General features: G+C 60.3%; 46 protein-coding genes (1 of these 46 only partly in view). 20 read left to right on the forward strand and 26 right to left on the reverse strand.

The window, feature by feature from the left end:
• Positions 1 to 84: 84 nt before the first annotated feature.
• Positions 85 to 1,011 (reverse strand): ArsR/SmtB family transcription factor, encoded by a 927-nt coding sequence (locus NKH21_RS15490; RefSeq protein WP_352661965.1) that lies wholly within the window; start codon positions 1,009 to 1,011, stop codon positions 85 to 87.
• A 250-nt stretch (positions 1,012 to 1,261) separates the two neighbouring features.
• Here NKH21_RS15490 and NKH21_RS15495 point away from each other — a divergent pair, with 250 nt between their 5' ends.
• The 4 genes from NKH21_RS15495 to NKH21_RS15510 are packed head-to-tail and all read left to right on the forward strand — an operon-like array spanning position 1,262 to position 5,294.
• Positions 1,262 to 2,140, forward strand: a complete 879-nt coding sequence (locus tag NKH21_RS15495) for an ABC transporter permease (RefSeq protein WP_352661967.1) — start codon at positions 1,262 to 1,264, stop codon at positions 2,138 to 2,140.
• Entirely contained in the window at positions 2,137 to 2,958 is an 822-nt protein-coding gene (locus NKH21_RS15500) for an ABC transporter permease (protein WP_352661970.1), read from the forward strand. Before NKH21_RS15495 ends, NKH21_RS15500 begins: the two co-directional genes overlap by 4 nt.
• A 22-nt stretch (positions 2,959 to 2,980) precedes the next feature.
• Complete coding sequence (locus NKH21_RS15505; protein ID WP_352661973.1) at positions 2,981 to 4,123, forward strand: extracellular solute-binding protein; 1,143 nt, start codon at positions 2,981 to 2,983, stop codon at positions 4,121 to 4,123.
• On the forward strand, positions 4,116 to 5,294 hold the full coding sequence (locus NKH21_RS15510) for an ABC transporter ATP-binding protein (protein WP_352865967.1): 1,179 nt from the start codon (positions 4,116 to 4,118) through the stop codon (positions 5,292 to 5,294). Before NKH21_RS15505 ends, NKH21_RS15510 begins: the two co-directional genes overlap by 8 nt.
• 19 nt (positions 5,295 to 5,313) lie before the next feature.
• Here the strand turns inward: NKH21_RS15510 and NKH21_RS15515 are convergent, their stop codons facing one another.
• From NKH21_RS15515 to NKH21_RS15560, 10 genes are all read right to left on the reverse strand, one after another.
• A complete protein-coding gene (locus tag NKH21_RS15515; RefSeq protein WP_352661978.1) occupies positions 5,314 to 6,291 on the reverse strand; it encodes a branched-chain amino acid ABC transporter permease in 978 nt (325 codons plus the stop codon).
• Between the two features lies 1 nt (position 6,292).
• Positions 6,293 to 7,180 carry a branched-chain amino acid ABC transporter permease gene (locus NKH21_RS15520; protein ID WP_352661981.1) on the reverse strand — a complete coding sequence of 296 codons (888 nt, stop codon included), beginning with the start codon at positions 7,178 to 7,180 and terminating at the stop codon, positions 6,293 to 6,295.
• Positions 7,181 to 7,187: 7 nt separating this feature from the next.
• Positions 7,188 to 7,898 carry an ABC transporter ATP-binding protein gene (locus NKH21_RS15525; protein WP_352661984.1) on the reverse strand — a complete coding sequence of 237 codons (711 nt, stop codon included), beginning with the start codon at positions 7,896 to 7,898 and terminating at the stop codon, positions 7,188 to 7,190.
• On the reverse strand, positions 7,891 to 8,664 hold the full coding sequence (locus NKH21_RS15530) for an ABC transporter ATP-binding protein (RefSeq protein WP_352661987.1): 774 nt from the start codon (positions 8,662 to 8,664) through the stop codon (positions 7,891 to 7,893). Before NKH21_RS15530 ends, NKH21_RS15525 begins: the two co-directional genes overlap by 8 nt.
• An 11-nt stretch (positions 8,665 to 8,675) precedes the next feature.
• Positions 8,676 to 9,884 (reverse strand): ABC transporter substrate-binding protein, encoded by a 1,209-nt coding sequence (locus NKH21_RS15535; protein WP_352661990.1) that lies wholly within the window; start codon positions 9,882 to 9,884, stop codon positions 8,676 to 8,678.
• Between the two features lie 325 nt (positions 9,885 to 10,209).
• Positions 10,210 to 11,202, reverse strand: a complete 993-nt coding sequence (locus NKH21_RS15540; protein WP_352661993.1) for an ABC transporter ATP-binding protein — start codon at positions 11,200 to 11,202, stop codon at positions 10,210 to 10,212.
• Entirely contained in the window at positions 11,199 to 12,224 is a 1,026-nt protein-coding gene (locus NKH21_RS15545) for an ABC transporter ATP-binding protein (protein WP_352661996.1), read from the reverse strand. Before NKH21_RS15545 ends, NKH21_RS15540 begins: the two co-directional genes overlap by 4 nt.
• Positions 12,214 to 13,188, reverse strand: a complete 975-nt coding sequence (locus tag NKH21_RS15550; protein WP_352661999.1) for an ABC transporter permease — start codon at positions 13,186 to 13,188, stop codon at positions 12,214 to 12,216. Before NKH21_RS15550 ends, NKH21_RS15545 begins: the two co-directional genes overlap by 11 nt.
• Positions 13,188 to 14,216 (reverse strand): ABC transporter permease, encoded by a 1,029-nt coding sequence (locus tag NKH21_RS15555; protein ID WP_352662002.1) that lies wholly within the window; start codon positions 14,214 to 14,216, stop codon positions 13,188 to 13,190. The genes NKH21_RS15550 and NKH21_RS15555 overlap by 1 nt, the downstream gene beginning before the upstream one ends.
• A 107-nt stretch (positions 14,217 to 14,323) precedes the next feature.
• On the reverse strand, positions 14,324 to 15,997 hold the full coding sequence (locus NKH21_RS15560) for an ABC transporter substrate-binding protein (protein WP_352865974.1): 1,674 nt from the start codon (positions 15,995 to 15,997) through the stop codon (positions 14,324 to 14,326).
• A gap of 300 nt (positions 15,998 to 16,297) precedes the next feature.
• Here NKH21_RS15560 and NKH21_RS15565 point away from each other — a divergent pair, with 300 nt between their 5' ends.
• From NKH21_RS15565 to NKH21_RS15600, 8 genes are all read left to right on the forward strand, one after another.
• Positions 16,298 to 17,023: a LuxR family transcriptional regulator gene (locus tag NKH21_RS15565; protein ID WP_352865977.1), complete on the forward strand. Its 726-nt coding sequence runs from the start codon at positions 16,298 to 16,300 to the stop codon at positions 17,021 to 17,023.
• Between the two features lie 173 nt (positions 17,024 to 17,196).
• On the forward strand, positions 17,197 to 18,096 hold the full coding sequence (locus NKH21_RS15570; protein WP_352662011.1) for a proline iminopeptidase-family hydrolase: 900 nt from the start codon (positions 17,197 to 17,199) through the stop codon (positions 18,094 to 18,096).
• A 374-nt stretch (positions 18,097 to 18,470) separates the two neighbouring features.
• Entirely contained in the window at positions 18,471 to 18,719 is a 249-nt protein-coding gene (locus tag NKH21_RS15575) for a hypothetical protein (protein WP_352662013.1), read from the forward strand.
• A 222-nt stretch (positions 18,720 to 18,941) separates the two neighbouring features.
• Positions 18,942 to 21,680, forward strand: a complete 2,739-nt coding sequence (locus NKH21_RS15580) for an AMP-binding protein (RefSeq protein WP_352662016.1) — start codon at positions 18,942 to 18,944, stop codon at positions 21,678 to 21,680.
• On the forward strand, positions 21,677 to 22,660 hold the full coding sequence (gene nadE / locus NKH21_RS15585; RefSeq protein WP_352662392.1) for an NAD(+) synthase: 984 nt from the start codon (positions 21,677 to 21,679) through the stop codon (positions 22,658 to 22,660). The genes NKH21_RS15580 and nadE overlap by 4 nt, the downstream gene beginning before the upstream one ends.
• 3 nt (positions 22,661 to 22,663) lie before the next feature.
• Positions 22,664 to 24,679, forward strand: coding sequence for an asparagine synthase (glutamine-hydrolyzing) (gene asnB, locus NKH21_RS15590; protein WP_352865981.1), 2,016 nt, complete (start codon positions 22,664 to 22,666; stop codon positions 24,677 to 24,679).
• Entirely contained in the window at positions 24,676 to 26,232 is a 1,557-nt protein-coding gene (locus tag NKH21_RS15595; RefSeq protein WP_352662022.1) for a class I adenylate-forming enzyme family protein, read from the forward strand. Before asnB (NKH21_RS15590) ends, NKH21_RS15595 begins: the two co-directional genes overlap by 4 nt.
• A 56-nt stretch (positions 26,233 to 26,288) precedes the next feature.
• Entirely contained in the window at positions 26,289 to 26,555 is a 267-nt protein-coding gene (locus NKH21_RS15600) for an acyl carrier protein (protein WP_023675628.1), read from the forward strand.
• Between the two features lie 101 nt (positions 26,556 to 26,656).
• On the opposite strand, the gene NKH21_RS15605 is transcribed toward NKH21_RS15600, so the two are convergent.
• Positions 26,657 to 27,349: a N5-glutamine methyltransferase family protein gene (locus NKH21_RS15605; protein WP_352662025.1), complete on the reverse strand. Its 693-nt coding sequence runs from the start codon at positions 27,347 to 27,349 to the stop codon at positions 26,657 to 26,659.
• A gap of 404 nt (positions 27,350 to 27,753) precedes the next feature.
• Between NKH21_RS15605 and NKH21_RS15610 the strand changes: the two genes are divergently transcribed.
• On the forward strand, positions 27,754 to 29,505 hold the full coding sequence (locus tag NKH21_RS15610; RefSeq protein ID WP_352662027.1) for a type I secretion system permease/ATPase: 1,752 nt from the start codon (positions 27,754 to 27,756) through the stop codon (positions 29,503 to 29,505).
• Positions 29,498 to 31,036, forward strand: a complete 1,539-nt coding sequence (locus tag NKH21_RS15615; protein WP_352662030.1) for an HlyD family type I secretion periplasmic adaptor subunit — start codon at positions 29,498 to 29,500, stop codon at positions 31,034 to 31,036. Before NKH21_RS15610 ends, NKH21_RS15615 begins: the two co-directional genes overlap by 8 nt.
• Before the next feature lie 24 nt (positions 31,037 to 31,060).
• Here the strand turns inward: NKH21_RS15615 and NKH21_RS15620 are convergent, their stop codons facing one another.
• The 5 genes from NKH21_RS15620 to NKH21_RS15640 all read right to left on the reverse strand — a co-directional run bounded on the left by NKH21_RS15620 (position 31,061) and on the right by NKH21_RS15640 (position 36,067).
• Complete coding sequence (locus NKH21_RS15620) at positions 31,061 to 32,323, reverse strand: polysaccharide biosynthesis/export family protein (protein WP_352662033.1); 1,263 nt, start codon at positions 32,321 to 32,323, stop codon at positions 31,061 to 31,063.
• Between the two features lie 81 nt (positions 32,324 to 32,404).
• Positions 32,405 to 33,409: an SDR family NAD(P)-dependent oxidoreductase gene (locus NKH21_RS15625; protein ID WP_352662035.1), complete on the reverse strand. Its 1,005-nt coding sequence runs from the start codon at positions 33,407 to 33,409 to the stop codon at positions 32,405 to 32,407.
• 74 nt (positions 33,410 to 33,483) lie between these two features.
• A complete protein-coding gene (locus tag NKH21_RS15630) occupies positions 33,484 to 34,158 on the reverse strand; it encodes a sugar transferase (RefSeq protein WP_352489804.1) in 675 nt (224 codons plus the stop codon).
• On the reverse strand, positions 34,155 to 35,291 hold the full coding sequence (locus tag NKH21_RS15635; protein WP_352490098.1) for a DegT/DnrJ/EryC1/StrS family aminotransferase: 1,137 nt from the start codon (positions 35,289 to 35,291) through the stop codon (positions 34,155 to 34,157). Before NKH21_RS15635 ends, NKH21_RS15630 begins: the two co-directional genes overlap by 4 nt.
• A gap of 53 nt (positions 35,292 to 35,344) precedes the next feature.
• Positions 35,345 to 36,067, reverse strand: a complete 723-nt coding sequence (locus tag NKH21_RS15640; protein ID WP_023675619.1) for a nucleotidyltransferase family protein — start codon at positions 36,065 to 36,067, stop codon at positions 35,345 to 35,347.
• A gap of 509 nt (positions 36,068 to 36,576) precedes the next feature.
• Between NKH21_RS15640 and NKH21_RS15645 the strand changes: the two genes are divergently transcribed.
• On the forward strand, positions 36,577 to 37,254 hold the full coding sequence (locus NKH21_RS15645) for a LuxR C-terminal-related transcriptional regulator (RefSeq protein ID WP_023675618.1): 678 nt from the start codon (positions 36,577 to 36,579) through the stop codon (positions 37,252 to 37,254).
• Positions 37,255 to 37,439: 185 nt separating this feature from the next.
• Here the strand turns inward: NKH21_RS15645 and NKH21_RS15650 are convergent, their stop codons facing one another.
• The gene (locus NKH21_RS15650) at positions 37,440 to 39,179 is read right to left on the reverse strand and encodes a sensor histidine kinase (protein ID WP_352662040.1); all 1,740 of its coding nucleotides are present in this window, start codon (positions 39,177 to 39,179) and stop codon (positions 37,440 to 37,442) included.
• A gap of 286 nt (positions 39,180 to 39,465) precedes the next feature.
• On the opposite strand from NKH21_RS15650, the gene NKH21_RS15655 reads away from it, so the two are divergent.
• Both NKH21_RS15655 and NKH21_RS15660 read left to right on the forward strand, forming a co-directional pair.
• Positions 39,466 to 40,179, forward strand: a complete 714-nt coding sequence (locus NKH21_RS15655; RefSeq protein WP_352489803.1) for a helix-turn-helix transcriptional regulator — start codon at positions 39,466 to 39,468, stop codon at positions 40,177 to 40,179.
• Between the two features lie 245 nt (positions 40,180 to 40,424).
• A complete protein-coding gene (locus tag NKH21_RS15660; protein ID WP_352865988.1) occupies positions 40,425 to 41,540 on the forward strand; it encodes an NAD-dependent epimerase in 1,116 nt (371 codons plus the stop codon).
• A gap of 147 nt (positions 41,541 to 41,687) precedes the next feature.
• Here NKH21_RS15660 and NKH21_RS15665 read toward each other — a convergent pair whose 3' ends face one another.
• The 8 genes from NKH21_RS15665 to NKH21_RS15700 all read right to left on the reverse strand — a co-directional run bounded on the left by NKH21_RS15665 (position 41,688) and on the right by NKH21_RS15700 (position 52,901).
• Positions 41,688 to 43,139 (reverse strand): lipopolysaccharide biosynthesis protein, encoded by a 1,452-nt coding sequence (locus tag NKH21_RS15665; protein WP_352865990.1) that lies wholly within the window; start codon positions 43,137 to 43,139, stop codon positions 41,688 to 41,690.
• A 122-nt stretch (positions 43,140 to 43,261) separates the two neighbouring features.
• A complete protein-coding gene (locus NKH21_RS15670) occupies positions 43,262 to 45,478 on the reverse strand; it encodes a GumC family protein (RefSeq protein WP_352865992.1) in 2,217 nt (738 codons plus the stop codon).
• A 1-nt stretch (position 45,479) separates the two neighbouring features.
• Positions 45,480 to 47,477, reverse strand: a complete 1,998-nt coding sequence (gene asnB, locus NKH21_RS15675) for an asparagine synthase (glutamine-hydrolyzing) (protein WP_352865994.1) — start codon at positions 47,475 to 47,477, stop codon at positions 45,480 to 45,482.
• A 4-nt stretch (positions 47,478 to 47,481) separates the two neighbouring features.
• A complete protein-coding gene (locus NKH21_RS15680; protein WP_352865997.1) occupies positions 47,482 to 48,738 on the reverse strand; it encodes an O-antigen ligase family protein in 1,257 nt (418 codons plus the stop codon).
• Positions 48,735 to 49,958, reverse strand: a complete 1,224-nt coding sequence (locus tag NKH21_RS15685) for a glycosyltransferase family 4 protein (protein WP_352865999.1) — start codon at positions 49,956 to 49,958, stop codon at positions 48,735 to 48,737. The genes NKH21_RS15680 and NKH21_RS15685 overlap by 4 nt, the downstream gene beginning before the upstream one ends.
• A gap of 339 nt (positions 49,959 to 50,297) precedes the next feature.
• Entirely contained in the window at positions 50,298 to 50,531 is a 234-nt protein-coding gene (locus NKH21_RS15690) for a Trm112 family protein (RefSeq protein ID WP_023675609.1), read from the reverse strand.
• A 287-nt stretch (positions 50,532 to 50,818) separates the two neighbouring features.
• Positions 50,819 to 52,102 (reverse strand): hypothetical protein, encoded by a 1,284-nt coding sequence (locus NKH21_RS15695; RefSeq protein WP_352866001.1) that lies wholly within the window; start codon positions 52,100 to 52,102, stop codon positions 50,819 to 50,821.
• Between the two features lie 88 nt (positions 52,103 to 52,190).
• Positions 52,191 to 52,901 carry an AAA family ATPase gene (locus NKH21_RS15700; RefSeq protein ID WP_352866004.1) on the reverse strand — a complete coding sequence of 237 codons (711 nt, stop codon included), beginning with the start codon at positions 52,899 to 52,901 and terminating at the stop codon, positions 52,191 to 52,193.
• A 410-nt stretch (positions 52,902 to 53,311) separates the two neighbouring features.
• Here NKH21_RS15700 and NKH21_RS15705 point away from each other — a divergent pair, with 410 nt between their 5' ends.
• From NKH21_RS15705 to NKH21_RS15715, 3 genes are all read left to right on the forward strand, one after another.
• Positions 53,312 to 54,133 (forward strand): class I SAM-dependent methyltransferase, encoded by an 822-nt coding sequence (locus NKH21_RS15705; protein WP_352866006.1) that lies wholly within the window; start codon positions 53,312 to 53,314, stop codon positions 54,131 to 54,133.
• Positions 54,134 to 54,227: 94 nt separating this feature from the next.
• Positions 54,228 to 55,334, forward strand: coding sequence for an acyltransferase family protein (locus NKH21_RS15710; protein WP_352866009.1), 1,107 nt, complete (start codon positions 54,228 to 54,230; stop codon positions 55,332 to 55,334).
• A 409-nt stretch (positions 55,335 to 55,743) separates the two neighbouring features.
• A protein-coding gene (locus NKH21_RS15715) for a calcium-binding protein (protein WP_352866011.1) crosses the window boundary here: on the forward strand, positions 55,744 to 57,671 show its 5' portion. The gene runs 244 nt beyond the window's last position; the window shows 1,928 of its 2,172 coding nt (coding positions 1-1,928); it begins with the start codon at positions 55,744 to 55,746; its stop codon lies beyond the right edge, outside the window.

The raw sequence follows: 57,671 nt of genomic DNA on the forward strand, positions 1-57,671 counted from the left end.
GGACAATTAGACGAACGCTTTGGCACGGCAGAAAGCCAGCTAGTTGAAATTGCTGCGTTATCTTCAGAACCCGGTTTCATGATATCAACCAGTTTTGATCCTGAGCAGGATGTCCTGATCGTAATTTCCAAAGCCCTTGCCGAAAATGTTGATCCCGCCGGGGCGCTTGGCGTCGTCCTTGACGCCGATACGGACGCGGATTGAATGATGGCTCTTCAGATCGAGTGCGGCGAGGCCGGTTTCTGAAATCCTGAGGCCGTCGACATAGGTGCCGTCATTGGCAATTCGCCAGTTCTTCAGCTTGCCGTATTGCGAGCCCTTGAGCTTCCACCAGGAGGGCGTGAAGACGCCGCGCTTGTCGCCGAAATCCCCTGGCGACGTCCAGGTGCCGACATCGACGCCATTGATCGTCAGCGTGATGTCCGAGGGCCAATCGGCGCTGGTGCCCGGCACTTCCGAGGACAGCTCTATCGCCACTTCGAGTCCGGTGATCTCGGCATTGGCGAGCTTGGCATTGTTGGGGAACTGGTATTCGACAAAACCGCGCGTGAACCATAGCAGACCGGCTTTCATGCGGTCCGGATCGAGGAAAGTGTTGGGAACATCTAGCAGGCCGATGATGCCGTCCGGCGAGCAAAGGCCGCAGGGTGCGGTAACCTCGAAGCTGGTGTAAAGCCCGATCGGCATCGACACTTCGATCGCGTCGTTCTTGACCGCACGATATTCGCTCTTGAACACGACGAGCACTTCTTCGGCCGTCGGATAACAGATTTTCTGACTGCCCTTCTTCGCTTTCAGGTTCTCGGTGCGGATCAGCCCCGCATCCTCCAGCACCTGGATGTTGGTTGAGACGGTCGACTGCGGCAGCGACAGCACGGCGGCGATTTCGTTGACATTCATCGGCCCCTTCTCATGCAGCAGTTTCAGCATCGAGATCCGCGCCGAGGAGGCAAGCCCCTTGAGCACCGCAATGCCTTCCTCAGGTTCTATCACCAGAAAATTGCGACTCATGAAATTGCCCGACCTATGCAAAATCTATATCCGAAATTATCCTGTATATCGGGATATCTGATTTAATCAATGCGCAGGCAGGACGCCGAGCAATTTGTTGAATCCAGCAAGGCCGGTGGTCGTACGGTGGCCCTGCACAGAATTTGTGCAGGAGCCATATGCAGAGTGGACACCTGAACGCCTATCGCCCAATCTAGTCCGGAGCCGAGCCCGGTGATGGCGGCTTGCACTTTAACCGGTTGGACGGATCGTGACCAAAGGGTGGAAATTATACGATCAGCGACTGGCCTGGGTCCTCGTCGCGCCTGCGCTTTTGCTGCTCACCCTGCTTCTGCTGCTGCCAATCGCGATGATGACGGTCTACACATTTTTCACCTTCGTCACCGCGGGGGTGGAGTCGGCGGTGCTGACCTTCGACAACTGGAAGGAATTCCTCACCGATAGTTACTATCACGGCTTTCTTTGGAAGACCGTTCGCGTCGGCGCCATCACCGCTGTGATCTGCGCGATCCTTGGTTATTTCCCCGCCTATTTCATCTGGGCCACGACCTTCAGGCACAAATGGCTGCTGTTGCTGCTGCTCATCGTGCCGTTCTGGATCAGCTTCACTATCCGGACGTTCTCGTGGATCCATATTCTCGGCGAACAGGGGCTGATCAACGTCGCGCTCATCAGGCTGGGGGTCATCAACGAGCCGTTGCCGATGCTCTACACCGAGGGCGCCGTCATCATGGGGCTGCTGCATTTTCTGCTGCCCTATATGATCCTGAACATCTATGTCAGCCTGGAAAGTATCGACCGCACGCTGATCGCCGCCGCCCGCTCGATGGGCTGTACCAGCGCGCAGGCGTTCCGCGAAGTGACCCTGCCGCTATCGATGCCGGGGCTGGGCGCCGGGCTGCTGCTCTGCTTCGTGCTGGCGGCCGGCTCCTACGTGACGCCGCAGCTGCTCGGCGGCAGCCGCGATGCGCTGTTCGGCAACCTGATCTACGATACCATCATGGGGCAGCTCAATTGGCCGATGGGCGCCACGCTTTCCATCGTCCTGTTCGTCCTGCTCGGCGCGGCCGCGGCCGCCTACAGCCGCTATATGGGCCTATCGCAGATCATGAAGGGCCTCAGTGCATGAGAGCGGATCATCCCGATCGCGAAGGCAGATGGGCGTGGCGGCTGACCGGCGCGATCACGGTATGCGTCTACGTCTTTATGTTTGCGCCGATCCTCGCCACGATCGTGCTTTCCTTCAACGCCTCGATGTTCGGCGGCTTTCCCCTTACCGGCTTCAGCCTGCGATGGTATGAGAAGCTGCTCACCAACGAGCCGGTTCTCGACGCCTTCAGGACATCGATGTGGATTGCCCTGGTGACGGCAACGGTGACGACGCTGCTCGGCATCATGGCGGCATTGGCGCTGGTGCGCTTCGAGTTCCGTGGCAAGCAGGCGATCAACACGCTTGTCATTCTTCCCGCGCTGGTCCCCGAAACGATACTCGGCGTCGGCCTGCTGGTCATGATCAAAGCCGTCGACCAGCCGCGCAGCATGACGCTGCTGGTGCTCGGCCACATTCTGCTCACGCTCCCCTACGTGGTGCTGATCGTCCAGGCGCGTATGGTCGGCATAAAACGTTCCTATGAGGAGGCGGCGCTTTCGCTCGGGGCGCCGCGTGTGTCGACATTCCGCGAGATCACGCTGCCGCTGCTCATTCCCGCAGTGCTTGCCAGTGTTCTGCTCGCTTTCACCATTTCGTTCGACAACACCTCGGCCAGCCTGTTCTGGCGGCCGGCGGGCGTCGAGACCATGCCGACGCAAATCCTTTCGATGCTGAAGATCTCGATCAGCCCCGAGGTGAACGCGCTCGGGACCGTCATGATCCTTTTGACGGTCGGCATTCCCTTGGCTGGCGGGCTCATCCTGCAAAGCCTCACCTGGTTCAAGGCAGGCAAGTGAAAATGAAAATGGGAGAATGGAAATGAAACTGACAACCACCAAACGACTGGAACGGCTCAACGAACGCTATGCCAATGGCGACATCAGCCGGCGATCATTCCTGACCCTGACGGCCGCCGCTGCCGCCGCCACCGGGCTTTCCATGCCCTGGACGGGTCGGGCGCTGGCCGCGGTTTCGGAAGTGCGCTTCGACGGATGGGGCGGCGTGGTGCAGGAGGCGATCGATAAGTACGCGTTCCAGCCTTACACCGCCAAGTCCAAGGTCAAGGTCGTCCAGGGCACCTTTGGCGACGAGAACGAGATCATCACCAAGATCAAGACGTCGAAGCCGGGCGACTTCCAGATCGTCCATTCTTCCGGCGTGAACTACTACATCAAATACGTCAATGGCGGTTTCAATTCGGAGATAAACGAGGCGAACATTCCGAACATGGCGAATGTGCTGACCGCCATGATCGAGCCATTCCGCAAGATCACGCCGAAGCTGTCGGCAGTGCCATATGATTACGGCACCACCGGCATCGCCTACAACAACAAGGTCATCTCGCCGGAGGAAGCCAAGGAAAAGGGCGCCAACCTGCTTACCGACACGAAATATGCTGGCAAGATCGGCGGCTACGCCGATATGACGACGCGCGTCTGGTATGCGGCGCTGCAGACGAAACAAGACCCCAACAACATCCAGGACATGGATGCGGTCTGGGCCAAAGTTCGCGAGACCCGCGACCTGGCCAAGAAGTTCTGGAGTTCCGGCGCGGAACTCATGGACCTCCTGTCGCGCAACGAGATCGTCGTCACCGACGCCTGGTCAGGACGTGTCGCCGCCCTGCAGCAGCAGGGCCAGCCGATCGGCTATCTCGACCCTGCCGGCTCATACGCATGGATGGAGGACATGCTGGTGCTCAAGGGTTCGCCCATGGCCGAATGCGAGGAGCTGATCAACTTCATGCTGGATCCGGCCACGTCGATCGCCGTCGCCGAGGGCCAGAACTATCCGCCATCGCTTGACCCGACCAAGGTGAAGCTGACCGACAAGATCGCGGCACTTCCGGCCTTCGACCCGACCGGATCGATGAAGTCGCTGACCTTCGCCGATCCGCTCTACTGGGCGAAGAACGAAGACGCCTGGACCAAGCAATGGGACAGGGTGTCGAAAGGTGCATGACGACAACAGCCACGACCATCAGCCCCGGCCGGCTTCGGCCGGGGCTGATGGCGACCCGCTCGCCCAGAGCGAGAGGCAGCAGCCTATAGAAAAGCCTGCGGTCGAGTTTCGCGACATCGATATTTTCTACGGCAAGTTCGCCGCTGTGCGCGATTTTTCACTGGCGATCCGCAAGGGTAGTTTCGTCACCTTGCTGGGGCCGTCCGGGTGCGGCAAGACGACGATCCTGCGATCGATCGCGGGCCTGGTCGACATCTCCGGTGGCCAGATCTCGATCGGCGGAAAGCGGGTCGACGACATCCCGATCTACAAGCGCAACATTGGTCTGGTGTTCCAGAACTACGCGCTCTTTCCGCACAAGAACGTCTTCGACAACGTCGCATTCGGCCTGAAATACCGGAACGTGCCGAAACCGGAAATCGTGCGCCGGGTCAAGAAGGCGCTGGATATGGTGCGGCTGCCCGGCAGTGAGACAAAGCTGCCGTCACAGCTTTCGGGCGGCCAGCAGCAACGCATCGCACTGGCCCGCGCCATCGTCTTCGAGCCGGAAGTGCTGCTGCTGGACGAGCCCTTGTCGGCGCTCGATGCCAATATGCGCGAGGACATGCGCGTCGAGATCAAGAAAATCCAGAGGGAGACGGGCATCACCGCTATCTTCGTGACGCACGACCAGGAAGAAGCCTTGTCGATGTCCGACCATATCGTTGTAATGAACGCCGGCCTGATCGAGCAGATCGGCTCCCCCGCGCAGGTCTATGACCAGCCGGCCACCGCATTCGTGGCCAATTTCCTTGGCAAGGCCAACATGCTGCCCGGCAGCGTGACAGTGATAGACGGCAAGATGGCAACGATCGCGCTGGCCAGCGGCCATGTGGTAAAAGCAGCCGCGCCGAAGGCGCTCGCGATTGGCAGCGCGGTCACCGTCGTCGTTCGCCCGCAGAAGCTCACCGTCGGTACATCAGGTGCTGCCAACAGGCTGGCGGGACGGATCGTCTCGACCTCCTATCTCGGCGGCAATGCGGTCTACGAGATCGACATCGGCGCCGGCACGCTGGTGCGCGCCAACACGCTGATCGATGGCCAGCCGCTGCGTGAAGGCGAAACGGTCGATGTCTGCTTCGATCCGCTGGGCTGCGTGCTTCTCGACGCGCAAGGTTTACGCATCGCATAGCGAGGCGGAACCGAGCCGTTCAGTCTTTCGCGTCACCCTTTGGTCCGAGAAACCGCGCATAGAACTCACCGACAATACCGCGCCGGAAAACCAGCACGCAGACCATGAAGGTCAGGCCGGTGGCGATGGTCACCGGAAAATTGGAGGTGGCGAGCGTGTTTTCCAGGCCGACGACCAGACTGGCGCCGATGATCGGCCCGACCATGGTGCCGATGCCGCCGAGGAGCGTCATCAGGATCACCTCGCCCGACATCTGCCAGGTGACGTCGGTGAGTGTGGCAAACTGAAAAACGATCGCCTTGAGCGCACCGGCCAGCCCGGCCAATGTTGCCGACATGACGAAAGCCGCCAGCTTGTAGTTGGCGACGGAATACCCCAGCGAAATGGCCCGGCTCTCGTTTTCCCGGATGGAACGCAGGATCATGCCGAAAGGCGAGTTGATGATGCGCCAGATGGCGAACACGCCGATCAGGAAGACCACCAGCACGAAATAATAGATGTTGATCGAGACGTTCAGGTCGAGCATTCCAAGTAGCCTGCCGCGCGGCACGCCCTGGATGCCGTCCTCACCTCCGGTGAGCGGCGCCTGCACGCAGAAGAAGAAAAACATCTGCGACAGCGCCAGCGTGATCATGGCGAAATAGATGCCTTGCCGGCGGATGGCAAAGAAGCCCATCACAAGGCCGAGCAGCGCGGCTCCCAGGACACCGAGCAGGATGCCCGCTTCCGGCGGCCAGCCCCAGACCTTGACCGCGTATGCGGTAAAATAGGCCGCCCCGCCGAAGAATGTCGCGTGGCCGAAGGACAACAGCCCGGTGTAGCCGAGCAGAAGGTTGAACGCGCAGGCAAACAGCGCAAAGCACAGCATCTTCATCAGGAAGATCGGATAGACGAAGAAAGGCGCCACCAGCAGCGCCAGGATGCCGAGCCCCACCAGCGTCCATTCAAGCCATACCGAACTTTTGCCGCGCGTCTCGCGAAGTGAGAGTTCGGCCATCTCAGGCATCCCTTCCGAACAGGCCGGCTGGCCGGACCAGAAGCACGATCGCCATGATGACGAAGACCACCAGATTGGAGGCTTCGGGATAGAAAACCTTGGTCAGGCCTTCGGCGAGGCCAAGCATGTAACCGGTGACGATCGCCCCGAGGATCGATCCCATGCCGCCGACCACGACGACGGCGAAGACGACGATGATGAGGTCAGATCCCATCAGCGGGCTCACCTGATAGATCGGCGCGGCGAGAACCCCTGCAAGCCCGGCAAGAGCGGCGCCGAGGCCGTAGGTGAGGGTCAGCAGCAACGGCACGTTGACGCCGAAAGCCTGCACCAGGCCGGGGTTCTCCGTTGCCGCGCGCAGATAGGAGCCCAGCCTGGTCTTCTCGATCAGCGCCCAGGTGCCGAAACAGACGATCATCGAGGCGACCACCACCCAGCCGCGGTAATTAGGCAGGAACATGAAGCCGAGATTGGTTCCCCCGGAGAGCAGCGGCGGCACGGAATAAGGGCTTCCCGATACGCCATAGTAGTAACGGAACACTCCTTCGAGCACGAGCGCGAGGCCAAAGGTGAAAAGCAACCCGTAGAGCGGGTCGATGTCGTAAAGCCTCGACAGCGCCAGGCGCTCGACCACGACGCCGAAGCCGCCGACGATCAGCGGCGACAGGATCAGAGCCGGCCAGTAGCCGATGCCGAACCGGGTGAGAAGCAGGTAGCCGATGAAGGCGCCGAGCATATAGAGCGCGCCGTGGGCAAAATTGATGACGCGCAACAGGCCGAATATGACAGCCAGGCCCAGGCTCAACATTGCGTAAAACGAGCCGTTGATGAGGCCGACCAGCAATTGGCCGAGGAATGCCTGAACGGGTATTCCGAAGATCATCATCATGGCGCCATCATACACCCAGCACTTCATGCAGCAGCGTCATGCGATCCGGCAGTTCGCCGACCGGAAAGCCCGCCACGACCTTGCCGTGCTCCATCAGGTAGAAACGGTCGGTGACGCGGCTGGCAAAGCGGAAATTCTGCTCGACCAGCAGGATCGTCATGCCGCGTTTTTTCATCGTTGCCAGCAGATCGCCGATGCGCTGCACGATGACCGGAGCCAGGCCCTCGGTCGGCTCATCGAGAAGCAGCATTTTCACGCCGGTTCTGAGCATGCGCGCGATCGCCAGCATCTGCTGTTCGCCGCCCGACAGCCTGGTGCCGGGGCTGTTGCGGCGCTCCTTCAGATTGGGGAAGAGATCGAATATTTCCTCCACGCTCATGCCACCCTCGGCGACGATCGGCGGCAAGACCAAATTCTCGTCCACGGTCAATGTTGCGAAGATGCCGCGTTCCTCCGGCACCAGGCCAATGCCTTGATGCGCGGTCCGGTGCAACGGCAGGCGCATCAAATCCTTGCCGTCGAAAAAAATCTGCCCGGTCCGCTGGCGAATCAGCCCGATAATGGCGCGCAATGTCGTGGTCTTGCCGACGCCGTTGCGGCCCAGCAACGTCACCGTTTCACCTGGAAAGACCTCTAGATCGACGCCATGCAACGCATGGCTCTCGCCATACCAGGCGTTGAGGCCGCGGACTGCGAGCAGCGGCGCGGCATCACTCATCGGCGGTGCCCATGTAGGCGATCCTCACCCGCTCGTCGCGGCTGACCGTGGCGTAGTCGCCGGCGGCAAGGATTTCGCCGCGCTGCATGACGGTTATCCAGTCGCAAAGATCGGCTACAACAGTCAGATTGTGCTCGACCATCAGCACCGCGCGCTCCTTGGCGACCGAGCGGATGATGTCGGAAACTGTGCGCACATCCTCATGCCCCATGCCGGCCATCGGCTCGTCGAGCAGCAGCACTTTCGGGTCGAGCGCCAGCGTCGTGGCGATCTCGAGCACGCGTTTCCTGCCATAGGAGAGATCGGCGGCGGGCCTGTTCTTGGCATCGTCGAGGCCGACCGACCGCAAAAGCTCCTCGGCGCGCGGCGTCAACCGGTCGAGGGCCGCCAGCGAGCGCCAGAACTGAACGCTGAGCCCGCCCGGCCGCTGCAGCGCAACGCGCACATTATCGAGCACGCTGAGATGCGGAAACACCGCCGATATCTGGAACGAGCGCACCAGGCCCATCCGCGCGACCTTGGCCGGCGAGGTGCGGGTGATGTCGTGGCCGAGCAGTTCGATCCTGCCGCTGGTCGGCGGCAGGAACTTGGTGAGCAGGTTGAAGACGGTGGTCTTGCCGGCACCGTTAGGTCCGATCAGTGCGTGGATATTGCCGTGGTAGAGGTCGAGATCGACATTCCTGACCGCAACAAAGCCGGCGAAGTCGCGCCGCAAACCGCGGGCGGAAAGCACTACCCGCGGCTCATTCGGTTCAGGCGGCGGCATCGGTCCGCCAATCACTCGCCGGCCGTGGGACAGCCGCTCTCCTTGGCGCTCAGGAACGCCTCGTTACCGGGGATCGTGGCGAGCGGTTTGTAATAGTCCCACTCCTTGGTGCTCTCGCTCGGCGACTTGACCTGATAAAGATACATGTCGTGAACCATGTTGCCGTCGGCCTGCACTTTGCCGTTTGCCGTAAAGACGTCGTTCACCGGCATCGCATGCAATTCCTTGGCGACCGCCTCGGTTCCATCGGTGCCGGCTTTGTCGATCGCCTTCAAATACTGGGTCACCGCTGAATAGGTGGCGGCCTGGATCATGTTCGGCATGCGGTTGGTGCGCTTGAAGAACCGCTGGGCGAAATCGCGGCTCTTGTCATCGCGATCCCAGTAGAAACCTTCGGTCAGCACCACGCCTTGCGCTGCCTCGAGGCCGAGCCCATGCACCTCGGCCAGCGTGAACAGAAGGGCTGCAAGACGTTGGCCGCCCTGCACGATACCGAATTCGGCCGCTTGCTTGATCGAGTTGGAGGTGTCGAGGCCGGCATTCGCCAGGCCGATGACCTTGGCGCCCGACGATTGCGCCTGCAGCAGGAAGGATGAATAGTCGGTCGAGCCGAGCGGGTAACGCACCTCGCCAACCACCTTGCCGCCATGGCTCTCGACGAACTTTGCGGTCTGCTCCTTGAGCGAATATCCGAATGCATAATCGACTGTGACGAAGAACCAGCTGTCGCCGCCTTGCTGGACGAGAGCGCCACCGGTCCCCACTGCCTGCGAATGCGTGTCGTAGGCCCAGTGGAAGCCATAGGGCGAGCACTGTTTGCCGGTTAGCTCGGTGGTCGCCGCGCCGGTGACGATGTCGATTTTCTTCTTTTCCTTAGAAATCCCTTGAACGGCGAGCGCCACCGAGGAGGTGGTCAGTTCCATGATGGAATCGACCTGTTCGGTGTCATACCACTGCCGCGCAATGTTGGAGGCGATGTCCGGCTTGTTCTGGTGGTCGGCGCTGACGATCTCGACCGGCGCACCTTGCACCTTGCCACCGAAATCCTCGACCGCCATCTTGGCGGCCTCGACCGACCACTTGCCGCCGAAATCGGCATAGACGCCCGACTGGTCGTTGAGAATGCCGATCTTGACCTTGCCGTCGGAAATCTCGGCGGCTGCGGCAGGCATCGCAGTCGCTGCAAGAAGCGCGGCCGAGACCAGGTACGATATCTTCATTGGTGACTTCCTCCCTTATGGTCGACAACCAGGAATCATGTCGGCGGCTGCCTGCTGCGGCACGAAGAGTGGCCTCCCACATTCCGTCCTCTCCGGCGCCAGATCGCGCAGCGCTATACGGCCGCCTATGCCCGTCCTTCAAATCGTAGCATCGCTCGGCAACGCGAGAACAGTTACTTTAGTATTAGGCATTCGCGATGCCCGGCCGCCGAAGCGCAAGATAGCGCCGGATCGTGCGGCGTCCAGATCGGCCTCTATCCTCGCCGAAAGGGCGATTACGGCTGAACGGTCCTGATCCGATATCGCTGAACGAGAATTCCCATCGTCAACCGTCGGCTGGATGATGGCAAGCAACCAGGCGGCCCTCGCCAATGCTTTGGAGAAGCGGACGCTCGCTGCGGCAGATCGGGGTGGCAGCCGGGCAACGGGTGTGGAACCGGCACCCCGAGGGTGGGCTCATCGGACTGGGCAGGTCACCCTTGAGCACCAGCCGGCCGCGCCGCGCCCGGTCGATGCTAGGTATCGGCACGGCGGAACGCAGCGCCGCGGTGTAGTGGTGTCTGGGCGCCGCAAAGACCTCGTCGGTCGGCCCGCTCTCCACGATCGATCCCAGATACATCACCGCCACACGGCTCGAGATCTGACGCACCACGGAAAGGTCGTGAGCGATGAAGACATAAGTCAGGTTGAACTCCTCGCGCAGGTCGGCGAGCAGATTGACGATCTGCGCCTGGATCGACACGTCGAGCGCCGAGACCGGCTCGTCGGCCACGATCAGTCGTGGCCGCAGCGCCAGCGCGCGGGCGATGCCGATACGCTGGCGCTGGCCGCCGGAGAATTCGTGCGGATAGCGCGATGCGTGCTGGGGCGACAAGTCGACCCGGCGCAGGAGCTCGGCCACGCGGTCCGCCATTTCCGATGCCGAGAGGCGTTCATGGATGCGGAACGGATCGGCCAGAAGATCGCCGACCCGCCGGCGCGGATTGAGCGAAGCGCTGGGATCCTGGAAGACCATCTGCATCTGCCGCCGCAGCGGACGGAGCTGACGCTGGGAAGCGTCGCTGATGTCGCGGCCCTCGAATTCCAGCGACCCCGAGCTGATTTCGGTCAGACGCACCAGACACCGGCCAAGCGTGGATTTGCCGCAACCGGACTCGCCGACGATGCCGAGGGTCTCCCCGGGCCAGATGTCGAGCGACACCGTATCGACCGCATGCACGGTCCGGCGCCGCGCCGGGAAGATCGAGCGGCCGACGCTATAGCGCTTCGACAGGTCGCCGGCACGAAGCAGCGGACGTTCGCGTGGCATGGCATTCATCGTTGCATCTCCACCACGCCGCCAGGCCTCTGGGCAGCGAATTGCCTGCGCGTAGGCTCCGGCAACCGGCAGGCGGCGCGATGGCTCTCGCCTTGCATGATCGGCAGCTCAGCCAGGCAGGCGTCGTGGCGAAAGGCGCAGCGGGGGCCGAAGGCGCAGCCTTTCGGCAGGTTGGAGAGCGAGGGCGGAATTCCCGGAATGGCAGCAAGCCGGGCTGGACGTGGTCCCTCCATCGGCGGGATCGAGCCGAACAAGCCCCATGTGTAGGGATGCAGCGGCGCCCGGAACACGCTGCTCTTGCCGCCCTCCTCGACAAAGCGTCCGCCATACATCACCAGTACCCGGTCCGCGACTTCGGCGACGACGCCAAGATCGTGCGTGACCAGGATCACCGCGGAACCGAACTGGTCGCGCAATCGTCCGATCAGTTCGAGGATCTGCGCCTGCACCGTAACATCGAGGGCTGTAGTCGGTTCATCCGCGACGAGCAGCACCGGGTTGCAGGAGAGCGCCATGGCAATCACCGCACGCTGGCGCATGCCGCCGGAAAGCTGGTGCGGGTAGCTGTCGACGACCCGATCCGGATTTGCGATGCCGACCGCGTCCAGCAATTGCACGGCCCTCGCCCGTGCCGCTTTCGCCGACACTTTTTCATGCGCGCGCACCTGCTCGCTGATCTGATTGCCGATGGTATGCACCGGGGTGAGCGCCGACATCGGATCCTGGAAGATCATCGCGATCTGGCGGCCGCGAATGGCATCGAGCGCACGTCGCTTGAGCCCGATCAGCTCCTGTCCCATGAAACGGATGGAACCGGAGACTATAGCGTTGGGGCTGTCGATCAGCCCCATGATGGCGAGCAAGGTCTGGCTTTTGCCCGAACCGGATTCGCCAACCACACCGACGATCTCGCGCTGCTCGACGGAGAACGAAACACCTCCCACCGCGCGCACCAGGCCCTCGTCGCTGCGGAAGGAGACGGTGAGGTCCTTGACCACCAGAAGAGGAGCATCAGCCGACATCGCGAGCCCTCGGGTCGATGATGACGAAGACCACGTCGACGACGAAGTTAGCCATCACCACGAAGAAGGCGGCGTAGATCACCGTGGCCAGGATCATCGGCAGATCGAGCGTCTGCAGTGCCTCATAGGTGAGTTTTCCGACGCCCTGCAGTCCGAAGACCACTTCGGTCAGCAGCGCGCCGCCGCCGACCAGGGCACCGAAATCGAGGCCGAACATGGTGACGAATGCGACCAGCGAGGTCCTGAGGCCATGATGTAGCAGCACCCGCCGCTCGCCGATCCCCTTGGCCCGGGCGGTGCGGATGAAATCCTCCTGCATCATCTCGATCAGGCTTGCCCGCAGCACCCGGCCGTAGAGGCCGACATAAAGGGTTGCCAGCGTGAACCACGGGATGACGAGCGCCTTGAACCAGCCCCAGGGATTCTCGGTCAGGGGGATGTAGCCGAGCGGAGGAACCCAGGAAAACAGCCAACTGTCGTGCCAGCGGCTTTGCGTCAGCAGGTTGGCGACCTCGCCCAGCCAGAAGACCGGAATCGACACGCCTACCAAGCTCAGGATCATCAGCGCGCGATCGATGAATGTCCCGCGCGTTGCGCCTGCGATCACCCCGACAATCAGTCCACCCAGCACCCACAGCACTGCCGCGCCGCCGACCAGCGACAGCGTCACGGGAATGGCGCTTATCACGGTCGGAATGACGCGCTGCCCGCGATTGACGAAGGAGGTGAGATCGCGGCTGACGAAAAGCCGGTTCATCATCAGCCCATATTGTACCGGCAATGGCCGGTCGAGACCGAAATCGTGGCGCACCTGGATCAACGTCTCTTGCGAAGCATTGCGGCCGGCAATACGCGCCGATGGATCAGCGCCGGGCGTCGCAAAAAAGATCAGGAAAGCGACGACACTGATGCCGAACATGACCAGCACCATCTGACCAAGCCGGAAGCCGAGCGCGGCAACCACTAGACGCCCCTCGGCGAGGATTTCGGATCGAGCGCGTCGCGCACGCCGTCGCCCAGAATGTTGAGGGCCAGGACCGTGATGACAATGGCTAGCCCCGGCGCCAGTGCCACGACCGGCCGCGAATAGAGCAGGCCCTGGCCGTCCTGGATGATCGTGCCCCAGCTGGCATCCGGCGGCTGCACGCCGATCGACAGGAACGACAGCGAGGATTCCGTCATCATGTTGAGCGCCAGGATCAACGGCACGAAAACGATGATGCGGGTCACCACATTGGGCATGATGTCGCGCAAAAGGATGCGCCAGGGCGACGCGCCTAGGCCGATCGCAGCGGTGACGAATTCGGCATGCATCAAGGTCAGGACATGGCCGCGGATCGGCCGCGCCACATAGGGCACATAGACGATGCCGATGATGAAGACCGGTAGCCACAGGCTGCCGGAGCGGATTTCGAATGGACCGATCTGGATGCTCTGCGCAATCAGCACGATCGACAACGAAATCGCCAACAGGAAAATCGGAAAGGCCCAGAGCACGTCGAGAATGCGCGACAGGCCGATGTCGACGATGCCGCCGAAGAAGCCGGAAACGACCCCCAGGAATGTCGCGAACACGAGGCACAGCACCGCTGCAGCACCCGAGATCAACAGCGAATCCCGTCCGCCGTAAAGCAGCCGCGCCACCACGTCACGGCCCTGGTTGTCGGCACCGAGCATATAGGGGCCGATGCGCCAGGTCGGCCCGATCGGCGTCATGCCGAGGCCAAGGCCTTCCGTGGAGGGCTGCAGCACCGGCTGGGTCACCCCATCGACGACGATCTCGCCATTGAGATTGGTCACAAATGGATCGGTGGCGGAGACGTATCGCGCATAAAGCGGCGCCGCGAGCGAGGCGATCACGATGACGACGAGCACGGCGAAGGCCGATATTGCCGAACGATCGCCTTTCAGCTTGCGCCACGCGGTTCGCCACGGGCCATCGGTGGCCCTGCGAACCGGGATGGCGGGCGGGTCCGCAATGACATTGACCATGAACAGGATTGCCTGGGAAAAATCTCGGCCTGGAAGATGCGCTGATCCGCCGGAAAAGGAAATGCGACGGAGAGCCAGCGGCACTCCGTCGCATTGGCTCCGGTTGGCTATTCCACCCAGGACTGGCTGACGATCCAGTAGAATTGCGGGCTGAAGGTGAAGTTCTTCAGTCTGGAAGAGATCACATCGACGCGCTTTGGCGTGAACAGGACAGCGACCGGAGCCTTGTCCGTCACGGCCTTGTCGATGGCGGTCCAGAGTGTCGCGCCCTTGGCCGGATCGGCGATGGTGGCTGCCTCTGCCTCGTCCATCGATGCGTCGATCGACTTGTCGCAGAATCCCGAAATATTGACCGAGGCGTCGGAGCCCGGCGTAAACGAGGCACAGCTGAACAAGACCTGCAGGAAATTCGATGGCGCCGGGTAATCCTGGAACCATTGCGAGATCGAAATCTGCACCTTGTTGTTGGTGTTCTGGATGTAGGTGAACTGTATGTTCTGCGAGATCGGCTTGACCGACGTCTTGTAGCCAAGCTGGTTGAGCACATCCTGCAGGTAGACGCCGATCGCCTTCGCGACCGTGGTGTCCTCGGTGATGATCGTCACCTCCTGACCTGCGGTTCCCGATTCAGCGACCAATTGCTTGGCCTTGTCCATATCCGGCGCGGACCACTTCTCACCTGGATTGGTGGTGAACGGGCAATAGGCTGCGAATGACGGGAAGCCCGGCGGCAGGATCTGACAGGCCGGCTGCGCCAGATTGCTGCCGCCGAACAGCTTGACGATCGCGGCGCGGTCGATCGCGAAGTTCACCGCCTGGCGAACGCGGATGTCGTTGAACGGCGCCAGATTGGTGTTCATCGGCGCATACCACATCGCCGTCAGCGGGTGAACCGTGACCTGCTTGGCATATTTGGTGCCGAGTTCGGCGAGTCGGTCGGACGGCGGCGGATCGAACATCCAGTCCGCCTGCCCATTCTCGACCGCCGTCACCGCCGCCTCGTCGGTCAGGCCGAATTCATAGTCGATCTCGTCCGGATATCCGGACGGCTGCGCTTCCTTGCTCCATTCCTTGAAGTGAGGATTGCGCACAATCTTCATCAGCTTGTTGGGGTCGTAGCTGGCGATCATGTAGGGTCCGGTACCCGGGATCGGATCGGTGCCGGCGTCCTTGAGCGGCGCGCTCGCCGGCAGGATCGACGCATGTGGAACGGCCAGCTTCTGCAGGAACTCGGCGTCTGGCTGGACCAGGTTGAAGGTAATGGTTCCGGCCGCATCGTCAACCGACAGGCCGCCGTCGAGGGTGCATGCAGCCGGCGCCTTCAAGCACGCATCCGCGCCGACGATGCCCTTGTAGAAGGTCCCGGCCGTCGGCCCGCTGATCTTGAAGATGCGCTGGAACGAAGCGACCACATCTTTCGTGGTGACGTCCGAGCCATCCGCGAATTTGATGCCCTTGCGCAGCTTGAAGACATAGGTCTTGCCGCCGTTCTCGACCTGCGGGAGGCTTTCCGCCAGATCCGCGACGACCTCGAAGCCGGTCTTGTCCCCGGCCTTTTTGTAGGTCACCAGGCCATCGTAGAGGACATAATTGATCTGGAAATACTGCAGCGTGTAATTGATGTGCGGATCGGCGGTGCCTGCGGCGGCATTGGCCAGCAATCGGAGCGTGCCGCCTGGCTTGCCCTCGGCGGCCAAGGCACTGCTTGCCGGCGACATCATCGTCACGCCGAGCAGAGCCAGCCCGGGTATCAACGCTGTAAATGCTTTTTGGAGTCTCATATTTGTTCCCTCATGGAGGCGTGTCGGCTTTTGCCGCGCTGAGCCCGGTCGCTCGACCATCGCGCGGCTAAAAACAGTGCTGGGGTTGCGAACGGCGTCCGCTACTTGGCCCAATCGCAAAAGACTACGGCGAGCGAAGCCGGACGGGATAGCTATTAAGATAGATAGGGTCGGACAGGCTTATCCCGCCTATTTGTTGAGCAGCCGGCCGACATGGCTATTTGACAAGCAATCATCAGCGGGTAAGCTTGCCGGATGCAAAGCCTTCCAGGCGATCTAGAGAGCCGGTTCCGAACTGGAATGAGCATCGACGCTGCCATGGCGGCGGCAACGGAGGTGCTGGAGCCGATCGGTTTCACCGCATTCATCTACGACTATACGCCCGTGCCGGTCAGTCACAAGGGCGACCTTATCACGCCCTCGCTGATGGCTCTGCGCAACGTGCCGCGCGACATGCAGGATCTCTGGTGCAAGGGCGGATATTATCAGCTTGATCCGGTGCAGGAGGCCGCGCTCACCGTATCGAGACCGTTTCTCTGGTCGCACAACGGCGTTCAGAGCACCGTCATGCAGCGCGTGCTCCAGTCCAAGCACGATCCTGTGGTCAGCTATTTGCTTGACACCAGGATGACCTGCGGCGTCACCGTACCCATTCGCCTTGCCGGCGGCGATCTCGCCACCTTCACCGCGATCCGTGCCGAGCCGGAGGCCGGATTCGAGCTCGAAGCCAGACCCTTCATCGCCGAGATCGGCGATCTGGGTCATCTGCTGCATGACTCCGTCTACGCCGGTTTCGACGCCGGGATCCGCACCTGCCAACATGTCCATCTGACGTCGCGCGAACGCCAGTGCCTGCGCCTGGCCGCTGCCGGACTGACGGCCAAGCAGGTCGCGCGTGAGATTGGCCGTGCGGTACCTACCGCAACGCTGCACCTCAACGCGGCGACGCGAAAGCTTGGTGCGCGCAACCGCTTCCATGCCATCGCGCTCGCCGCCCATTACCGGCTGCTCGAACCGGAGCATTGAGGCTCGCGACCTGCGGGCGATCGGCCTTGGCTCGGGCAAACCCATAACCGGCCAACCTATAAATAGTGCTAGCTGTAAATGCGCCGGGCCGCTTAGTACCGTCGGCCGCAAACAAGGCTTGGGAGGGGTGCACCAAAGTGGCTCCTGCCGCGCCATGATGCGGAGCTTGGACTGTGACGGCACATGCGATCACCGAAGGATTTAGCGACTACAAGGGCTATCGCACCTGGTACCGTGTGACCGGGGACCTCGGGTCGGGCAAGCTGCCCCTGGTCGTCGCTCATGGTGGACCGGGCTGCACCCACGACTATGTGGACTCATTCAAGGAGCTTGCCGGAACCGGGCGAGCCGTCATCCACTACGATCAGATCGGCAACGGCAAATCGACCCATCTGCCGGACAAGGGCGGTGACTTCTGGACCGTCGATTTCTTCCTGGGCGAACTCGATGCGTTGCTCGCCCATATCGGCATTGCCGGCCATTATGCCCTGCTCGGCCAGTCCTGGGGCGGCATACTCTCGGCCGAGCACGCCGTGCGCCGCCCTGAGGGGCTCAAGGCATTGATCCTGGCCAATTCGCTGGCCTCGATGGCGCTGTGGGTGGAAGGAGCCCGGCAATTGCGCGCCGAGTTGCCAGCCGATGCGCAAAGTGCGCTCGACCGGCACGAAGCGGCGGGAACCACCGATCACCCCGAATATGTTGCGGCGACGAAGGCTTTCTACGACCGTCATGTCTGTCGCGTCGTTCCGATGCCGCCAGAGGTCGCCCGGACATTTGCGGCAATCGAGGAAGATCCGACCGTCTATCACACCATGAATGGTCCCAATGAGTTCCACGTCATCGGCACGATGCGGGACTGGACCATCGTTGACCGCCTGTATCGGATCGAGGCGCCGACCCTGGTTTTCCGCGGCTTCTACGACGAAGCGACCGAAGCCTGCGTCCAGCCCTTTCTGGATCATATTCCGCACGTTGAAGGCCTGGTCTTCCCGAATTCCAGCCACATGCCGCATGTGGAGGAAAAGCACGACTGCCTCACCGCCGTCGGACGCTTTCTGGCCAAACACGATTGACGTTCCAGCACCCGGCCTTCTGTTCCAACGGATCGTCGACACGGCGCAGTCGTCGTGAAGGCAGGTTCAGAAACCTCGAGCAGCCCGCTGTCCCATGCCTCCGCCGGCGCATTGTGATGCTCCGTGATCGCGACGCCACGCGGAGGCCTAACGTTGCGACGCAGATTGGCATGTCACCGGCATGCCGGAATCAGCTTGCCTTCCCCTGAACTGGCATCCCGTCGCTGAAAACCTGACGGACACGGCGTGGGAGGGGACCCTGTTGCCGGTGGGTACGGAAAGTATCGGACCCAAAGTTTCGCTAAGCAGTTGCAACCGAATTCATTAGCCGGCGTTAAAGTACGGGTGATCTAGCGGGGCATGGGGAGGCTTTCATGCAGACGTATCTCGTCGAGCGCATGGACGGTGACGATGTTATCTCGGTGCGCGTTGTCAACGCGCCGAGTCCGTTCAGAGCCGCAGCGATGATGACGGGCGGGCGTATTACCTTCCGAACGTGGGAAAAGGATTGGATCCGCGTGACCGACGAAAATCGGGGACAGATCTATGCATATTGTTTCGTCCCCGGCAGCTATTCCGACACCGAAGTATCGCCGGTATCGCCCGGGAGAACCACCGAATAGGCAATATGCCCGAATAGCGGCAATTCCGTCTTCGACCCCACCTTGGTCTTCGATCCCGCCTTGGCATGTGTCCGTGTCATGCGCACCACACAGCCAGCGAGCCTGGCATGATTGGCTCCGCCGGCGGCTTGCTTGAGGGAAGATCAGGGCATCATCAGAATGATCGATGAAAAGATTGGGGCGGGGGGCGATAAGTGACCCTAATCTTAGCGTAGGCAACTCATGTCTTCGGCATATTTGGGATCACAAGTCGCGGATCAGGATCTAGCGGTGGATTGTCAGACAACGACCTCCGATAATTGGTCAAGTGTCGCACAATACGCACTGGATCAGGGTGGTCCCGTACTGCGCCCATTTCAACGATTGGGCGTCGATTTTACCAACATTGCGGCCTTCGATCACCTGAGAAATGTCGTCCGCCAGTACCCCGACAAGCTTGCAATCAGCGACGGCGCCAATCGTCTGACCTATTCCCAGCTCCTCCGGTCAGTCGAGGCGCTGTCCCACCAGATCGCGGCGACCGTCCCAGACGGACAGGCGATAGGGATTCTTCAGGCCAACTCGGCCTGGTATCCCATTGCCATGCTGGCAAGCATGACGGCTGGGCGGCCTTCGGTGCCACTCAACGCGCGAGATCCTAGCTCGCGGATCCTTGAAATCGTGGCCGGAGCGCGGCTCTCAGCTGTCCTGGGCGAGGGCAATGTCCGACCCGATGGTTTGCCTCACCGGGTCAGTTGGATCGATGTGTCGACCAGTGCCGCCTCGCCGGCTGGGCAAGTGCCTCGGTCTTATTCCGTCCCGGTCGATGCGCCCGCCATCGTGCTTTATACGTCAGGGAGTACGGGCCGGCCCAAAGGCATCGTTAACAGCCAGCGCAGCTTGCTGTGCCGGGTCCAGCAATACGTCGATGCATGCCACATCAACTCGGATGATGTTTTCCTGCCATTGACGGGACCCGCCACAATCGCCGGGTGCCGGGAGATTCTTGCAGCTCTTCTCACCGGCGCCACCTTGCATCTGGTCGAAGTCGAAGCGGTCGGCTTGCGCGCCGTTCAACGCCTGGTGCGATCCGAAAACGTGACAATCACCTATCTGGTGCCGGCACTGCTTCGCGCGCTTATGGCAGACGGACCTGCAGAAGCGTTCCATTCACTCAGAGTCGCCCGGATCGGTGGCGAGAAAGTGCCCTGGACCGACATCGCCCTGCTGCGCAAGGCCGTCTCCGATACGTGCCTTATCCAGATCGGTTACTCGTCAACCGAGACCACCGGCTCGCAATGGTTCCTGCCGCGAGACTGGCCGGAGCATGGAGATTCGGTTCCAGTTGGCGGACTGCTGCCTGGAATCACCTTCGCAATTGTCGACGAAGCGGGTCGCCGCGTTCAACCGGGCCGCAGCGGAGAGCTTCTGATCAGGAGTCCGTATGTCTTGCTTGGCCATTGGGAGGACGGGGCGGTTGTACCGGCAACATCAGACCCGGACGATCCAGGCCTTCGGATTTTCGCGACAGGTGACCTCGTTCGACTTGATGATCAAGGCCTACTGCACATCGTCGGTCGCAAGGGGCGCCAGGTAAAAATCAACGGTCGACGCGTCGAGCCAGCCGAACTCGAACGGGTGCTGCGTTGTGCACCCTCTGTCGCGGATGCCGTGGCAATCGTGACGGCCGCGAATGAGCTTGTCGCCTTTGCTGTTCCTCGGCGCTCGGCCGAAGCGACCTTTTCGGACGAGCTTCGCCAGCTTGTCAGGACCAATCTGCCGCCGCCGCTGCGTCCCTTGCGGTTGCACACGATCGCCGAGATTCCGCGTCTGCCGAGCGGCAAAGTCGACATCACGACACTTGCAGAGATGGATCTTTCAGCCAGAGAGACAGCGGCGACCGCGCGTCCGCTCGAGCCGCGAGGCAAGCTGACCGCGCAGCAGGTCGTCCAGCGGGCATGGACCAGCATTCTCAATACGCGCGTGGCGGCAGGACGCTGGGATGACGCCGGAGGAGATTCGCTGAAGCTGCTGCACTGCGTCATGGAAATCGAAAGCGCCATCGGGCAGGAACTCGGCCTTGAGGCGTTCACCGTCGGGATGAGCCTGGAGGAAATGGTCAAGGCGGTCGTGTCCGCCCAGGCAGGCGATCAAAGCGAGCGCGCCCAGAAGCACGACCCTCCCATTCTTTTTCTGTTCCCGGGGTCCGTCGGCTATGGCCCGAGCCTTGCTGCCTTTGCAGCAGCGATGGGCAAGGTGACCCGCGTTGCCCCGATCAGGTATCCGGCCCTGGCTATGATACTGCGCGGAAAAGACAGCCTCGCCGATATGGCCGACGCCGCCGTCGACCAGATCCGCCGCGCCCAACCCTCGGGCCATGTACGACTTCTCGGCCATTCGCTCGGCGGCGCTGTTGCCTTCGAAGTTGCGGCGCGGCTGCTGGCAGCGGGGCGAACCGTAAAGTTCCTCGGCATCCTCGACACCAGCCTCGTCGGTGAGCGAAGCGCCCGCTGGGAGACGTTTACGCGCACATTCAATCGAATCCGAACCAACCGCGTGTCCGCTTACCGGATGACTTGCCGCGCCCTTGCGAAAGTCGCCGTGAAAATGCGGCGAGAGGCGCAACTGGTCCAGCTTCTCGACCGCTTCGCTCAAGGACAGTTCAACGCGACGAGCTTTAGAACCAAACTGGAATTGCAAGAGGTTTTGCGCGCGCAAGCCTTCTTCCAGTGGGTGGCCGAGCCAAAGCCGGCTCTGCCGATCACCGGCACCCTGTTCCGCTGTGCTCGACCCGGAATGCCTCTGGCAATCGGCTGGGATAGCGTCTTCGCCCATCTGGACGTGATTCCGATCGTCGGCAGCCACATCGATCTGGTTGTAGAGCCTCACGTCGCCACCAATCGTCCCCTTATCGAGAAAGCGGTGGCGAAAACCTATTCGCCAATCGAGTCTCGCAAACTGGAGTACAAGCCATCGACCTGATCTCAACATTCGGCAAAGACGCGCTGGTGCTCGACGCTGGCGCGGAAGTCGATCGCATCGTCCAGATCTTGCGCCAGCAGGTCTTCGGCACGCTGCGACGTCGAGGGGTGGTTGTCGGCCTCTCAGGCGGCATCGACAGCTCCGTCGTCGCGGCGTTGTGTGTTCGCGCCTTTGGGAAAGGCAAAGTCCTCGGGATATTCATGCCGGAGCGCCATTCCTCCGGCGACTCACTGAGGCTCGGCCGCATTGTCGCCGCACAGCTTGGTATCGAAACGATCCTGGAGGATATAGCGCCGGCCCTGGAAGCGATCGGCGCCTATAGACGGCAGACCGAAGCAATCCAGACCGTCGTTCCCGAATATGGGGACGGCTGGAAATGCAAGCTGGTGCTCGCTTCGGTTCTCGAGAGCAACGGTCTCAACATCACGCGCCTCACGGTCCAGGACCCCGAGGGCAGGACCGCCACGGTGCGTCTGCCGTCGGCAGCCTATCTGCAGATCGTCGCTGCAACCAACTACAAGCAGCGCCTGCGCAAGATGACCGAATACTACCATGCCGACCGCCTCAACTACGCGGTAGCGGGCACGCCGAACCGCCTGGAGTACGACCAGGGCTTCTTTGTCAAACAGGGCGACGGAATTGCCGATCTGATGCCAATCGTCCACCTCTACAAGACCCAGGTCTATCAGTTGGCCGAATATCTTGGGGTGGAGGACGAGGTCCGGCGCAGACCGCCCACCACGGACACCTTCTCGATGGCGCAGAGTCAGGAGGAGTTCTACTTCGCGCTTCCTTATTATCTGATGGATTTGTGCCTCTACGGCTTGAACCATGGGATCGCCGACGAAGACGTCGCTGAGGCAACCGGCCTCACCGTGATGCAGGTCCAGAAGGTTTTCAAGGATATCGACAGCAAGCGGCGCGCCGCACGTTATCTTCACGCGCGGCCCTTGGTGTCCTCTTCAATGGGCGAGGGCTAGGCGATGTGCGGCATCGCCGGAATTGTGTCGCTGAGCGCCGCAGCGGCGCCCCCTTCCAGGGATGCGCTGATACGCATGGCGGGCGCGCTGGCGCATCGCGGCCCGGACGAGCGCGGCCTTTACCGGGACAGACGTGCGGGATTGGCGCATGCCCGCCTGTCCGTCATCGATCTCGCAAGCGGCCAGCAGCCACTCGCCGGCGCGGGCGACACAATGTGGATCGTCTTCAACGGCGAAATCTTCAATTACGTCGAGCTGCGACAAGACCTGGTCGCGCTCGGTTATCGCTTCCGCACACGCAGCGACACCGAGGTCATCGTCCATGCCTATCATGCTTGGGGCGAGGCCGCCTTCGAGCGGATGAATGGGCAGTGGGCAGTCGCCATCTGGGACTCCGTGGCAGGTCGTCTCGTCTTGTCGCGGGATCGGTTCGGCATCTGCCCGCTGCACTTTTGCGAGCATGGCGGACGGCTTTACTTCGCCAGCGAGGTGAAGGCCATTTTCGCGGCCGATGCGGACATACCTCGCGCCTTCGATCCAGCCGGCATCGATCAGACTTTCACACTTTGGACTGTCACGCCGCCACAGGGCGTGTTTGGAGGAGTAAGCGAACTTACGCCGGGGCGCATTCGTATTTATGAAAGCGGCGTCGTCCGGGAGCGGGCTTTTTGGAAGCCTGACTATCCAGAGGTTGACGGACCCGATGAATTCACCGGCTCGCTTGATGACGCGGTGGAGGAAGTGCGCAGCGCCCTGGAAGCCGCGACGGCGCTCAGGATAGTACGCGCCGACGTGCCAGTCGGCTGCTATTTGTCCGGCGGGCTCGACAGCTCGCTGGTCGCCACGCTGGGGAGACGCTTCGCGGGCGAGCGCTTCCAGACTTTCTCGCTGCGTTTTGCCGACGCCGAGTATGATGAGACGCATTTCCAGCGCCTGGTTGCCGGCGTGGCCGGCAGTGACCATCATGAGGTGGTTGTTTCGCGCAGCGATATCGCTGGCATCTTCCCTGAGGTGATCTACCACGCCGAGCGGCCAATCCTCAGGACCGCACCGGCGCCGCTGTTCCTGCTCTCGAGACTGGTGCGCCAGCATGGCATCAAGGTCGTGCTGACCGGCGAAGGGGCCGACGAAATGTTCGCCGGCTACGATTTGTTCCGCGAGGGCAAGGTCCGCCGCTTCTGGGGACGCCAGCCCGCCTCGACGCGACGCTCACGGCTGCTGGAGCGCCTCTATCCCTATCTCAGCCGCTCGCCGGTGCAGCAGCAGGCGATGGCACGCCAGTTCTTCGGGCGCGATATCCACGCCTCTGACGCGCCTGGTTTTGCGCATGGCACGCGCTGGCGTACCACAAGCGCCATCAAGCGGCTGTTTTCGGCAGACATGCGCGCCCAAACGGAGCGCCGCAATGCCGTGTCCGAGCTGCTTGCCCGTCTGCCGGCGGAGTTTTCGCGATGGGGCTCTCTTGCGCAGGACCAGTACATAGAGATTCAGACGCTGATGTCGGGATACCTGCTTTCCTCACAGGGGGACAGGATGCTGATGGCTCATTCCGTCGAGGGGCGCTTCCCATTCCTCGATCATGAACTCGTGAGACTCGCGAATTCGCTTCCGGCCGCCTACAAGCTGCGTGTGCTCGATGAAAAGCATGTGCTGAAGCGCGTCGCGCAACCGATCGTGCCGTCGGAAATCGTCACCCGCAAGAAGCAGCCTTACCGGGCTCCCAACGCGCTTTGCTTCGTCGCAGATGGCGCTCCGGCCTACATTCGCGAAGCACTTTCGGAGGCGGCGCTGCGCGAAGCGAACGTCTTCGATCCCAAGTCGGTTACCCGGCTCCTGAGCAAGTGCCAGGCCAGCGCCGGCGGCGGCGACCTGTCCAACTCCGACAATATGGCGCTGGTCGGGGTGCTGTCGACGCAGCTTCTCCATCGGCAATTTATCGCGAGCCGTCCAAGTGGGGCCCGCACGCTCAAGCTCAGCATCGATATCGACCGCGTGCATCGCGAAGAGGTGCTCGCATGATGCATGGCGCCGTACCGCTCCTAAACGACTATCTCACCCACTCTGCCAGCCGGCTCGGCGGCAAGGTGGCCCTGGTGTGCGGCAATCAACGTGTCACTTATGGCGATCTCGATATGCGTTCGAACGCCATAGCGCACCATTTGACCGATGCCGGAATTGCGCGTGGCGATCGCGTGGTGGTCTTCGCCGACAACACTGTCGAGGCCGTCGTTGCGTTCTGGGCGGTGCTCAAGGCCAACGCCGTGGTGTGCATCGTCAATCCGCTCACCAAAAGCGACAAGCTTGATTATCTGCTCAACGATTGCCGCCCGACGGCATTGATCACCGACAAACACCTGCACTCGATTTTCAGGGAGCCGGCGCGGAATTGCCCATCGTTGCGCCGCATGATCGTCTCCGGGCCGATCGAACGCAGCGATCTGCAAGAACTGCCGCATGCTGTGCGCTGGGACGCCGCGGTCGCGGCAGCCCGCAGCACGCCGCCCGCGCGCCGTTGCATCGACATCGATCTCGCTGCGATCATTTATACGTCCGGCTCGACGGGCGAGCCCAAGGGCGTGATGCTGACGCACCGAAACATGATTGCCGCATGCGCCTCGATTTCCTCATACCTGGCGCTTGCCGAAGACGAGGTGATCCTCAATGTCCTGCCGCTCGCCTTCGACTACGGTCTTTACCAGATGATCATGGCATTCGGCGCGGGCGCCCGGCTGGTGCTTGAGCGCTCGTTCGCCTTCCCGGCGCAGATCCTTGGGCTGATCAAGCAAGAAAGGGTGACGGGTTTTCCCGGCGTACCGACCATCTTCGCCGCACTCGGGGAGCTCAGGTCTCTCAGGGATCAGGATTTTTCGAGTATTCGCTACGTCACGAACACTGCGGCCGCCCTGCCGCTCAAGCACATTCTCCTGCTGCAGGAGCTGTTTTCTGGCGCCCGCATCTATTCGATGTACGGCCTTACCGAATGCAAGCGCTGCACCTACCTGCCGCCGGAGGATCTGGAGCGGAAGCCGTCGAGCGTCGGGATCGCTATCCCCAATACGGAAATGTGGATTGTCGACGAGCATGACAGGCGGGTAGGCCCCGGCATCGTTGGTCAGCTCGTCATCCGCGGAGCGACGGTGATGAAGGGCTATTGGGGCAAGCCGGAGGCGACAGCCAGGAAGCTCAAGCCCGGCCCGCTGCCGGGTGAGCAGGTCCTATACACCGGCGACTACTGCCGGATGGACGCCGAGGGCTACCTCTACTTTGTCGGTCGCGGCGACGAGATCATAAAATCGCGCGGAGAGAAGATAGCGCCGAAGGAGGTGGAAAACGTGTTGATGAACATTGCGGGCGTACGGGAAGCCGCGGTCATCGGCGTTCCGGACGAGCTGCTCGGGCAAGCAGTGAAGGCATTTGTCGTGATGGAGCAAGGAAGCATGATCGGTGAAAAGCAGTTGCAGAAAGAGTGCCAGAGACGGCTGGAAAACTTCATGGTTCCGAAGTCCATCGTCATCGTACCCAGTCTGCCGATGACCGACACGGGTAAGCTCAAAAAAACGGCCCTGTCATGAGTCGGTACCAGGGCGAAGTTGATCAGCATTCATTTTTTGTACCGGAGGCGAAATCAATGTTATCTACCAAGGATAGAACCGATACCTGCAGCGAACAAATTCGCGCTTTCCTGGCTTCGAATTTCTATATAGCCGATCCCGAGAGCCTGGAGAGCGACACCTCGCTCCTCGACCAGGGCATCGTGGACTCGACGGGTGTGCTCGAGGTTATCGGCTTCATCGAGGAGACCTTCGGCATCACGGTCGAAGACAGCGAGCTGCTGCCGGAGAATCTCGATTCCATCGAGGGAATTGCGCAATACGTCATGCGCAAGAGAAACTGACGCGAGCGAAACTGATTACCGAAATCTCGCGCAACTCTGTTTCAAGTTCCCGGCCGTTTCTAGCCGCGACAGCGCGTCTGGGCCTGCCACGGCTGCGATGCTTACGCCTGCGCCTTCGTATGTCCCACAACCACCCTGCCCTCACCGGCCTGGTTGGTGACTGCCCGGATACTCTCATAAGCCTTGGAACGCTCGAGCAAACTCATGACCTGCCGGTCCTGGCCAAGCCCCACCTCGAAAAGCAGGATGCCCCCGCGCCGCAAATAACGCGGCGCCTCCTTGAGCACCCGCATGTGGATGCTCAGGCCGTAGGGGCCGGCTGCGAATGCTTCACGCGGCTCGAGCTCGACCAGATGTGAACGGTCGCCCTCGAGCCGTTTTTCCGAAATGTAGGGCGGGTTGCAAACAATCACGTCGATCGTACCGTCGAGCTCCAAGCCGGAGAAGGCGCTGAACAAGTCGCCCTGAAGAACCGTTACCCGGTCCTCCATTTCAAGATGGGTGACGTTGCGGCGCGCGACCTCCACGCATCCGTCGGTAAGATCGCTTGCCCACACGCGCGCGGTGGGAGCGTGGTGCGCAATGGCGCACGCCAGATTGCCCGCCCCGCAGCACATGTCGACAACGCGAGGCACCGGCAGGCTCAGTTGGCTCAGGACATCGAGAGCGGCCTTGCCGAGCAGTTCCGTTTCCGGCCGAGGAACAAGCGCACCGGGCGAGACCAGCAACTGCAATCCCATGAAGGTGCTGCGGCCCTTGCCGTAGGCATCGGCGACATTGATCTCTTCGCTCACGACACTCGCCTCCCGTTTTGGCCGGCGTTGGTGGCCGACAATTGCGTACCGATGAAGTGTATCTCAAAACCGTTTAACTCTCGATCGACAAAATCAAAACCCATCCGTCGCCAGACGCTTTGAAGCCTTGATGCTATGAAGATGATCATAAGCTTCTGCTGGGTGTCATGATTAGGAATATCTCCTTACCCGACCCGGTTATCCCCAGCCTGGCGAGCCAGTTGCCGAATTCTCAGCCTGGCGTCACGATTTTGCTACATTTTAATCAAAGAAGGCACGTATGTAAGCAATTCGTAATGTTCAGCAGCGGGGCGGGGCTGCTGCTTCCCGGAAGGTTAAAGTTTGTCCCTCATCGAAAGAATCGACGAGATTGCGCAGCAATTTCGCGTCAAAGAGCGCACATCATGAAGTCGACCAAAGGGCGCTCGCTCGATCTCCGCTCCGCAATGTTCGGCTGTGTGCACGGCCTCGTCGGCGTAGGCGTTTTCTCCGCATTGATAAATATCCTCGCCTTGACCGGCTCCGTCTACATGCTCCAGGTCTATGACCGCGTGCTGCCTTCGCAGAGCGTGCCGACTCTTATCGGATTTACAGTCGGGATGCTTGGACTTTACGCGGCCTATGGGCTCCTCGATTTCGTGAGGCTTCGCCTGTTGGTCCGCATCGGCAGCCGCCTGCATAGAAATCTGCAGCAAAAAGCGTTCGCAGCCTCGCTTTCCCTGCCCCTCGTCGCCGGGCCGGATGCGAACCGGGTACACCCGCTTCGTGATCTGGACCAGCTACGTGGCTTTCTTTCCGGGCTGGGACCGACAGTCCTATTCGACGCTCCCTGGATACCATTTTATATGGTGGTCATCTATCTGCTGCACCCCGCGCTTGGCGTGCTGGCAACGCTCGGCGCATGCGCCGTTGTGTTTTTGACGGTGGTTGCCGAGATCATCGGCCGCAAACCTGCGGCTCGTGCATCTGAGACACTCGTAGCGCAGCGGCTTCTGGCCGACTCCGGCCGCCGCAACGCGGAGGTTGTTCAGGCGATGGGCCTTTCCGCCCCGCTTAGCCGGCGCTGGAACGAGGTCAGTCATCTTTATCTGAAGAACCAGGAACGGCTCTCCGACGTCGTCGGCGCAGCAAGCTCACTGTCGAAGACGCTCCGAATGGCCCTGCAATCATGTGTGCTAGGGCTTGGTGCCTACCTTGTGATCGGCGGCGAGGCCTCGCCTGGCGTGATCATTGCATCGTCCATATTGCTGGGTCGCTCGCTGGCACCGGTCGATGTGGCGATCGCAAACTGGAGAGGGTTTCTGGCAACCCGCAAAAGCTATACCGAGCTGGCGGCAGCGCTGGATGCTTTTGATAGCCAGCAAGAGCCAATGGAACTGCCCCGCCCGAAGGCAGAGCTTGCGGTCGAGGAATTGACCGTCGCGCCACCAAGCCTGCAGAAGCCAACCATCTTCAATGTAAGCTTCCGCTTGGCGAGAGGCGCAGGGTTGGCGGTGGTCGGCCCGAGCGGCTCCGGCAAGACCACGCTCGTGCGCGCTTTGGTCGGGGCATGGAAGCCGCTTCGTGGCACCGTAAGATTGGACGGCGCCTCGCTCGATCAGTGGAACTCAGAACTGCTCGGCATCCATATTGGCTATCTGCCGCAGGACGTTGAGCTGTTCGACGGGACGATCGCCGACAACATTTCGAGGTTCGGCGGCAAAAGCGACGCAAAAGGCGTGCTGGCAGCTGCCAAGACTGCGGGCGTGGACAAGATGATCATGCGTCTTCCGCAGGGTTTTCAAACACGCATCGGAGAAGGCGGCGCGGCCCTTTCGGCTGGGCAGAGGCAGCTCGTCGGGCTTGCCAGGGCACTTTACGGCGATCCATTTCTCGTCGTCCTTGACGAACCAAATTCCAATCTGGACGCAGACGGTGATGCTGCTTTGGCCGGCGCTATCCTGGCAGTGCGTCAGCGCGGCGGTATCGTGATCGTCGTTGCGCATCGCCCCTCCGCTCTCGTCAACATCGACCAAGTGCTCGTCCTGTCGAACGGGATGCTCCATTCGTTCGGCTCGCGCGAAGACGTTCTGGCAAATGTGATCCGGCCCTTCCCGCGCCCGGACAAGCCAAACATTGTCGTTCCGCTGCAGCACGGTGCAAGCGGGCATGCTTGAGGTGTCTAACGTGACCATGTCGTCATATGCTGCGGTTGGCGACGAAGGCCAGCCGACCGGGAACAAGCCGGAGCCGGATGGGATTCGAGCCAATCTACCCTGGGGTACTCTGGTCCGGAGCCTGGCAGCACATTGTCGTTCCGCCGCACAAAGATGCAGCCGGGCATATGTGAAGTATCGCTCTGCTGTTACCGTGTCGTCATACGTCGCCGCCGGTGGCGAGAGCCGTTCGTTGGAGACGAAGCCAGATCCGGATGGCATCCGGGCCAATCTGCTCTTGGGCCTGGCAACCAGCTTGCTGTTGATCTTTGGCGGAGGGCTCTGGTTGGGATTGACCAAGATTGCCGGCGCGGTGATTGCGCCCGCAACCGTGGTGGTCGAAAGCAACATTAAAAAAGTCCAGCATCAAACCGGCGGCACCATCGGCGGAATCTTCGCGCAGGACGGCGATCATGTGAAGGCCGGCGATGTGTTGGTCAGGCTGGACAACACATTGACCCGAGCAAACCTGCAGATAATCACCGAGGACCTCAATCGCGCCACCATTCGTCTGGCCCGACTGGAGGCCGAGCGCCAGGGTCTGCCGGAAATGCAGATCCCGCCCGACCTTCGGGCTCAAATGGGTGACCCGCAAGTGGTGGCACTTGTCAGTGGCGAGCGTGCCTTGTTTGAAAGTCGTGCTGCTGCGTTGGCTGGCCAGAAGGCACAATTGCAAAGCCGCGCGAAGCAGCTGGAACGTCAGATCGATGGCCTCAAATCGCAGCAGTCTGCAACGGACGAGTCTCTGGATCTGCTGACCAAGAACCTTGCAGATGTCGAATCTCTCTACGCAAAGAAGTTGGTGTCCAAGGAGAGGTTGAGCAATGTCAGCCTGGAGAAGACCCGGACTCGCGGCGAATCGGGACGCCTTGTCGCAGCGATAGCGGAGGTACAAGCTCACATCAGTGAAACGGACCTGCAGGTGCTTCAGCTCGACGAACAAATGCGGAGCGACGTGACCAACGAACTTCGCGAAACGGAAGCCAAGCAGACCGAACTCAGTGAGCGCAAGGTGGTGGCCGAAGACGAACTCGGCAGGACAGACATTCGTGCCCCGCAATCGGGCACGGTACAAGAATCCTCGATCCACACCGTCGGCGGCGTGATTGGCGCCGGAGAGGTGCTTATGATGATTGTGCCCGATTCCGACAACCTTGTCGTCGACGCTTCCATTCCTCCGGCGCGTATTGATGAGATCCATCCCGGACAGCAGGTGTCGATCCGCTTTCCGGCGTTCGACGCCGGCACCACACCTGCTTGCGAAGGCTCGGTCAAGCGCGTGTCAGCGGATCTGATCAAGGATCAGCAACGCCAGCTTTCCTATTTTTCGGCGCGCATCGACGTCGAGAATGAAGCGACCTGCCTGACAGGAGAGAAAATACTCAAACCGGGCATGCCCGCCGAAGTCCACATAAGAACCGACGAGCGCAGTGTCTGGTCCTACTTGATGAAGCCCCTTACCGACCAGTTTTCCAGAGCTTTCAGGCAGTAAAGCGGTTGCGAAACGCGGCCCGATCTATCGGGTCGCCGCATTTTCGAGAGCGCTGCTGAACCTAACCTCGATCGTGTCTCCCGGCATGACCTCGGTGTCTTCTTGGGCAAGCTGTTTTCGCCATTCTTCGCCGACCTTGCGAATGATCGTGACCTCGGCCTGGATCTTCTCGCCGGCAACCGGCAACGGCAGTGCGGCAGCTCCCGTGGGCTGCAACTTTTGGCTGGCGGCGCGAAGCCTTGCGCTGACGTCGGCAAGGCGCACGTTGGTATCCTTCAACTCGATCAGCAGACCCATCCGTCGTTGGTTGTCATTGCGTTCGTGCTGTCTGGCAAAATCGTCCTGCTGACGTCGTGCTCTCATAAGTTCAACCGACGTTTCGAGTGCCCGGCTGGAAGAGAGAACCAAAGCGCGCCGGACGTCTGCGAGCCGGTTGTTGGTGAGATTTCCGGACTCAAACGCTTTCCTTACGCGCGCCAGATCGTCTTCGTCCGCCTTCACACCATCCGCTTCGGCCTGCTCGCGTTTGAGCAAGGTCTCGGTTTGTGCGGCGGCATCCTTGCCGCTTTTATCCAGAAAGCTCTGCTCTTGCTGGAAGTTGTCCAACGAGAGCTTCAGCCCTTCTGCTTCAGCCTGGGCGATCGCCGATGCAAAACTTGCCGGCAAGGGCGATCCTTGTGGTGGCTGCATGTCGAAAGTCGGTTTGTTCTGAAGTTCGGCGCGGATGCGGGCGCTATGAAAATAATCTCTCGTATATTCCCCCCAAAGCGACTCGTAATCGCGCCGCAGATCCACCGGATCTGGGCCAACCTGGTTTGCCCGGGACCGCAAAAGGCTGAAACCGCCTGACACGGCAATCGCCTGCCGCACGGTCATCAGCGGGCGGTAGGCCTGCTGTCCGGGAGTGAGCACGTCGCCGGTCACATAGATCGGCCTGTACTCCGCAACAACGGCGGTCACGTCTGTCGGCTTGATGACGATCATTTGCTCCCGCCCATCAGGCAGACGCTGGTGGAATATCTTGGTCGGCAAGATCGTCTGCATGCGCGTTTGCAATTCAGCCGGAGTTAAGCCGCCCACCGAAACCATACCGACTTCGGGAAGCGCGATCGTGCCGTCCATCTGAACCACCGCACGTTGCGTTCGCTCCGGGATGGAGGCAATTCCAATCTCGACGGCGTCGCCGGCGGAAAGTCGATAGGCGACCCGTGCTTCCGCTGCAGCGGCCGTATCCATGGCAGCCAGCATGCCGAGCACGACAATAAGGATTCGATCAACGCGGACCATCGGCTACAATCTCCTTCTGGCTCGAATCCGGCGATACCGCAGCCGCGATCAACAGCGGAGCTAATCCTCCCAGGCGAAAGCTCATGTCATGTAACCCATTTCGTGTCGCACCCGGCCTTCGCTGAGGCGCCCTTGCCACCATCCGATGGTCCGCTCCAAGCCTTCGCGCAGGCTGGTCTGGGCACGCCATCCAGTCTTGCTTTCGAGGAGCGAAGAATCGGCCAGCAAGGCACGCACCTCGGAATTCTGCGGCCGCAGGCGGCGCTCGTCCCGGTGGATTGGTTTCTTGCAGCCACTCAAGTCGATCACCAGATCCAATACGTCCGAGATCGTCACAGCGCGCTGGCTTCCGGCATTGTAGGCATGGCCAAATTCGAGCTCGGCAGAACCTGCGGTCAGAAACGCCGCCGCGGTGTCCTCCACGAAAGTAAGATCGCGGATCGGGCTTGTGTCTCCCACCATGATCGCCGGGCATTTTTTGTCGAGGGCCTGGCGTATAATGGTCGGTACGATGGCCCGCTCACTCTGGCGCGGGCCGTACGTATTGAAGGGCCGCATGATGACCACGGGGATGTCGAACGATCTGGCGTAGGACTCTGCCATCATGTCCGCGCCGATCTTGGATGCCGAATATGGTGACTGTCCCTGCAACGGGTGGGATTCGCTGATAGGCATTGTCAGCGCGGTGCCGTAGACCTCGCTTGTCGAAGTGTGCACCACACGCTCCGTCTCCCATTGGCGCGCCGCTTCGAGAACGTTGACCGTGCCCAGGATATTGGTCTCCACATAGGACTGGGCAGCGGCATACGAATACGGGATAGCTATCAGTGCGGCGAGATGAAACACGACCGCCTGGCCACGCACGATCCGGTTAAGGAACGCGCTGTCGCGAACATCGCCGCGGATGAGATTCAGCTGGCTTCGTATGGTGTCCGGCAAATCGTCCAGCCAGCCGTGGCTGTCGAAGGAATTATAGAGAGCCACCGCCGTGACGTCGGCACCGCTACGGACGAGTGCTTCGGTGAGATGAGAACCGATGAACCCATCGGCACCCGTAACCAGAACTTTCCTGCCCTTGTATGCCATGACCCAAGCGTTCCCCCTATGACGTGAGGCACTGACTTTGCAAATCCACGAGAGCGCGGATGTCCCACCTGCTCTCAAGGTCCGATCGGCGGCGGCGAGACGACGCCAAGCACCGCCAGCAGCCCGCGCACCATCCACACGACATCGGAGCCGATCGTGCGCTGCGGATAATAGGAAAGGTCGAGCCTGGCTTTGGCAGGAAACAGAACCTCGCGGTAGAACAGTAGCGGATCCACGGACCGAGGATAAAAACGGGCTTCGTGCCGGAAGAGAACCTGGGCAGGACCCAGCAAGCCTGGCTTGTATTGTAAAATACCCTCGAAGCCCCCGCGAAAACAATCGGCGAAGGCAAGGCTCTCCGGGCGTGGCCCGATGATTGCCATCTCGCCTCTGAAGACGTTCCAAAGCTGTGGCAGTTCGTCGAATTTTGTGACGGCGAGGAACCGTCCTATCGGCGTCATGCGGCTGTCGTCGGCCATGGTCAGCGCCAAGCCACCGGGGTCGCATTGCACGCTGAACTTGCGGAACTTGTACATGCGGAATGGGCGAGCACCAGCCCCGACGCGGGTCTGAGTGAAGAAGATGGGCCGACCGCCTTCCAGTAGCAGCGCCACGGCAATCAGCAGCATCAGCGGGGCGAAGACGATCGCCGCGGCCGCAGCAATGACGAGATCGATTGCTCGTCTCGCAGACCCATGGGCGGCGCTCGAGACGTTAGACCGGTGAATGGCTAGGTCCAGGGCATTCATGCGGCTGTTCCTGTCTGAGCGCAGTTATTGACCGCCGCGGCAAGAGCGACGACTACCGATTCAACCAATGGCGCGGTGATCTGCGGATGTAGCGGTACAGTCAGTTCGCGCTGCGCGAAATCTTCAGTGCGCGGTAAGTGAGTACCGGGAATGAGCTCACGATAGAGCGTCATCTGGTGCACCGGCGGGTAGTGGATAGTGGTTTGTATCCCTTGCGCGCGCAGTGCGTCGATGACGTCTTGCCTGTCGGCGTAACGTGGCAAAAGGATAGGCATGATGTGGTAGGCCGACGTCCGCGGCTCGTGGAACGGGATGGTCACGGCCGGGCAATGCTTCGCTATGAGACGGCGATACAGCATGACCAGGATACGCCTGATCTCATTCCACTCCTGCAAATTTTGCAGCTGGACCAGTCCGATTGCAGCCCGCAGTTCATCCATGCGATAGTTGAAGCCGAGCATGGTGACATCATACTGCGGGGTGCGGCTGTTCAGCCTTTGACGTGTCCCGGTGGTCATCCCATGTCCACGCGCCTGGCGGATTGTCTCGAGCAGACCGGCATCCCTGGCAATCACTGCCCCGCCTTCCGCCGTGGTCATGTTCTTGTTGCCGTAGAAGCTGAAGGCGGCCGCGGCACCAAATGTCCCCACCTCCTTCAAGCCCGGCGCATGCGCCGCGTCCTCGACGATATGCAGCCCCCGGGCACGGGCGAACTTCTGCCAGTGTTCCCGATCGGCGAGGTAGCCGGCGAAATGGACAAGAATGACTGCCTTGGTGCGGGCCGTGCATTTCGCTTCGGCTTCCACGATCGACATCAGCGGCACGTCGGCTGACTCGATATCGACGAAGACCGGCGTCGCACCGACATAGAGGACCGCATTTGCGGTCGCCACGAACGTCAAGGATGGCACCAGCACCTCATCGCCCGGTCCGATGCCAAGTGCGTGCAAAATGAGATGAAGCGCTGCGGTGCAAGAACTGACCGCGACGCAATCCTCCGCATCATGAACGTCGGCAAAAGCTTGTTCGAAGGCTCGCACCTGCTCCCCCATGGTCAGCCAGCCGCTGTCGATGACCTTGGTCAAAGCAGTCTTCTCCGGCACACCCAAGATCGGGGCACTGACCAAGAGCATCACAACCTCCTAGACTGATAACTGTGGGAACCGGGCTCGTGACTTCATCATGATCATGCAGCCGTCGCAGTGACCTCGATCGAGGCCGACTGGTCTTCCCAGGAAATGGTCTGTGCGTTCTGAAAGTCGTCGACGCGCCCGATATCGAGCCAGAGACCCTCATGTTTGTACACGTGCACGGTTGTGCCGTTCTGCATCATCTGCAGCATCAGGTCGTCGAACCCAAAGGGTATGCCGGATGGGATAAACTGCAGAACATCCGGGTTCATGCAGTAAATTCCCATGCTGACCAGATGCGAAAGCGTCGGCTTCTCGCGAAAGACCTGCACGGTATTGTCGACTTCGTCGATGACGCCGAAATCCATCTTGATCAGGCGACAGGCTGTTGCGATCGTCACTGGATCGGTGTGCTTACGGTGCGCTGCTACAAATCGACTGAGGCTTAGATCCGTGAGGACATCGCCATTGAGAACGATGAATGGCTCCGTCAGTTCATCCCTGATCAAAGACAGTGGCCCGATGGTGCCAAGCGGCTCCATTTCCTGCGTATATCGAATTTTCAGGTTCCACTGCGAGCCATCTCCACACACGGTGCGGATCAAGTGGCCGAGATACCCGGTTGTAATATAGACTTCCTGAATACCGTTGCGTCGCAACCATTTCAGAAGCATCTCGAGAACCGGCCGTGCGCCGATCGGCATGAGCGGCTTCGGCAAGACCGAAGTGAAGGGGCGGAGGCGTGTTCCCATTCCTCCACATTGAATAACCGCTTTCATCCTGGTCCTCCCTTGTTTATTCGGCCTGAACGCTATCGTCACGGGCCGGCTATCCTGCCCTGGTCAGCACCGGGAATGCGTTCTTGTCCCCTCAGAAGAACCGGTGAGATTTCCCGTAGAAGACCGGTGAGATTTCCCCACTGTCCCCTGATCCGGACATTGCATCTGGATGGTATGTGGCCGTCAGGGTGGATGTCGTCGTGCATTCGAATGGTAACAATTCAGCCGTTTTGCTGTTCTATATCTTTAGACCTATAGCACTGCTGAACGACCGACCGGTCTGTCAGCTGTCCAAAAGGTCAGAACGTATGTTCGACGACGTTCGGCGGGTTTCGCTCACAAGGGGCAAAAAAAGAGGAGCGTTTCCCGTCATTTAAGATTATATTAGAAATCTGGCGTTTGCGGTGTTGGGGGTGCCGCAGCGTCAGCTGGATGAATCGACGAGTGGATGGCCACGACTTTCAGGCCATCGCCGTTCAATCCATTCAGACAGGCGTTGGGGTAGTTCAATGTATCGAATCGTCATCGCCGACGATCACGGCTTGTATCGTCGCGGCTTGCGATTGGCACTGACCGCAGGCATTCCAGGTGTAGAGATATTTGAAGCGTCTTGTTTCGACGCGGTGCTCAGTTTGCTGGCAGAGCAATCGTTCGTGGATCTTGCGATCCTGGACCTGAATATGCCGGGCCTGTTCAATCAAGAAGTGCTCGGCGGGATCCTGTCCGCCTATCCGGACACGCGATTTGCGATCGTTTCCGGAAACGATTCACGCTCGGAAATACTCACCGCGCTGTCGATCGGGCTTCACGGCTACATCGTAAAATCGCAGACGGACGAAGAGGTTGTTTTGGCAGTCAATGAAATCCTCTCCGGCCGCATCTATGTTCCTGCACTTCTGTCACGCCCGGGTGCAACGCAAACAACCCACGCACATACCCATTCCGACGACAAAGGCCCACAGAGGCGTACCGCCGGCGTCAACCTTGGCAGGCTGACTTCGAGGCAAAAGGAAGTCCTCAAGCTGATGGCGGAAGGCTATTCAAACAAGGAAATTGCGCGCGATCTGGAAATCGCGGAGGCGACCACGAAAATCCACGCTGCTGCGGTTCTGCGTGAGTTGGGGGTACGCAATCGGACCGAGGCTGCCGTCATGCTGAAGACTTGGCTTTCGAGACATGCCAGCTAGAGCGCCGCGCGTCCCTTTTGGACGTGCAAACGGCGTCGCAAGACTCCTCATGCATAATTGCTGCATATCCCAAAGCCGCGGCGCGGCTTTGGGCCAACGACATTCTTGGAAGGAACCCTGGGCATCTCAAAGGCCGCTCAGCGCGACCCGCCTTTGGATATCTGCTTTCCGATTGGAGCACTGCACTACAATCCGATTTCCTTGCGTGACAGCCGCAGCGAATACCGCAACCCTTGGTCCGATATTTCCAGCCTGGGAGAGTGACCGACAAGCGGCGCTCCATCCACTCCGATTATCATGGAACCGAAGCCATGACGGACTACGCTTGAGGTCCGACGCCGCCCCGATTCCACCCACTCGAACACGATATCATTGCCTGTTTCTTCAGGTGCGAACGTCCAGCTTACGTCGATCCGGCCTTTTGGATCGGCAAGCGCTCCATATTTCATGGAATTGGTGGCAAGCTCGTGAACGATCATTGCAAAACTCTCGGCGGCGCCTCCCGACATCGCCACGGAAGGACCGCTGACCGATATCGCACGTGTTCCAATATATGGGTGCAATTCTTGCGCAACGAGATCGTTTATCGCCCCCGATACGCTGCCGTTGCGTGAAAGAAGCAGATGGGTTGCCTCGAGCGCGCGTATCCGGTCGATCAGCATTTCCTTGTATTTGGCGACGTTGTTTCCGGGAACATCGACCATCTTCACGAGCGCCGTGATCACTGCGAAAACATTGCCGAATCTGTGACGCTGTTCGAGCATGATGCGCTCCCGCTTCTTTGCCGCGGCGCGCAGCAGCGTGGTTTGTCGTCTCTCGCTCAGGTCGGCAGCCACTCCAAGCCGCTGTCCACCATCATCATGTCTTTCCTCCCTTCCGCGCAGCGCAACCCAGCGGATATGTCCGTCCGGTCGGCGGACGCGTATCTCGACATCGTAATTCGTGACCGATGGTGCGGCCTTTCTCGATGCCGCCAGCTTTGGCCAGTCCGCCGGATGAACGACAGCTGACAGCTCCTCCAAACTGCGGCTATTGGCCTGGGCCAGGCCGAGAATGTCCCAGAACGTGTCCGAGCCCGTGACTGTCCCGTTTTTAAGGTCAATGCGCCACGTCGCCAAGCGCCCAGCAGACAGAGCGAGGTCCAGCCATTCCTTCTGGGCCCGAAGCGCTTCGTGAACAGCGCGTCGTTCCGAAATATCGTCGACCACCACGAAGATGCTCTCCGAGAGCCCCCCCTTGGGTGCGGACGAAGAAAGCGTTAACCGAGCCCAGAATGCCGTACCGTCCTTTCTTGATAGACGGACCTCGGAAACGAACGAAGAGATGTCATTGCCCAGCCTCGCCAACAATTGCGCCAAGGTGTGCCGGTCGTTCGGATGGGCGAGCGTATCGAGCTGCAATTGGGCAAGCTCCTCCTCCTTGTACCCGGTCATCTCACAGAGGCGTTTGTTGGACTGCAGCAACTCACCTTTCTCGTTGGTGTTCGCGAATCCCAGGGCAGCACGTTCGAAGGCCCAACGATAGCGGCTTTCCGTCGCTTCGACGGCAGCGAGCCTGGCCTCCGCGACTTCCAGCAACTCACGCAAGTCCTGCCGAAGGCGATGGAACGTCATGGCAATCACCCCGCCCGAAACCAGAAGCAGGATTGCGCGTGCCCAATCTCCACTTGAAATCTGATCGTGTCCTCGTGCCCACAGCCCGACAGCCACCATCAGAATGGTCGCAGCGAGCGCCGGTACACGGTCTTCGAGATAGGCGATAATAATAATAGCCGGAATAAATTCCAGAAAACTGGCACCTTGCCCAATATAGGCTGAGGATTTTATTTCAAATATCAGTGTGGCGGCTAACACCGATGCAGAGGCAATATGAGTTAGCAATCTGCCCGACGGGTTCGAATTCGACCTGCGCGACTGCGAGCTCATGGACACAGACTACAACCTTCTGACTAGCCCGTCGAGACTAGAGCAAAAAACGTACAGCTTAGTACCACTGCCGGATTGCCATACCGCTATCATAGCGCGCATTTTATCGGACGCAGCGGGGCCTAAGAGCTGCCTTAGAACTGTCGGATCATATTAAGTTTTCAAGGTGGTGATGAACGTATCATCCGTCAGCGCATAGAAGACTAGAATCCAGCGACACATAGAAAACTACATGAATCCCGAATACTTATTTCGGGCGTGTGAAACTTTGGGTTAGGGGTAGAAAATGAATCTGATCGATAGACAGGTCGATGCTTCTTCGAGCAATCGGTACATTGCTACGAGGACCAAGTATGATTTTGAAGCGCGGAATACGCGGCCCTCTTCTTCTGGTCACCTTCCCGATCGCGCATCGGATCCATTGGACGCAAGGTTCGGCGAACAAAAAGGCCGCAGTCTGGAATCCATAACCGGCGTGCTTGATCGCATTGGCTGTGGCTATCTTGTGCTGAATCGCGAAAGAAAAGTAGTCGAGTGGAACGCAGCCGCCCAAACCACGCTTGAGCGCCAGGGCGAAGCGGCCGACACGGCGAGCGGACTCACGGCCGCCCTAAGGCGGCTGATCGCGAATGTTCCGGGCCAATTCCTGCCGGGCTCGTTGTCTTGGGTGGTGATCCGCAGCAGGGGCGACCGTCCGGTGATACTGAACGAGAACGGCGTTATCGCTCCCGAGGGAACGAGCATTGTGGCGTTGCTGGATCGGGATAACAGGTCGGGGCCAAATCCTCGCACGCTGCAAAGGATGTTTGGCTTGACGAGCGCAGAAACGCACCTCGCCTTGCGCTTGGCCCAGGGCGACGCACCTTTGGAGATCGCCCGCAGCTGGCGTCTCAGCCGCACCACGATCCGTTCCCAGCTTGCCTCGCTGTTCGCCAAGACCGAAACAAAACGCCAGGCGGAACTGGTGGCCCTTCTCGGGCGTATTTCGGTCCTGCCGTAAGGGCCGGCCATAGATCCAATCGCCCGGACGTCGACATCCGCCCGGGATTCAAAACCACGCAAGTTGGCGTGTCACGACTTGGCAGGTCGTGCATCGCGTTGCGCACTCCAATAGGTTCTATGCGCCAGCGTAAATATCGAAAGCCGCAATCCCGGACCGGCTATTCGGTACCGTCGAACGGATTCGAAAGGCGACAAGTGGACAACGATCTATGCAGCGAGTCTGTCCTTGCCGCATCGGAGAAGATGGAAATCGCTCGATCCCGTTCGGACCGCGCGGTGCAGAAACTTGCACGGACAGGACCGATCGTCGTCACCGGCGCCGCAGGCTTCATTGGTTTTCACGTGGCCTCACGGCTTTTGCGTCTCGGTGTCAAAGTCGTGGGCGTCGACAATTTCACGCCCTACTACGATCTGCGGCTCAAGGAAGCGCGATTTGCACGCCTCTGTAGCGAGGCGAAATTCACGCCGGTGCGAATGGATCTGGCCGATGCCGCGCGCGTTCAGTTGCTGTTTTCAAACGTTCGCCCCTCACACTTTGTCCATCTCGCGGCTCAGGCCGGCGTGCGTCATTCACTTGTTGACCCGCACGCCTATGTACAATCGAACGTAGTGGCGTTTCTCAACGTCCTTGAGGGCTGCCGGCATCACAGCGTCAGTCATCTCGTCTACGCCTCTTCGAGCTCCGTCTACGGCTTGAATCGAACCGTGCCGTTTTCCGAACACCACGGCGCCGATCATCCCGTCAGCTTCTACGCCGCCACCAAGCGTTCGAACGAATTCATGGCGCATTCATACAGCCATTTGTTCGGCCTGCCCGTGACCGGACTGCGCTTCTTCACCGTTTACGGCCCTTGGGGCAGGCCCGACATGGCGGTCTACTTGTTCACGCGCGCGATCGTCGAGGGCAAACCAATTCAAGTAGCCAATGCCGGCCGTGTGTGGCGGGATTTCACCTACATCGACGATATCGCTGAGGGCGTGGTTCGAGCACTCGCTGCACCGCCGCGGCCAGATCCAAATTGGGACCCTTGCACCGCCGACCCTGCCACAAGTTCCGCGCCATATCGCGTCTACAATATCGGCAACGACCGGCCCGAGGAGATCAACCGGCTGATTTCGATCATCGAGACCGCTCTTGGCAGCCAGGCGCTTCGCGTGGATGTGCCGTTGCCGCCTGGCGACGTTCTGGAGACGCGCGCCGACGTCAGCGATCTTCGCCAGGCCGTCGGCTTCGCCCCGGCAACACCGCTCGAGGACGGAGTGCAACGCTTTGTCGAATGGTACCGGGACTTTCATGGAACGGATGCCGCGGCCAGCATACGGCAACAGACGTTGGTGAATGATGAGGCCACCGTGTAGGCCGCGCGCCCTGTCGGGCGATGATCTGCCACTCGGCGCGTAACGCGTCAGCCAGAAAGCCGCCCTCGCCAGCCTCTATCCGACACAACCCTGGACTCGAAATTCCTGAACGCTGATGCCGTCGCGTATCGAGGCGACGGTCTCAGATCAGCGCAGGAACCAATGTCGCGGCTGGCCTTCGACTGCGTGCGTTCTGAACGATGTTAGCGCAAAGATCAGCCCAGGGATAATTTTCAGCCGTTTGCTGATGTAGATCGACATCGCCACATTCCAAATCGCCAACGCAAGCGCGAGGCCGATTGCGGCGCCCGGCGCGCCGTAGAGCGCAATTCCTGTGGCACAGCCTATGACACTGGCCGCGGCGCCGACGATCATGGTTACGGCTGCCGCCCATTCGTTTCCGGTCATCATCAAGAGGAGCATCTGGGGGCCGCACAGCGCGACAAAGACATATCCGAGAATGAGTATCCGCGCGACGGGTGCCGCGGTACTGAAATCCCCGCCGAACCAGCTCAACAGAGGTTCAATAATCGCAAGCATCGGGATGGCCATCGTTAGAGCCCCACCAGAGGAAAGTAGGGCGGCCCGTGAAAACAGCTGCTGCAGAGCGAGCCGATCGCCTCGGGCATGAAGGGCAGCCGCTGTCGGCGCAAACATCGTAGAGACGGCAACCAGGGAAAGGCTCACAAGCAAGGCAACGTTCAATCCCAATGCGAAAATGCCTGCTTCGCGAATGTGATGCGTCCAGCCCAGCACCATGACTCCGGCCCGGCTGATGAAAACATCGAGCCCAGCCATGAGCATCATTGGCGGAACCGCGGACCACCATTCCCGCGACTCGTTGGCTGGCTGAACCTGCCGCAAGCCAGGCGGCTGAAATCTTGCCGCCATGACGAACACCAGGCCGACCGTGATGGCTGAACTTGCCAGCACCGCCTGCATCACCAAGGGTGCGTTGGGGGTCCATGATCCGGATAAGACCGCCATTCCCAGCAACGTCAACAAGAGGCCGTCGCGCACGATGCGTTCCGGCAGAAGGGACGAGACACCGCCGCCGAAAGCACGAACAAGTGTTGCGCCCAACGCGTAGGCGGTGACCAAAGGCACTGCTGCCATGCCTAGCAGCTGGCTGATTTGAAGCTCCTTGTGAGAAGGATCTGAAAAGAAAAAGACCAAGGCGGCGCCAATGACGCCGAATAGTGTCGCTGCCGCAAGCGACCTTTGCAGAGCAAACCTGATTACGCCGTGTACCAGGTCAAGCCGCCCTTTGGCACTGTAGGCGGAGACGAAACGCAACAAGGATACATGGAAACCAAGCGTTGCAAGATAGGCAAGCACCGAGGTCCAGGCCAGAACATAGGAATAGATGCCGTAGCTGGTGGAGCCGACGATGCGCGCAATCAATAACTGCGCCAAGCTGGTCAAGCCCGCACCCCCGATATAGACCAAAAGAGCGAAGATGCTGGCATAGCCGAGACCCCTGCCCGTGTCCTCCTTGTGCGGCAAAACCATATTCGTTGGAGCAACGGCGGCCGCAGGGAAGCGGGCGAGCTTCGGATCGCTGCAATCGTCGATGTCTCTTGCGCCGGCGTCGCGCATTTCATCGCCCTGATCGCCCTCGGCCGCGGACCCGGCTCCGGACTGCGAGATCGTCGATATTATCCTCCGCTCGACAGGCCGAATGCCGTGGCGGTCGTTACGCGGAATCCCGCATGTGACACTCATGATGTTCTCTCGAGCAAGAGATCCGCGCTGTCCCCAAACCGGTAGCCGGCGTGTTTCCTAAGATTGACCTGCGTGAGAACGCTGCCTACGGGGACCTGAGCCGTCTCGTTCTCCGTCAGCAACTGCAGAACACCACGCGCGATGCTGCGGCGCGTCCTGGCCCAGCGAACAGCGAAAAGAACCGCGTCAGCCCAGCCCGTGAGTAGCCTGGCCTCAGGTCCTCCAAGTCCCAGCGGTCCATTTATGATGACGATGCTGTACATCGAGCGCAGCTCATCTGTGACCAGGGACCCGTCGATCATGTACAGTTGCGGCAGCAAATCCTCCGATGGTGCGAGTGCCATGAAGTCAATGCCAATTTCGGGCATCCCGGTGACCGCGTCGTGCAGGGGACAACGGTCGCTCATATAGTCGCCAAAGGATTTATGCGGCTTGAACGTACCGAATTCGTTCAGAAACTCGTTCGTGAGGCGGGCGCCCGTGCCGTCAAGATCGAGAAAAAGCACTCGTCCCCCAAGTCGGGTAGCTGCCAAGGCGAGGCTCCATGCGAGCTCGGTCTTGCCATCATGCCGGACGCTGGACGTGACGAGGATGACGTGCGACGCGCGGCCCCTCGCCTTGTTGAGCGTCACGGTGACAAGTAGAGAGGTGACGGCTCGGCTGTAGCTGCAGTTTTGCTGGCCGAGAACCAGCTGCTGTAGTCGTTTCGCGTGTATTGTCGGCGCTTCCGGTATCAGCCCCAGGCACGGAACCCTGAGCGCGGCTTCAGCTTCGGCCCCGCCGCGCAAGGTCTGATTGAGGCGGCTGCGTACCATGACGAAGATCCCGCCAATGAGGCCAAACACGATCATGCCGGGCGGAATAAGAAAGACGGGCGGCAGCGTTTTTGGATTGGTCGGCGGCCAGGCCGCTGAAAGGATAGAGACGCCGGGCAAGGGCGTTGCGATGCGCTGGACCAGATCCTGTTGTTGGGTGAGAAGCTGGTTGTATCGCTGCGTCAGGATGCTGACCTGCGGCTCGAGCGCACGCAAGCCGGAAAGCCGGCCGGCTGTGTCGGCCACCACCGCATCGAGCACATTCTTACGCCCCTCCAGAGCAGCAATCTGGGCACGGTAGATGTTCGCCTCCGCCACAATGCGAGCAGTGCCTTGTTCGATCTCGCCGTTGATCGCAGTGCTAAGGCCCGCATCCGCATTGTCGTTGGCTTGGCGAGCCGCCATGTCGGCCAACACCGGAGACCCGATCGCTTCGGCGAGCGCCGCGACCGATGCTCCTTCCTCTCGCAAAGCCTCGATGTGCTGAAGGCGAGATTCCGTCGCTGAGAGATCCGCTTTCGACAACGATATCTGCTGACTAAGTTCGGCTGTCTCCTTGGCAGCGCTATCCGCCGCACCTTGATCGACCGCGCCATGGCTCAGTCGATACTTTTCCAGGCGGTCGGTCGCTTTCGCCAGGTCGCTCTGTACGACCGGCAGGCTGGCGACGATCGAGGCGAGTTCCAGCCTGTCTGACGCCCTGCGCTTCTGTGCGAGATCGTCGATGTACACTTGGACGAACGTATTGGCCACCAGGGCGGCTCGCGCCGGATCGTCGTCGGTGAAGCCGACGGTGATCACCCTTGACCTCAGTTCCTGTCCCACCCTCATGCCCTTCCGCAACGCCTTGAGTTCGGCTGCATCGGCCGCCTCCGACCTGCCCTGCGGCCAAATCCTTTCTAGCAGACCGGCTGCGAAGGTGCGTATGTTCTGCAGGTTGCCGCCGACAGGCGCGGCGCCGGAATTTCCGACATCACCTTGCTCAGCAATGTTGCCGATCTCTGTCTTGCGTAGGGCTGCCACCACGCGACGCAGATGCCCCTGCGAAGAGAGCATGGTTAAGTGGTCATCAATGCTCGCATCCAGCATCTCCTGAGCAGAATCCGCGCCTCCGGGACCCGCGTTCCTGCCAGGAGCATCGACAATCACCTGTGCGGTCGCCTCGAACAGAACAGGACGCACAAAACCCGCAAGCCCAGCCAACACTCCGCCCAAAATCACCATTGCAAGCAGGAACCATTTTCTCCTCGCGATGGTAATCAGGAGCTGATGGAAGGGGCTCTGCGCGTCGACCTGTTCGCGCAGGAATGGCCTCATGCGCGGGTTGATCTCGCGCGTCGGCACGTGCATGTCAGTGGCGCGCGGAAGGTGAATTCGGCTGACTATGGACCCTTCCATCTCATACTCCTGTCAGTTCGAGCGCTGTGGACATGCCCGTTGCCGGTCCGGCGGACCGCCCGGCCTCGTTGCGCCAGGCCTGGAACATCAACGCGGGCCACAAATCGCGAGAATGATCCTGACTTCCGTCAAGATGGTCGCGCCAGCAGGTTTCGACCTTCGCAAAGTCGAAGATCCCGTCTCCGGAGAGGCGTATATCGGCGACAAGATCGCTGGCCCAGACGCGCAACGGGCCTCTCAGCCAGACTGCTATGGGAACATCGAAACCCTGCTTCGGCCGGTCGATCAGCCGTTGCGGAACATAGCGGCTAAGCAGCTGACGAAGAAGCCACTTGCCTTTGCCGTTGCGAACCTTCGCATGTGCCGGCAGCTGCCAGGCGAATTCGACAACCCGATGGTCGAGAAGCGGGCACCGGCCTTCGAGGCTGTTGGCCATGCTGGCGCGGTCCAACTTCACCAGTATATCGTCGGGCAGGTAACCGGCCATATCGTCGTACAAGAGACGGGACAGCAGGCCATCAAGCCGGGGGCACCCTTGAATTGATGTGGGCGGCTTGTGGAGTGCGAGGCTCCCGGACGATGCTTCGGTCAGCCGTCGATACAGTTCGTCCTCATCTGGTGCAGCGAGCAGCCGAGCGAGGCGATGCAGCCGGTCGCTCCGCAGCGCGTGCCGTCCACTCGCCGAAAGCGGCAGCATGCCGACGAAATCGTGACGCGCTGCACGGGCCAGCAATCCGACCCCTGCAGCAAGCGCGTGACGCAACGGCGACGGCAGCGCATGCTGTCGTTTCAACCGCGCAGCCATGAAATGACGGGCGTAACCGGCGAAGCATTCATCGCCACCGTCGCCTGACAGGGCCACCGTAACGTGCTGGCGAGCCAGCCGCGCCACGAGCAAAGTCGGTATCTGCGATTCATCGGCGAACGGCTCATCCCAGATCCGCGGCAGTTCCGGAATGACTTCGCGCGCAGCGGCTGCTGAAAGGTGGAGTTCAGTGTGATCGGTGCCCAGGTGCCGCGCGACCTCCGCGGCGTGGGGAGCCTCATCAAACCCGCCTTCTCCGAAAGCGATCGTGAATGTGCGCACCGGTTTTGGCGATTGGGCCTGCATCAGCGCCACAACCGTGGAGCTGTCGAGGCCACCAGACAGAAAGGCACCCAGCGGCACATCGGCTATCATGCGTTCCCGGACGGCAAGTCGAAGCAGGTCGTCGAGTTTGTCGGTCAGTTCTTCGTCGGTGCCGGCGATCGGATTCTGTCGTCCGTTCGCGGCGACTTCAGGCAGCGACCACCAGTGTCGGACGCGTTGCGAAAGGGATGCGGCGCTGCGCGCCTCGGCAAAATCCGCCGCCGTCACAGACAGGACCGAGCCCGGGGGTAGCTTGAACACGCCTCGCCAGATGCAACAGTTACCCGGTACCCATCCCTTCGAAAGCATTGTCGCGGCCGCGTCGAGATCGAGTTCCTGACAGAAACCTGGAAAACGATGGATTGCCTTCAGCTCGGAGGCAAAAACGAGCGCATCGCGCGTTGCAGCAACATAGAGCGGCTTCTTGCCCATTCGGTCGCGGGCGAGATGGAGGGTCCTGGTCTTTAGATCCCACAATCCAAATGCGAACATACCAGCGAGGCGCGTGAGTGCGGTGTCGAGACCCCAGCTCTCGATTGCGCACAGCATCACTTCGGTATCGCTGGCGCCACGGAACCGATGGCCAGCGTCTTCAAGTTCGCGGCGCAGATCGCGGAAATTGTAGATCTCGCCGTTGAAGGTAATGGCATATCGGCCACTTGCCGAATGCATCGGCTGGCGTCCTGCTTCCGATAGGTCGACTATAGCCAAACGCCTGTGGCCGAAGGCGATGCCGGCTTCGCGATTGATCCAGAAGCCTTCGCCATCAGGCCCACGATGACGAAGGGCCGTCGTCATCTGGCCAATTGCCCTGAGCGGCTTGATGTTGGCGGCATCGGGTGCAAGGAGAATTCCGGTAATCCCACACATGCCATCACCTCAGGTCGCTAGAGGTTGCCGAAATCGTTCGCGGCGTTCCGCCAACCAGGCAAATGGTGAGCGCAAACCACACGATTGGATGGCGGATGATCAGATGTGGCGTTCCGAAGATGACGATCGACACCACCAGCACGAACAGGGCATCGAGCTTCGCACGCCATGCGCATAAAGCCGCCGCGCCGACGATCCAGGCCAGGGCCAGGACCGCAACCAAACCACCTTGAGTGTACAGATCGAGAATCGTGTTGTGGGCTTCGAAAGGTCGGGGCAGAAACTGGCTGTCGCCGACGGGCGGGCGCTCCAGATGCGGGCCAGGACCGAGGCCCAGGGAACCTGACGTTAGGCCCTTGCCCAATGCATCTCCCCAGAGATGGATTCGAAGTGCAGCTGTTTCGGCGGTCGCTTCGCCGCCCTTGTCCTTGGTAAGACTCAAGGCGAACTGTTCGACGCTGCCCGCCTCCGTGACGATGTAAGGCGTCATCGACATGGCCAACGGAAGGAAGCCAATCATCAGCAGGAGGGTAACTTGCCGGGACAGGCTGACCTTGCCGTCACCGGCTGCGAGCCATGTCCGAACCCGCAGCCCAACAAATATCAGGCCGACCAGGACCGTCGTGTAAAGATAGGTATCACTCTTCGTCAGCCTTCCGACATAGATGATCAGGATAAGGCTGCTGAGCCCGGCTAACCTCGCCCACGGCTTGCTTGTGGTCGTCGCAAGATGCAAGGCGAGCGGACCAAAGAGTGCGCAATAGAGCGCGAGCTGGTTGGGGTTCTCTGACCAGCCTCGGAAGCGATCCCAGTACCAGGGATCGACGCCGGATTGGTGGATCCAACCCCATCCAAGTGCCAGCTGAACAATAAAGCATGCATTCGCGATAGCGACCACCCACCAGGCAGCACTGCGCAGACGGCGATCCGCGTCGGGCTCCGCGGCGGCCAGGCAGGTGACGCAGATTAGCAGCAGGTAGGCTACGACATCGTGCATCACCACCGGCAGATACAGCACCGTGGTCAGGTAGCCGACGATGGTGCCAATACTCAGAGCGAGCGTGATGATCAGCCAGAAGCCCGCAACACGGATCAGGGCGGGCCTGACGACCAAGTGACCGCCGGCGAGCACCCGCCCGATCGACAGCATGATCCAAAGCGCGAGAAACAATTCGCCATAGCCGAAGGGCAAGCCCGGAACTGAGAGCTGCGCCGCATACGACATGGCAACGCCGCAGGCCAGGATCGCGTCCCGGATCATCTGCGCGCTCCACCCGATCCGCGGTTTGCAGCAGGCTCTTCAAGCAACACCGGCGATGCCGGTCGAGCGAAGCCGCCCCGGGATTTGGCACTAAGGACATTGTCGTAGAGATCGCAATATTGCTCGACCACCCAGGGCAGCGAGAACTGCGTCCGGACGAGCTCGACAGAGCGAGCGCCCATGGTCGTTCCCTTCCGGCGGTCGGACAGGACCTCTATAATTCGAGAGGCAAGGCTGTTCGCATCGTTCGGGGGGACGAGATGGCCGTTCCATCCGTCCTCGACCACCTCATTGCAACCAGGCATCATCGAGGCGACGATAGGCAATCCTGCGAGCCCTGCCTCCAGCAGGACGCGCGGAATCCCTTCTCGGTATTGTGTTGGAAAGGCGAACAGATCGGCCATGCCAAGAAGGGCAGGAACGTCGCGTCGTGGACCCAATGCGATGACATGCGGCACATGTCGATCGATCTCCGCCTTGTCCACTGCAAACGGGCCCTCGGATTCCAATGGCCCGACAAGCACGAAACGGGCATTGGGCCTTTCCGACAGGATGCGAGGGACTGCCTTGAGGAGTGTCGGGATGCCTTTCTGGCGCGTTAGCCGGCCGACAAAAATCACGATCTCGGCGGATTGGAGCCCAAACTCTTCGCGCATTTTCATCGCCGACGGGGCAAGATGCCTTGCCATGGCGAACGCATCGACGTCGATTCCAGAACTGCGGATCACTCGTCCGCTGCCGCGTCCGATCAGTCGGTAACGTTCAAAGAATGCCTGATCGTCCCGATTCTGGAACACCGTAGCCGCCGTCCATAACGACGAAAGCCATTGCAGTCCGCAAAAGATTGGGCGCAGGGCAAGGGCGCGCGGTTCCAGGGACGAGAACGTCCAGCCCAGACCGTTGATTGTGCGCACGACTGGAACGCTCCCGCGCACCGCAAGTGGCGTCACCAGGTTGGGCTTGGTGTCGAAGCTTTGGATAATGTCCGGCCGGAGTTCCGCCATCAGCTTTCGAATGGTGCTGATGGCGGCCCATTCTCCGCTGCTGCTGGAAAATCGGTCGAAACCGTAGCTGCGATGCGGAATGCCATGCCGCAGGAATGCGGCTTCACCGCCGCTCGACACCGCAGTAACCCGGAATCCTTTCTCTCGCAGCGACATCAGGAACGGAATTCGCAGGGCATGATCCTCGCCTCCGACACACACGAGATGCGGATTCATCCTGCGTCTCCTGACCGTTCGCTGTAGCCCGATCGCGCGAAGTGGCCGGCCCTTGAATTTGCTTTCATGGTGTTGGTTTCGCTACCCATCTCGCCCAAGGTTACGGTAGGGGCAGGTCTTGCCACTGTCCTCGTCTGTTTAAATGACGCAAACCCTGTCCCGGCAACGGGCCGCCGTACCCAGCCGGTTCAGGTCGCCGCGCGCTGCATCAAAGAAGTCGCCGCTGCCCCGGGTGCCGAGCGCAGAGTGGTCCACTGACAAACGGCTCGCGCTCCGCGGCACACTTTCCTGTCATTGCTGGCTGTCGTCGGAAAGCCGCCTACTTTAGCGCGGCTCCCATCATCGTCTGGATGCGCGAAGTTTGACCACGCGGGAGGTGATCGTGCGTGCCTCCGAGGCTAGCAGGATTGGAATGCCGTCGCGAACCGGATAGGCAAGTCCTGCGCTCTTCGAAACGAGTTCATCGCGATCCGAATCCCAGGCAAGCGAGCCCTTGGTCATTGGGCATACCAACCATTCTAACAACTCAGGGTTGAAAGAGGCATTCTCTTCGGCTCGCTTGTCCGTATCCATCTGCTATTCCTTTCTCGGCCGTGACATCAACAGTGAACTCCGGCGCGAGCGCCCTTCGCGATACAAGCCGTCACCCGACGTCATCGCTGTAATTCGTAGGATTCCGGCAAGTGTCATAAGCCTTGCAAACTGCACAATCACGCTAGGTGCAGGCTTGGCCACTGTCGTCGTCCGTTTGAATGAATCGACATTGAACGGAGCCGTATGGCGGCGAAGCTGAACGTGAGGCGGGTAAAAGCGTGAATGGAGCAAGCACGATCGGCGCCATAGGTGACCGGAAGGTTTCGTTATTGAAGACCGCTCGCGGCTAATGCTCTCGAGCCAGTGTCTGATCCTTCCGGCCAGTCAATACGGGCGACGAAATCGTAAACCGGGCCGCCGGGTACTCCCCAATTGCTTGACCAGATCACCTGTGAACCGTCCGGGGACGGCGAGGCGTGGGTCTCACTCCAGTAGTCGAATGGAACATTGTTCGTCTGCACAATGCGCCGGACCTCTCCGCTGCCGTCGATGCGCAGCGCGATGACTTCCCGCGCATATGGCGCCCAAGCCGGATATTTCGATACTTCGTCCGGATTGCCCGAATAGCTAAGGAACACCCAACCGGGCCTGTCCAGCGACCTGAGCGATGCATGCTGTGCTTCACCATATCTCATGAGCGAGGTGACTTTCCCATCTGACAGCCTTCGCTTGATCACCTGGAATTTGTCCGGATCGGACTTACTGATCCCCACATAGATTTCGCTGCCGTCGGCATCGACGGTCATGTCGCCATGGCCAGGCCGATGATGCTCAGTCCATGTCTGGCGCAGAACGCCGTCAACAGAAAAGATGAACGTCTGTTCAGTGTCGTCTTTCAGGCTCTGAATACATAAGATGTTGACGCCCAGCGGCGAGATTGAGCAGGCGTTGTTGGCGCCGACAAGCTGTGCGAGATCGATTTCCGGAAATTTCCGCCGCTGTTTGAGATCGTAGGCAAAGACCACCGCTTTGCCGTCCCGGCGAAGCGCGCGTACGGCAATACGGCTGCCGTCACGGCTTGGATTGCCTTTATATGGCCCGAACTGGAGATTGCTACTGTCAGTCGAAACAAACAGGACCTCCTCATGATTGGTGCGTGGCGCCCAGGTCGAGATTTTCCGGCCACCGACGCAGATCATCAGGTCGGGATCGTGAGGATGCCATTCGCATTCGATCGATCGATCACGGCGAAAAAGCGGGGCGTAGGTGCGCCCATCCAGGAAGCACAAGCCGCCGCAGCCGTTGCTGATGACAAGAAGGCTCTGATCCGAATTCCAGGCCTGGGCGCTCGAATAGCGGTGGCTGCAATATTTGCTCCCGCATGCGATGCCGGCGCCGAGGATTCCGGGTTTGGTTATTCGGGCGAAAGTTGTGCCAAATGCCGCATCCTTCGCTGCATGCAGGTAATCCGGCAGGTCCATGGCTACCGGCGCGACGAACTTTGTCGATGCGACGTCCTCTCCACTCACCGCCCCGTGGATAACTATGGATATCGCGCTGACAGCAGCTAACGTCAACGCCAAGGCAGTCTGGTAGCGAGAAAAGCGCATGTCATGTCAACTCGCGCGGTTCCTTTTCAATAATTTGATTCCATATTATTGGATATCTTCCTGTCGACGCTTCAAAACCGCCATCTCTCTAAGCTTCAACTCTTTTAAATTTCGCCCGCGCCGCGCCGAACTTGTCGATTACTCCACGCGCTATCATTTCCGTGGCGGCTGCGAGCCCGTTCGAATCTAAACTTTCGACGCAAGTTGTTGGCACCGGAAACGATCCAAGTTGTTCCTCAATGAGATTAACGTGGTCAATATGATCAAGACTGCTCTGCAGATCGACTTCGAGGAACTTCTGAATGATACCGAGGTTACGCCGGCGTTCCTTCAGACGGACCTCTAGAATTTCTCTTGGCGCCTGCAATCGGACAAGCAGATCCGGTTTGGGTAGAAGCTCAAGCGCGCGCGACACCCTTTCACGATCCGTTATGCCGCTGAATAAAACCAGTGAACATACGAATTGCACCATACCCTGGTCAAAAATTGAGATCGTGTCATTGGACGCTATTGCCGCGCGCCAAGCTTGAAGAAGAGCTTCAAGGTGCCAGTTCAGGCGAGCCGCCCACAGTTCATTCTTGGGTGGAAGAATCTTAAGCACTTCTGCACCGAGAGAACGCTGTCCGATCCACTTTGAATGCAAGCCGGAGACCAGTTTGAAGGCGGCCCTTCTAACCGGATGTCGGCGGTCACCGGTCTGCAAAACAACACAGTAGCCCTGAGCTCGCAAAACGTGCACCAGCTCGGACGCTAACGTCGTCTTACCAGCACCGGACGGCCCAAATAGCTCCAAGATCATCTTTCAATCCAGACTGAGGGAAGCCTACTGGCAGTGACGTCATGTCCATTTGCTGAAGCGAACGCCCATCTCTTCCTGGGATGTCTAGCCGACGAGCCAGGAATCCGCGCCATCCGTATGAATGACGGTGTGGTCACGTTAGGATATCGACGGACGCCAAAATCGTGAACGGAAGGAGTGCGTTTCGGTCACTATCCTTCCGGATTGCCTTCCGTCCGTTTACCGTTCCGTCTCCGACAGGGTGTGCAGTAGCCCTATTCCCCAGCACACTTCCGCGAGGGCGCGGCCATGTCTCATCCGTTCGAGGGATGCGAGACACCCAGCCTTCTGGAAACCTTCTCTGTGATGGACGCAGCCAACTGGCCGTTTATCCCCTCTATCGCCAATAGGGCAGCTTGGTCGGCTATCCAATGAACGTGTCGGACAAAAATCTGCGATCTCATCTGCAGGAGAAATCGTATGAAAGCAGGCATATGAGCGAGAACCTCGAGCCACATCAGACGGCAGCGGCAAATACGGTTATACCTGCCAATTACAACGCCAAGGTCGCGGCAGTCGCGGCCTATGAGCTCCCGACAAAACAGAGATACCAAGATCCGAGTTTTGCGAGCTGGTACCTGAACGGCTATACAGGCCGGTTGAAGCTATCCACCGTTGCGTCATACGTCATTGCGCGACGGGAGCAACGCTGCATCGCCAAGGCGCTGGAGAAGTGCAGCCCGCCTCCGTCTCAGGTGCTTGATATCCCGTGCGGAACCGGGAAGCTGGCCGGCGTGCTGGGCCAGCATGATTGTCAGGTGCTGGCTGCAGACATTTCAATGGAAATGATGGCCTTGGCTAAATCAGCATATGAAGGTCAATCCGGATTTCGGGGATTCATCCGATGTGACGTGACGCAGCTGCCGTTCGCCGACGAAAGCTTTGACACGGTGGTCTGTCTTCGCCTCATTCACCTTATCCCGCCACATCTCAGGCGCGACATTATCATTGAGCTCGCGCGCGTTGCCAGCCGTCGCCTGATCGTATCCTACGGCCTTGGCACCCGCCTCCAGAGAATACGGCTAAGGCTGCGAAAGATGATCACCGGAAGGATGTCGGCGCCTCATCCCGTCAATCTCACCGTTGCACGACAGGATTTCGCGGCGGCGGGGCTCAAGCTGGTGCGCTCTTTTAGCGTCCTGCGGTTCCTGTCCTGCGAGCAGCTGTTCGTACTTGAGAAGGTAAAGGCTTGACCTGCCGCCGGTTTGCAGTCTTCGCGTTAGCACGGGTACTGCGGATCAGGCCGCTGATGGTTGTCAAAAGCTGAAACGGCTGCGGGAGGTAGCTGTGGAACCGGCAGGCAAGGCCATTCCGGCGCGCATGGCATCACTCGACCTGCTGCGCCTGGCTGCAGCCCTCGCGGTCGTGCTCTATCATTATCTTTTTGGCGGCGCGATCGCCCGAAGTCTCGATGTGGAATATCCTGCCGCAGCACCTTACGCCATCTATGGTTATCTCGGCGTCAATCTGTTTTTCCTGATCAGCGGTTTCGTCATCGCGTGGTCGGCCGAAGGTCGAACCTGGCAAGAATTCGCGGTCGCCCGCTTCGCCCGGCTTTATCCAGGATTCCTCGTCTGCATGACCGCGACGTTTGTTTTTCTCGTCGTCGCCAAAGACCAGCGTTTCCCGACTGATGTTGCAACCTATATAGCCAATCTCTCCATGTTCGCTCGCCTCTTCGGCAGACCATCCATGGATGGCGCCTATTGGTCGATCATGCTCGAGATCCTGTTCTACGGCTGGGTTGCGGTGCTGATCTTTGCAGGTGCCTTTCAGCGCTGGAAAATACCCATCGCTGCCATCTGGCTCGCAATTTCGGCAAGCAACGAGTTCTTCTTTGGAAACATGGCGATACGCATTCTCTTTATTACAAACTATGCGCCTTTGTTTGCCGCCGGCATCCTTGCGGAAGACATCGTTGCAAGGGGTCGTTCGCCGGCTGCGTTCCTGCTTCTTGCCGTCGCGTTCCTGGTGTCTTGCCAGACCATAATGTTCTCTCACAACTGGATGCAGGAGCACTTTGGGGCAGCCATTTCGTATCCTGCCCTCCTCGCTGCCAATATAGTGGTCTACGGAGTCTTCGCTGGCGCGATACTGCTCCGCTCCATGATTGCTCCATCCAAGACCGTCATGATGCTCGGAGGGTTGACTTATCCGCTGTATCTTTTGCATCAGTACATTGGCTATATTTCGCTTAACGCGCTGGCGCCGCATATCGGCAAGGACGCCGCATTCGCCGCTGTATTGGCCGGGGTCCTCCTTGCCTCTTTTCTCGTCTGGCGCTTCATCGAGACGCCGGTACGCAAGCCGCTCGTCCGCGCCCTGATGTCCGGGATATATCGCCTTGCGCCAGCCTCGCAGCCAATCCGGCCAGCCTCTTCCGCACGAACATGATGATCGCAAGCTCTCGGCGGGTGTCCCAGAAAGATTCGCGTTAATCGCGAAACACCGGAGCATCTGGGCTTGGCACGGCTGTACGGCACACTGGATGCGTCCCGCTTCCGATTTCGTTGACGGCTCAGCCGATGCCCCAAGCACCCGGCATGACGAGGCCCTTCTTCAAGAGATAGACCGGAGCTTCAAAAGCAGCGATGCGCGCCCCAAATAGCGCACGCCAGGTCCGACAAATGGCGCGAGACTCTCTTGCGACCTGACACCCCATCGAAGGGCTTATCGGCGAGAACGTCGCGATGTGTATCAACTTACGATCAAAGATTCTCACACCGGGTGCCGGTATGTGATTTGGCGCTAATATACGCTGTCTGTAGGTAGAGCGCTGTCGAAACAGAAAAAGGAATATTGGATGACAACTCTGCATTACACGTCAGGCGGATCAGGCACGGAAATTACTCAAGCCGGATTCAACCTGGCTGACGTTTCATCCGTTGACCAACTCAATGCGCTGCCGGACGGGATGAAAGGTTTGGTCTATCTGAACGAAACCGACGGAGTAACCCAATCGTTTATCGACAAGGTCACGCCCTTCATCGGCAATCCGAAGCTGTTCGGATTCTTCCTTGTCGACGAGCCGGATCCCACCGGCCAATGGGGCACTTACGCCTCCGCTGCGAATCTGAAGGCAGAATCCGACTGGATTCATTCCAATGTGCCGGACGGCAAGACCTACATCACGATGATGAGCTTGGGGACGTCGGCGAATCCAGATTTTTCGGGCACGTACAATCCCGCCAACACCGGTATCGATTACTACGGCGTGGATGTCTATCCTGTCCGCACGGATGGCGCGGTCGACTACAACATGATCGACAAATTCGTCGCCGCCGCTCAGGCGTCGGGCATCCCGACGAGCAAGATCGTTCCAGGCTACCAGACGTTTGGAGGCGGCGACTATAACACCGACATGGGTGGCAAATATGTCGTGCCCACCGCCGCCCAGATGGAAACCATGATGGACCACTGGGCCAAGCTGGTTCCGTCACCCGCCTTCGACTACGCATACGCCTGGGGTTCGCAGCGCGGCGACACCGCGCTTGAAAGCTCCCCGGAACTGCAGGCCGTTTTCCGGCAACACAATCTCAGCACTGCCGGGACTGCTCCTTCCGACGCTGCGGCCACTGATCCCATTTCCACGGCGACGGTCCCTTCCGAGGCCACCACCGGCGGCAACACCTCGACTGCCACCGCCCCGGCCGAGGCCACCACTGGCGGCAGCACCTCGACTGCGACCGCCCCTACCGAGGCCACCACCGGCGGCAGCACCTCGACCGCCACCGCTCCTTCCGAAGCCACCTCCAGCAGCAGCACCTCGACTGCCACCGCCCCTACCGAGGCCACCACTGGCGGCAGCACCTCGACTGCCACCGCCCCTACCGAGGCCACCTCCAGCGCCAGCACCTCGACTGCCACCGCCCCTTCCGGAGCCACCTCCAGCGCCAGCACCTCGACTGCCACCGCCCCTTCTGAAACCACCTCCAGCGGCAGCACCTCGACCGCAACCGCCCCTTCCGAAGCCACCACCAGCGATGGCAATCATAACAAGACCGCGCTGTCGCACCTCCTCGCCAGCGACGGCAGTTCGACTGTCACCGCCGCCTCCGGCGCTACCACCAGCGATGGCAGCCATGGCAAGAGCGCGTTTTCGCACCTCCTCGCCGGCAATGGTAGTTCGACTGTCACCGCCGCCTCCGGCGATACCACCAGCGATGGCAGCCATGGCAAGGGCGCGTTTTCGCACCTCCTCGCCGGCAATGGTAGTTCGACTGATACCGCCGCCTCTGGCGCTATCACCAGCGATGGCAGCCACAGCAAGACCGCGCTTTCGCAACTCCTCGCCAGCGACGGCAGTTCGACTGTCACCGCCGCCTCCGGCGCTACCACCAGCGATGGCAGCCATGGCAAGACCGCGCTTTCGCAACTCCTTGCTGGCAATAGCAGTTCGACTGCTACCGCCACCACCACCGGCGATGGCAGTCATGGTAAGACCGCGCTATCGCACCTCTTCGCCACCGACGGCAGTTCGACTGACACCACCCACGACAATGCTGGCGACAAGGTAAGCGAGGGCAGCAGCGTTGACCGCATACTGGCCTCGTTGAGCCATTCTCTTTCGGCCGGCTCGGAGCTTCTCCCGACCAACGATCCGTCCGACAAGACGGCAACCAGCCACATCCGCCACGGGTTCGCGCAAACCGTCCAGCCCGATGAAAATGTCGGCGCCCAGGCAAAAAACGGCGCCGCCGCCGAGATCATGTCCGCACACGGAGGCAACGA

Source organism: Mesorhizobium sp. M1329 (assembly GCF_040318035.1).
Classification (GTDB): Bacteria; Pseudomonadota; Alphaproteobacteria; order Rhizobiales; family Rhizobiaceae; genus Mesorhizobium.

Excerpts from the sequence above, each read along its gene's own strand:
- NKH21_RS15705 (WP_352866006.1), top strand. The coding sequence starts at position 53,312 with ATGAACGTGTCGGACAAAAATCTGCGATCTCATCTGCAGGAGAAATCG.
- NKH21_RS15555 (WP_352662002.1), bottom strand. The coding sequence starts at position 14,216 with ATGGTCAATGTCATTGCGGACCCGCCCGCCATCCCGGTTCGCAGGGCC.
- NKH21_RS15515 (WP_352661978.1), bottom strand. The coding sequence starts at position 6,291 with ATGGCCGAACTCTCACTTCGCGAGACGCGCGGCAAAAGTTCGGTATGG.
- NKH21_RS15520 (WP_352661981.1), bottom strand. The coding sequence starts at position 7,180 with ATGATGATGATCTTCGGAATACCCGTTCAGGCATTCCTCGGCCAATTG.
- NKH21_RS15575 (WP_352662013.1), top strand. The coding sequence starts at position 18,471 with ATGCAGACGTATCTCGTCGAGCGCATGGACGGTGACGATGTTATCTCG.
- NKH21_RS15560 (WP_352865974.1), bottom strand. The coding sequence starts at position 15,997 with ATGAGACTCCAAAAAGCATTTACAGCGTTGATACCCGGGCTGGCTCTG.
- NKH21_RS15540 (WP_352661993.1), bottom strand. The coding sequence starts at position 11,202 with ATGAATGCCATGCCACGCGAACGTCCGCTGCTTCGTGCCGGCGACCTG.
- NKH21_RS15500 (WP_352661970.1), top strand. The coding sequence starts at position 2,137 with ATGAGAGCGGATCATCCCGATCGCGAAGGCAGATGGGCGTGGCGGCTG.
- NKH21_RS15645 (WP_023675618.1), top strand. The coding sequence starts at position 36,577 with ATGTATCGAATCGTCATCGCCGACGATCACGGCTTGTATCGTCGCGGC.
- NKH21_RS15695 (WP_352866001.1), bottom strand. The coding sequence starts at position 52,102 with ATGCGCTTTTCTCGCTACCAGACTGCCTTGGCGTTGACGTTAGCTGCT.
- NKH21_RS15660 (WP_352865988.1), top strand. The coding sequence starts at position 40,425 with ATGGAAATCGCTCGATCCCGTTCGGACCGCGCGGTGCAGAAACTTGCA.
- NKH21_RS15650 (WP_352662040.1), bottom strand. The coding sequence starts at position 39,179 with ATGAGCTCGCAGTCGCGCAGGTCGAATTCGAACCCGTCGGGCAGATTG.
- NKH21_RS15545 (WP_352661996.1), bottom strand. The coding sequence starts at position 12,224 with ATGTCGGCTGATGCTCCTCTTCTGGTGGTCAAGGACCTCACCGTCTCC.
- asnB (WP_352865981.1), top strand. The coding sequence starts at position 22,664 with ATGTGCGGCATCGCCGGAATTGTGTCGCTGAGCGCCGCAGCGGCGCCC.
- NKH21_RS15635 (WP_352490098.1), bottom strand. The coding sequence starts at position 35,291 with ATGCTCTTGGTCAGTGCCCCGATCTTGGGTGTGCCGGAGAAGACTGCT.
- NKH21_RS15680 (WP_352865997.1), bottom strand. The coding sequence starts at position 48,738 with ATGATCCGGGACGCGATCCTGGCCTGCGGCGTTGCCATGTCGTATGCG.
- NKH21_RS15615 (WP_352662030.1), top strand. The coding sequence starts at position 29,498 with ATGCTTGAGGTGTCTAACGTGACCATGTCGTCATATGCTGCGGTTGGC.
- NKH21_RS15665 (WP_352865990.1), bottom strand. The coding sequence starts at position 43,139 with ATGCGCGACGCCGGCGCAAGAGACATCGACGATTGCAGCGATCCGAAG.
- NKH21_RS15580 (WP_352662016.1), top strand. The coding sequence starts at position 18,942 with ATGTCTTCGGCATATTTGGGATCACAAGTCGCGGATCAGGATCTAGCG.
- NKH21_RS15690 (WP_023675609.1), bottom strand. The coding sequence starts at position 50,531 with ATGGATACGGACAAGCGAGCCGAAGAGAATGCCTCTTTCAACCCTGAG.
- NKH21_RS15610 (WP_352662027.1), top strand. The coding sequence starts at position 27,754 with ATGAAGTCGACCAAAGGGCGCTCGCTCGATCTCCGCTCCGCAATGTTC.
- NKH21_RS15640 (WP_023675619.1), bottom strand. The coding sequence starts at position 36,067 with ATGAAAGCGGTTATTCAATGTGGAGGAATGGGAACACGCCTCCGCCCC.
- NKH21_RS15490 (WP_352661965.1), bottom strand. The coding sequence starts at position 1,011 with ATGAGTCGCAATTTTCTGGTGATAGAACCTGAGGAAGGCATTGCGGTG.
- NKH21_RS15535 (WP_352661990.1), bottom strand. The coding sequence starts at position 9,884 with ATGAAGATATCGTACCTGGTCTCGGCCGCGCTTCTTGCAGCGACTGCG.
- NKH21_RS15625 (WP_352662035.1), bottom strand. The coding sequence starts at position 33,409 with ATGGCATACAAGGGCAGGAAAGTTCTGGTTACGGGTGCCGATGGGTTC.
- NKH21_RS15525 (WP_352661984.1), bottom strand. The coding sequence starts at position 7,898 with ATGAGTGATGCCGCGCCGCTGCTCGCAGTCCGCGGCCTCAACGCCTGG.
- NKH21_RS15685 (WP_352865999.1), bottom strand. The coding sequence starts at position 49,958 with ATGAATCCGCATCTCGTGTGTGTCGGAGGCGAGGATCATGCCCTGCGA.
- NKH21_RS15600 (WP_023675628.1), top strand. The coding sequence starts at position 26,289 with ATGTTATCTACCAAGGATAGAACCGATACCTGCAGCGAACAAATTCGC.
- NKH21_RS15630 (WP_352489804.1), bottom strand. The coding sequence starts at position 34,158 with ATGAATGCCCTGGACCTAGCCATTCACCGGTCTAACGTCTCGAGCGCC.
- NKH21_RS15670 (WP_352865992.1), bottom strand. The coding sequence starts at position 45,478 with ATGGAAGGGTCCATAGTCAGCCGAATTCACCTTCCGCGCGCCACTGAC.
- NKH21_RS15655 (WP_352489803.1), top strand. The coding sequence starts at position 39,466 with ATGAATCTGATCGATAGACAGGTCGATGCTTCTTCGAGCAATCGGTAC.
- NKH21_RS15505 (WP_352661973.1), top strand. The coding sequence starts at position 2,981 with ATGAAACTGACAACCACCAAACGACTGGAACGGCTCAACGAACGCTAT.
- NKH21_RS15530 (WP_352661987.1), bottom strand. The coding sequence starts at position 8,664 with ATGCCGCCGCCTGAACCGAATGAGCCGCGGGTAGTGCTTTCCGCCCGC.
- NKH21_RS15620 (WP_352662033.1), bottom strand. The coding sequence starts at position 32,323 with ATGGTCCGCGTTGATCGAATCCTTATTGTCGTGCTCGGCATGCTGGCT.
- asnB (WP_352865994.1), bottom strand. The coding sequence starts at position 47,477 with ATGTGTGGGATTACCGGAATTCTCCTTGCACCCGATGCCGCCAACATC.
- NKH21_RS15700 (WP_352866004.1), bottom strand. The coding sequence starts at position 52,901 with ATGATCTTGGAGCTATTTGGGCCGTCCGGTGCTGGTAAGACGACGTTA.
- NKH21_RS15565 (WP_352865977.1), top strand. The coding sequence starts at position 16,298 with ATGAGCATCGACGCTGCCATGGCGGCGGCAACGGAGGTGCTGGAGCCG.
- NKH21_RS15595 (WP_352662022.1), top strand. The coding sequence starts at position 24,676 with ATGATGCATGGCGCCGTACCGCTCCTAAACGACTATCTCACCCACTCT.